At 55.0% G+C, this 57671-nt stretch carries 55 protein-coding genes and 1 rRNA gene (1 of these 56 running past the window's edge); 27 read left to right on the top strand and 29 right to left on the bottom strand.

Annotated elements, in window-relative coordinates:
- A protein-coding gene (tpiA, locus tag DFO52_RS20965; RefSeq protein ID WP_014172206.1) for a triose-phosphate isomerase crosses the window boundary here: on the top strand, positions 1-155 show its final stretch. The gene continues 613 nt to the left of window position 1, outside the view; 155 of the gene's 768 nt are visible here — the last part of the coding sequence; the start codon falls outside the window, past its left edge; its stop codon occupies positions 153-155.
- Positions 156-203: 48 nt separating this feature from the next.
- Here the strand turns inward: tpiA and DFO52_RS20960 are convergent, their stop codons facing one another.
- The 6 genes from DFO52_RS20960 to cpxP all read right to left on the bottom strand — a co-directional run bounded on the left by DFO52_RS20960 (position 204) and on the right by cpxP (position 6344).
- Positions 204-1508, bottom strand: a complete 1305-nt coding sequence (locus tag DFO52_RS20960) for an SLC13 family permease (protein ID WP_133551129.1) — start codon at positions 1506-1508, stop codon at positions 204-206.
- Positions 1509-1581: 73 nt separating this feature from the next.
- Positions 1582-2325: a CDP-diacylglycerol diphosphatase gene (locus DFO52_RS20955; protein WP_133551128.1), complete on the bottom strand. Its 744-nt coding sequence runs from the start codon at positions 2323-2325 to the stop codon at positions 1582-1584.
- Positions 2326-2432: 107 nt separating this feature from the next.
- Entirely contained in the window at positions 2433-3422 is a 990-nt protein-coding gene (locus tag DFO52_RS20950) for a sulfate ABC transporter substrate-binding protein (RefSeq protein WP_029741703.1), read from the bottom strand.
- A gap of 232 nt (positions 3423-3654) precedes the next feature.
- On the bottom strand, positions 3655-4617 hold the full coding sequence (gene pfkA, locus DFO52_RS20945) for a 6-phosphofructokinase (protein ID WP_023309696.1): 963 nt from the start codon (positions 4615-4617) through the stop codon (positions 3655-3657).
- Between the two features lie 174 nt (positions 4618-4791).
- Positions 4792-5685, bottom strand: coding sequence for a CDF family cation-efflux transporter FieF (fieF, locus tag DFO52_RS20940; protein ID WP_023309697.1), 894 nt, complete (start codon positions 5683-5685; stop codon positions 4792-4794).
- Between the two features lie 152 nt (positions 5686-5837).
- Complete coding sequence (cpxP, locus tag DFO52_RS20935) at positions 5838-6344, bottom strand: cell-envelope stress modulator CpxP (RefSeq protein ID WP_059347407.1); 507 nt, start codon at positions 6342-6344, stop codon at positions 5838-5840.
- A gap of 150 nt (positions 6345-6494) precedes the next feature.
- On the opposite strand from cpxP, the gene cpxR reads away from it, so the two are divergent.
- Positions 6495-7193, top strand: a complete 699-nt coding sequence (gene cpxR / locus DFO52_RS20930) for an envelope stress response regulator transcription factor CpxR (protein ID WP_006179159.1) — start codon at positions 6495-6497, stop codon at positions 7191-7193.
- A complete protein-coding gene (gene cpxA / locus DFO52_RS20925; protein ID WP_023309731.1) occupies positions 7190-8563 on the top strand; it encodes an envelope stress sensor histidine kinase CpxA in 1374 nt (457 codons plus the stop codon). Before cpxR ends, cpxA begins: the two co-directional genes overlap by 4 nt.
- Positions 8564-8665: 102 nt before the next feature.
- On the opposite strand, the gene yiiM is transcribed toward cpxA, so the two are convergent.
- From yiiM to DFO52_RS20910, 3 genes are all read right to left on the bottom strand, one after another.
- On the bottom strand, positions 8666-9340 hold the full coding sequence (gene yiiM / locus DFO52_RS20920; protein WP_133551127.1) for a 6-hydroxyaminopurine reductase: 675 nt from the start codon (positions 9338-9340) through the stop codon (positions 8666-8668).
- A 71-nt stretch (positions 9341-9411) separates the two neighbouring features.
- Positions 9412-10032 (bottom strand): superoxide dismutase [Mn], encoded by a 621-nt coding sequence (sodA, locus tag DFO52_RS20915; RefSeq protein ID WP_004203668.1) that lies wholly within the window; start codon positions 10030-10032, stop codon positions 9412-9414.
- A gap of 203 nt (positions 10033-10235) precedes the next feature.
- Entirely contained in the window at positions 10236-10784 is a 549-nt protein-coding gene (locus DFO52_RS20910) for an XRE family transcriptional regulator (protein WP_029741583.1), read from the bottom strand.
- 103 nt (positions 10785-10887) lie between these two features.
- Here DFO52_RS20910 and DFO52_RS20905 point away from each other — a divergent pair, with 103 nt between their 5' ends.
- Both DFO52_RS20905 and DFO52_RS20900 read left to right on the top strand, forming a co-directional pair.
- Complete coding sequence (locus DFO52_RS20905) at positions 10888-11547, top strand: AzlC family ABC transporter permease (RefSeq protein WP_047646952.1); 660 nt, start codon at positions 10888-10890, stop codon at positions 11545-11547.
- A complete protein-coding gene (locus DFO52_RS20900; protein ID WP_033146957.1) occupies positions 11547-11870 on the top strand; it encodes an AzlD domain-containing protein in 324 nt (107 codons plus the stop codon). Before DFO52_RS20905 ends, DFO52_RS20900 begins: the two co-directional genes overlap by 1 nt.
- A 39-nt stretch (positions 11871-11909) precedes the next feature.
- Here the strand turns inward: DFO52_RS20900 and DFO52_RS20895 are convergent, their stop codons facing one another.
- Positions 11910-12122 (bottom strand): DUF1471 domain-containing protein, encoded by a 213-nt coding sequence (locus tag DFO52_RS20895; RefSeq protein WP_033146958.1) that lies wholly within the window; start codon positions 12120-12122, stop codon positions 11910-11912.
- A 114-nt stretch (positions 12123-12236) separates the two neighbouring features.
- Positions 12237-13073 (bottom strand): formate dehydrogenase accessory sulfurtransferase FdhD, encoded by an 837-nt coding sequence (fdhD, locus tag DFO52_RS20890; RefSeq protein WP_029741586.1) that lies wholly within the window; start codon positions 13071-13073, stop codon positions 12237-12239.
- Between the two features lie 373 nt (positions 13074-13446).
- Between fdhD and fdnG the strand changes: the two genes are divergently transcribed.
- From fdnG to fdhE, 4 genes are read left to right on the top strand one after another with little or no spacing between them, the layout of a single operon-like run.
- The gene (gene fdnG / locus DFO52_RS20885) at positions 13447-16497 is read left to right on the top strand and encodes a formate dehydrogenase-N subunit alpha (protein ID WP_133551126.1); all 3051 of its coding nucleotides are present in this window, start codon (positions 13447-13449) and stop codon (positions 16495-16497) included.
- Between the two features lie 12 nt (positions 16498-16509).
- Positions 16510-17412, top strand: a complete 903-nt coding sequence (gene fdxH / locus DFO52_RS20880; protein WP_008501831.1) for a formate dehydrogenase subunit beta — start codon at positions 16510-16512, stop codon at positions 17410-17412.
- Entirely contained in the window at positions 17409-18044 is a 636-nt protein-coding gene (gene fdoI, locus DFO52_RS20875) for a formate dehydrogenase cytochrome b556 subunit (RefSeq protein ID WP_010436852.1), read from the top strand. The genes fdxH and fdoI overlap by 4 nt, the downstream gene beginning before the upstream one ends.
- The gene (gene fdhE, locus DFO52_RS20870; RefSeq protein WP_029741588.1) at positions 18041-18970 is read left to right on the top strand and encodes a formate dehydrogenase accessory protein FdhE; all 930 of its coding nucleotides are present in this window, start codon (positions 18041-18043) and stop codon (positions 18968-18970) included. The genes fdoI and fdhE overlap by 4 nt, the downstream gene beginning before the upstream one ends.
- 39 nt (positions 18971-19009) lie before the next feature.
- Here the strand turns inward: fdhE and DFO52_RS20865 are convergent, their stop codons facing one another.
- Both DFO52_RS20865 and DFO52_RS20860 read right to left on the bottom strand, forming a co-directional pair.
- Positions 19010-19381 (bottom strand): type II toxin-antitoxin system VapC family toxin, encoded by a 372-nt coding sequence (locus DFO52_RS20865; protein WP_133551125.1) that lies wholly within the window; start codon positions 19379-19381, stop codon positions 19010-19012.
- Between the two features lie 2 nt (positions 19382-19383).
- On the bottom strand, positions 19384-19626 hold the full coding sequence (locus DFO52_RS20860; RefSeq protein ID WP_029741590.1) for a CopG family transcriptional regulator: 243 nt from the start codon (positions 19624-19626) through the stop codon (positions 19384-19386).
- Positions 19627-19825: 199 nt separating this feature from the next.
- On the opposite strand from DFO52_RS20860, the gene DFO52_RS20855 reads away from it, so the two are divergent.
- Entirely contained in the window at positions 19826-20746 is a 921-nt protein-coding gene (locus tag DFO52_RS20855; protein WP_133551124.1) for an alpha/beta hydrolase, read from the top strand.
- Positions 20747-20754: 8 nt separating this feature from the next.
- Here DFO52_RS20855 and fabY read toward each other — a convergent pair whose 3' ends face one another.
- From fabY to DFO52_RS20825, 6 genes are all read right to left on the bottom strand, one after another.
- Entirely contained in the window at positions 20755-21696 is a 942-nt protein-coding gene (gene fabY / locus DFO52_RS20850) for a fatty acid biosynthesis protein FabY (RefSeq protein ID WP_023309755.1), read from the bottom strand.
- Between the two features lie 44 nt (positions 21697-21740).
- Positions 21741-22178 carry a D-aminoacyl-tRNA deacylase gene (dtd, locus tag DFO52_RS20845; RefSeq protein WP_008501836.1) on the bottom strand — a complete coding sequence of 146 codons (438 nt, stop codon included), beginning with the start codon at positions 22176-22178 and terminating at the stop codon, positions 21741-21743.
- Complete coding sequence (locus DFO52_RS20840) at positions 22175-23056, bottom strand: virulence factor BrkB family protein (protein WP_133551123.1); 882 nt, start codon at positions 23054-23056, stop codon at positions 22175-22177. Before DFO52_RS20840 ends, dtd begins: the two co-directional genes overlap by 4 nt.
- Complete coding sequence (yihX, locus tag DFO52_RS20835) at positions 23050-23649, bottom strand: glucose-1-phosphatase (RefSeq protein WP_029740331.1); 600 nt, start codon at positions 23647-23649, stop codon at positions 23050-23052. Before yihX ends, DFO52_RS20840 begins: the two co-directional genes overlap by 7 nt.
- Positions 23650-23737: 88 nt before the next feature.
- The gene (locus DFO52_RS20830; RefSeq protein ID WP_121932833.1) at positions 23738-24208 is read right to left on the bottom strand and encodes a hypothetical protein; all 471 of its coding nucleotides are present in this window, start codon (positions 24206-24208) and stop codon (positions 23738-23740) included.
- Positions 24205-24948, bottom strand: coding sequence for a winged helix-turn-helix domain-containing protein (locus DFO52_RS20825; protein ID WP_029740329.1), 744 nt, complete (start codon positions 24946-24948; stop codon positions 24205-24207). The genes DFO52_RS20830 and DFO52_RS20825 overlap by 4 nt, the downstream gene beginning before the upstream one ends.
- Before the next feature lie 547 nt (positions 24949-25495).
- Here DFO52_RS20825 and DFO52_RS20820 point away from each other — a divergent pair.
- On the top strand, positions 25496-26113 hold the full coding sequence (locus DFO52_RS20820; protein ID WP_029740328.1) for a hypothetical protein: 618 nt from the start codon (positions 25496-25498) through the stop codon (positions 26111-26113).
- A gap of 71 nt (positions 26114-26184) precedes the next feature.
- Positions 26185-29154 carry an autotransporter outer membrane beta-barrel domain-containing protein gene (locus DFO52_RS20815; RefSeq protein WP_133551122.1) on the top strand — a complete coding sequence of 990 codons (2970 nt, stop codon included), beginning with the start codon at positions 26185-26187 and terminating at the stop codon, positions 29152-29154.
- Between the two features lie 39 nt (positions 29155-29193).
- On the opposite strand, the gene DFO52_RS20810 is transcribed toward DFO52_RS20815, so the two are convergent.
- Entirely contained in the window at positions 29194-29988 is a 795-nt protein-coding gene (locus DFO52_RS20810; RefSeq protein WP_047646942.1) for a DeoR/GlpR family DNA-binding transcription regulator, read from the bottom strand.
- 34 nt (positions 29989-30022) lie between these two features.
- On the bottom strand, positions 30023-30919 hold the full coding sequence (locus DFO52_RS20805; protein ID WP_133551121.1) for a sugar kinase: 897 nt from the start codon (positions 30917-30919) through the stop codon (positions 30023-30025).
- A gap of 155 nt (positions 30920-31074) precedes the next feature.
- On the opposite strand from DFO52_RS20805, the gene yihU reads away from it, so the two are divergent.
- The 7 genes from yihU (at position 31075) to ompL (ending at position 39812) form a co-directional block, all read left to right on the top strand.
- Positions 31075-31965, top strand: coding sequence for a sulfolactaldehyde 3-reductase (gene yihU, locus DFO52_RS20800; protein ID WP_029740324.1), 891 nt, complete (start codon positions 31075-31077; stop codon positions 31963-31965).
- A 17-nt stretch (positions 31966-31982) separates the two neighbouring features.
- Complete coding sequence (gene yihT / locus DFO52_RS20795; RefSeq protein WP_133551120.1) at positions 31983-32858, top strand: sulfofructosephosphate aldolase; 876 nt, start codon at positions 31983-31985, stop codon at positions 32856-32858.
- Between the two features lie 14 nt (positions 32859-32872).
- On the top strand, positions 32873-34114 hold the full coding sequence (yihS, locus tag DFO52_RS20790) for a sulfoquinovose isomerase (protein WP_133551119.1): 1242 nt from the start codon (positions 32873-32875) through the stop codon (positions 34112-34114).
- 16 nt (positions 34115-34130) lie between these two features.
- Positions 34131-36155, top strand: a complete 2025-nt coding sequence (locus DFO52_RS20785; protein ID WP_133551118.1) for an alpha-glucosidase — start codon at positions 34131-34133, stop codon at positions 36153-36155.
- Positions 36156-36200: 45 nt separating this feature from the next.
- Positions 36201-37583 carry an MFS transporter gene (locus DFO52_RS20780; RefSeq protein ID WP_047646936.1) on the top strand — a complete coding sequence of 461 codons (1383 nt, stop codon included), beginning with the start codon at positions 36201-36203 and terminating at the stop codon, positions 37581-37583.
- A gap of 43 nt (positions 37584-37626) precedes the next feature.
- A complete protein-coding gene (locus DFO52_RS20775) occupies positions 37627-39051 on the top strand; it encodes an MFS transporter (RefSeq protein WP_047646935.1) in 1425 nt (474 codons plus the stop codon).
- A 74-nt stretch (positions 39052-39125) separates the two neighbouring features.
- Complete coding sequence (ompL, locus tag DFO52_RS20770) at positions 39126-39812, top strand: porin OmpL (protein WP_133551117.1); 687 nt, start codon at positions 39126-39128, stop codon at positions 39810-39812.
- Positions 39813-39863: 51 nt separating this feature from the next.
- On the opposite strand, the gene typA is transcribed toward ompL, so the two are convergent.
- On the bottom strand, positions 39864-41687 hold the full coding sequence (gene typA, locus DFO52_RS20765; protein ID WP_029741474.1) for a ribosome-dependent GTPase TypA: 1824 nt from the start codon (positions 41685-41687) through the stop codon (positions 39864-39866).
- Between the two features lie 378 nt (positions 41688-42065).
- Between typA and glnA the strand changes: the two genes are divergently transcribed.
- From glnA to DFO52_RS20740, 4 genes are all read left to right on the top strand, one after another.
- Positions 42066-43475 (top strand): glutamate--ammonia ligase, encoded by a 1410-nt coding sequence (gene glnA / locus DFO52_RS20760; RefSeq protein WP_023309763.1) that lies wholly within the window; start codon positions 42066-42068, stop codon positions 43473-43475.
- Positions 43476-43646: 171 nt separating this feature from the next.
- Positions 43647-44696, top strand: a complete 1050-nt coding sequence (glnL, locus tag DFO52_RS20750) for a nitrogen regulation protein NR(II) (RefSeq protein WP_008501857.1) — start codon at positions 43647-43649, stop codon at positions 44694-44696.
- An 11-nt stretch (positions 44697-44707) separates the two neighbouring features.
- On the top strand, positions 44708-46120 hold the full coding sequence (gene glnG / locus DFO52_RS20745) for a nitrogen regulation protein NR(I) (protein WP_023309765.1): 1413 nt from the start codon (positions 44708-44710) through the stop codon (positions 46118-46120).
- A gap of 111 nt (positions 46121-46231) precedes the next feature.
- A complete protein-coding gene (locus DFO52_RS20740) occupies positions 46232-46342 on the top strand; it encodes a YshB family small membrane protein (RefSeq protein ID WP_023333898.1) in 111 nt (36 codons plus the stop codon).
- 72 nt (positions 46343-46414) lie between these two features.
- Here DFO52_RS20740 and hemN read toward each other — a convergent pair whose 3' ends face one another.
- Together hemN and yihI are read right to left on the bottom strand one after the other, a co-directional pair.
- Positions 46415-47788, bottom strand: a complete 1374-nt coding sequence (gene hemN, locus DFO52_RS20735; RefSeq protein ID WP_133551116.1) for an oxygen-independent coproporphyrinogen III oxidase — start codon at positions 47786-47788, stop codon at positions 46415-46417.
- A 188-nt stretch (positions 47789-47976) separates the two neighbouring features.
- Complete coding sequence (gene yihI, locus DFO52_RS20730) at positions 47977-48492, bottom strand: Der GTPase-activating protein YihI (RefSeq protein ID WP_033146972.1); 516 nt, start codon at positions 48490-48492, stop codon at positions 47977-47979.
- 577 nt (positions 48493-49069) lie between these two features.
- Here yihI and yihA point away from each other — a divergent pair.
- Entirely contained in the window at positions 49070-49699 is a 630-nt protein-coding gene (gene yihA, locus DFO52_RS20725; RefSeq protein ID WP_023309768.1) for a ribosome biogenesis GTP-binding protein YihA/YsxC, read from the top strand.
- A 311-nt stretch (positions 49700-50010) separates the two neighbouring features.
- On the opposite strand, the gene polA is transcribed toward yihA, so the two are convergent.
- On the bottom strand, positions 50011-52803 hold the full coding sequence (gene polA / locus DFO52_RS20720) for a DNA polymerase I (RefSeq protein WP_133551115.1): 2793 nt from the start codon (positions 52801-52803) through the stop codon (positions 50011-50013).
- 440 nt (positions 52804-53243) lie between these two features.
- Between polA and DFO52_RS20715 the strand changes: the two genes are divergently transcribed.
- Positions 53244-54152, top strand: a complete 909-nt coding sequence (locus DFO52_RS20715) for an acyltransferase (RefSeq protein ID WP_133551114.1) — start codon at positions 53244-53246, stop codon at positions 54150-54152.
- A 23-nt stretch (positions 54153-54175) separates the two neighbouring features.
- Here DFO52_RS20715 and dsbA read toward each other — a convergent pair whose 3' ends face one another.
- The 3 genes from dsbA to DFO52_RS20700 form a co-directional block, all read right to left on the bottom strand.
- The gene (dsbA, locus tag DFO52_RS20710) at positions 54176-54799 is read right to left on the bottom strand and encodes a thiol:disulfide interchange protein DsbA (RefSeq protein ID WP_109846461.1); all 624 of its coding nucleotides are present in this window, start codon (positions 54797-54799) and stop codon (positions 54176-54178) included.
- 27 nt (positions 54800-54826) lie between these two features.
- The gene (locus DFO52_RS20705) at positions 54827-55813 is read right to left on the bottom strand and encodes a serine/threonine protein kinase (protein WP_029741466.1); all 987 of its coding nucleotides are present in this window, start codon (positions 55811-55813) and stop codon (positions 54827-54829) included.
- Positions 55814-55888: 75 nt separating this feature from the next.
- On the bottom strand, positions 55889-56158 hold the full coding sequence (locus DFO52_RS20700) for a YihD family protein (RefSeq protein WP_008501866.1): 270 nt from the start codon (positions 56156-56158) through the stop codon (positions 55889-55891).
- Positions 56159-56226: 68 nt separating this feature from the next.
- On the opposite strand from DFO52_RS20700, the gene mobA reads away from it, so the two are divergent.
- Positions 56227-56811, top strand: a complete 585-nt coding sequence (gene mobA, locus DFO52_RS20695) for a molybdenum cofactor guanylyltransferase MobA (protein ID WP_133551113.1) — start codon at positions 56227-56229, stop codon at positions 56809-56811.
- Positions 56808-57311 (top strand): molybdopterin-guanine dinucleotide biosynthesis protein MobB, encoded by a 504-nt coding sequence (gene mobB / locus DFO52_RS20690; protein ID WP_133551112.1) that lies wholly within the window; start codon positions 56808-56810, stop codon positions 57309-57311. The genes mobA and mobB overlap by 4 nt, the downstream gene beginning before the upstream one ends.
- 99 nt (positions 57312-57410) lie before the next feature.
- Here mobB and rrf read toward each other — a convergent pair.
- A 5S ribosomal RNA gene (gene rrf / locus DFO52_RS20685) occupies positions 57411-57526 on the bottom strand.
- Positions 57527-57671: the final 145 nt, after the last annotated feature.

Here is a 57671-nt window from a genome sequence, read left to right as displayed (position 1 = left end):
TGATTATTCAGTACGGCGGTTCCGTAAACGCCTCCAACGCTGCTGAGCTGTTCACCCAGCCAGACATCGATGGCGCGCTGGTTGGCGGTGCATCCCTGAAAGCTGACGCTTTCGCGGTGATCGTTAAGGCAGCAGAAGCGGCTAAACAGGCGTAATTGCCTTTGCGGCGGGTGGCGCTTGCGCTTACCCGCCCTACAAAACCCCTACAACCTACCTAACACGCTAAACCACAGATAATCCAGCGGCAGCAGTACCAGATAGGTCGCTATCGCCAGCGCCAGACAGAGCACCATCCCCGCCCTTGCAGGCACCTTTCCTAACCCCATCGCCACCACAATCGGAGACGCCTGATACGGCAGCAGCGGCGTGGAATAGCCCAGCACCTGAATCATGATCACCGACAGCAGCGGGAAACCGGTCGCGTCCGAAAAGCTCTGCGCCAGCGTGGTGTACAGCGCCGGCACGCCGTTGGCGGTCATAATGAAGTTGAGCGCGGTGGTAATACCGGTCAGCGCCAGGAAACTGGTGAACGGTCTGTCTGCATCCAGCGGCATAATGCGTAGCAACGCCTCACCTACTGCCGTTCCGATACCGGTTTGCGTTACCACGATCGCAAGCCCAAGAATACCCGCGACGTAAATACAGGTGCGCATGTTCACGCCCGCTGAAAATTCTTCCCCGGTGATAAAGCCAACGCGCGGCAGCATGACGACGATCGACGCCGCCAGCCCCGTCCACGCGGGCCCCACGCCGTGCCAGCTCTCCGTCACCCACATCCCCAGCACCACCGCCAGCAGCCAGGCGAGACGCTTTTCATCCCGCCCCATAGGCTCAGACGGCGCCTGTTCCTTCGGCGGTTTCGGGCTACCGGGAAATAGCCAGCAGATCAGGCCAATCAGGATCAGGCCTTTGAGAATACCGAGCACCGGCGTGTGCAGCAGCAGATACGGGACATAGTTCAGATGGATACCGTACGAGCCTTCCGCCGCACCGCTCATTACCAGATTGGGGACGTTTGCAGGCAGGATCGTCGCCGAAAGCTGGAAAGTCCCGAACCCCACGGCCAGCGCCAGCCCATACCAGGCGCGGGAGCCGTCGGCGATACCGCCGCGTTTTGCCATCGCCGCGACAATCGGCATCAGCAGCGCAATACGCCCCATGTTCGACGGCATCACAAACGCCAGCGCATAGCTCAGCAGCACCACGCTCGCCACCATCAACACCCAGGAGTCGGTGAGCTTTGACGACAGCGCCCGGGCGGCCCTGTCCGCCAGTCCGGTTTTACGGATCGCCACGCCGAGCACAAAGCCGCTGAAGACCAGCCAGAAAGCCGACGAGGCAAAACCGCCGAAGATGACCTCCGGCGGGGCGATTCTGGCGGTCATCGCCGCCGTGAAGAACATCAGCGCGGTGATAAATTCCGGCAATAGCGACGTCGCCCACAGCACGATGGTGACGCCAACGATCAGTGAGGGCAGCAGCAGAGGATGCGTTAACCAGAGCGACATACCTGTCTCCTGTAGAATTTTTCAGCAAGTCTACGGTGACAGGCAGCCCGAGTAAACGCGATTTATGGTGGGGTTACTTCAGGATAGTGCATTGATGATCCTGCAGTTCCTCCGCAGACGCGCGGTTAAGCGTGAGCAGGTTACGCTCGGTCGCCAGCAAAACAAAAGAGCCGTCCGACTGCTGCGCCATCGCCAGGGCAAAGCGCCCCATATGGTCGCGCGCTTCCGGCAGCTCTTCCGCCAGCATCATAAACGGGCTGCGCTGGACCAGTTCATTCTCCGTCACGCGGCGAGCAAGATACTCATGTCCTTCCAGCCCCCCGGGAAGAGGCAGCCACTGGGTGCTGATTTCTCCCTGTGCCGCGTTGAGCTTCTCGCGCACGTCCGGGCGCAGGCAGGAGATATGAATATGGAAATGGTTCTGCGTGCGCCCTGTCGGGGAGTTAATCGTCAGCGAAATGGCGCTGTCAGGCACCTCGGATCCACGCTTCAGGGTCATAAAGCTGCGCGACTGCCACGCCAGCCAGAAAAAGTTCGGCGTATGAGCTTCGGTCAATAGCGGGCTCTCGGTGCCGTTGATGCGATATGTCGGCATCAGCAGGTATTGCAGCGGCCCGTTGCGATCTTTAAATACCACATAGCCTGCATCCGTTTTCACCTGCGCGCAGGGTGCCGGGTTACGGTTCTGGATCTGATTCGGCAAACACTGGTCGAGAACGATATGGCGCAACGCATTCGGATTACCCGCCTTCATCCAGTACACGCCGCCAGCGGCAAGGGCGATGACAATGAGGATCAATAAGATAATTTTTTTCACAACGCGTTCCCTGTTTTCAATAGAGGCAAAAGAGTAACGCAAAATGATGACCAAATAAAAAACCCGGCGGATTTCTCACGCCGGGTTACCGTGCCATTGGCTAGTGGTTAGCGCTGGCTGATCTGGTCGAAAGTGCCACCGTTAGAGAAGTGCTCTTTCTGCGCTTTGGTCCAGCCGCCGAACTCGTCATCAATGGTGAAGAGTTTCAGTTTAGGGAATACGCTTTCGTATTTCTTCGCAACGGCCGGATCGCGTGGACGATAGAAGTTTTTCGCCGCAATTTCCTGGCCTTCCGGCGAGTACAGATACTTCAGATAGGCTTCCGCCACCGCTTTGGTATCTTTTTTCTCAACCACTTTGTCGACCACGGAAACAGTCGGCTCGGCAAGAATAGACTCGCTTGGGGTCACAATCTCGAACTTGTCTTTGCCCAGCTCGTTGGTGGCCAGCAGGGCTTCGTTTTCCCATGCGATCAGCACGTCGCCAATCCCGCGCTCGACGAAGGTGTTGGTGGCGCCACGCGCGCCGGAGTCCAGCACCTCAACGTTTTTATACAGCGCCTTCACGAATTCCTGCGCTTTGGCCTGGTCGCCATTGTTGTGGTGCAGTGCATAACCCCACGCGCCCAGGTAGTTCCAGCGAGCGCCGCCGGAGCTTTTCGGGTTCGGGGTAATGACAGAAACGCCCGGTTTGATCAGGTCGTTCCAGTCTTTAATTTGTTTCGGGTTTCCTTTACGCACCAGGAAGACGATGGTCGAGGTGTAGGGCGCGGAGTTATCCGGCAGGCGTTTGATCCAGTTTTTGTCGATGCGGCCACGCTCGGCGATAGCGTCGACATCGTAGGCCAGCGCCAGGGTCACCACGTCGGCTTCAATCCCGTTGATGACGGAGGTCGCCTGCTTACCAGAACCACCGTGAGACTGGCGAACCACCACGTTGTCGCCGGTTTCCTGCTTCCAGTGTGCCGCGAACGCTTTGTTGTATTGCTCGTACAGTTCACGCGTCGGGTCGTATGACACGTTCAGTAACTGGATATCCTTAGCCAGAACGCTGGTCGATGCCAGCAATAATGTTAAACCCACGCCCCATTTATTCATCGCCCAGCTCTCTTGTGTAGTGTTTTGATGAATGCAGCGTGCCAGAAAGCGAATCGCGGATTAAAGAATAAAAAAAGATTGGCTATAACTTAGTGGAATAAAAGAAGTGGATGAGCGGCCTGATGCCCTCACCCCAACCCTCTCCCACGGGAGAGGGAGCAACCATAAAAAAACGGTAACCCTTGGGTTACCGTTTTGCATTTACCTTGCCGCCACCGGGCAACAGAGCCGATCAGTACAGTTTTTTCGCGCAGTCCAGCCAGTCACCTTTGAACGGACGCTTCATGTTTTCAATCGCGTCGATGATGTCATGGTGAACCAGTTTTTCGTTCTGAATACCGACGCAGCGGCCGCCGTGACCCTGCAGCAGCAGATCGATAGCGTACGCGCCCATACGGGACGCCAGAATACGGTCGTAAGGGCCTGGGGAGCCGCCGCGCTGGATGTGGCCCAGTACGGTCGCGCGGGTTTCGCGTTTGGTTTCGGCTTCGATGTACTTCGCCAGCTCGTCAACGTCGCAGATGTGCTCTGTAATAGCCACGATCGCGTGTTTTTTACCCTTCGCGATGCCCGCTTTGATTTCAGCCACCAGATCTTCACGGCTAAATTCGACTTCTGGCACGACGATAAATTCGCAACCGCCCGCAATGGCTGCCGCCAGCGTCAGGTCGCCGCAGTAACGGCCCATTACTTCAACGATAGAGATACGCTGGTGAGAAGACGAGGTGTCACGCAGACGGTCAATCGCTTCAACAACGGTTCCCAGTGCAGTAAAGAAGCCGATAGTGTAGTCAGTACCTTTGATGTCGTTGTCGATGGTGCCCGGCAGACCGATGCACGGGAAGCCCATTTCGGTCAGACGTTTTGCACCCATGTAGGAGCCGTCACCACCGATAACCACCAGGGCGTCCAGACCGCGTTTCTTCATGTTTTCGATAGCCACTTCACGAACGTGTTCATCACGGAATTCCGGGAAGCGCGCGGAACCGAGGAAAGTGCCGCCACGGTTGATCATGTCAGACACGCTGTAACGGTCGAGCTGAACCATACGATCTTCATACAGGCCCAGATAACCGTCATAAACGCCAAAAACTTCCAGGCCTTCCGTCAGCGCTGCACGGACAACACCACGAATTGCCGCGTTCATGCCCGGCGCATCACCGCCGCTTGTCAACACACCGATTTTCTTAATCATGACTACCTCTGAACTTAGGAATGCAAAATTGAAATCTGTTGCCGGAAGAAACTTATCGACCAACGAATACTGCAAATAGTATATCAATCCCTTCCAGCTGAATTGATTCAGGTCAGACCAAACGGCGGTAATTTATACACAAAATGCTGGCCTGGCTCACTTTTTTACAACGAATTACGAAAGCCCAACATGACCGGGTACAACCGAGCAGGGATCCTGGTGAATGATGACGTCTGAACCAGGAAAACGCTGCAAAATCGCCTGCTCGACCTGCTCAGCAATAACGTGAGCCTGAACCAGTGGCAGGTTGTCTTCCATTTCAATATGAATCTGAATAAAGCGGGTCGGCCCTGACTGCCGCGTTCGAAGATCGTGTGCACCGCTGACGCCGGGCCAGGAGGTCACGATAGAAAAAATTTCATTACGTTCTGAGTCCGGGAGGGCGCGGTCAAGCAGTGATTGCACCGCTTCATACCCCATCCGCAGGGCGCTATATAAAATATAGATACCAATCCCTAACGCAAATAACGCATCGGCGCGATGCCAGCCATACCAGGCCAGACCGAGCGCAATAAGAATAGCCCCATTCATCATAACATCAGATTGATAATGAAGCATATCCGCCCGTACAGCCTGACTTTGCGTTTTGCGAACAACCCAGCGCTGGAACGTTACCAGAACAAGTGTGCATATAAGGGCAACGATCGTCACAACTACGCCCACGCCGGGATCGTTCATCGGTGTCGGCGAAACGAGATGCTGAATGCCGGTTAAAAACAGGAACAGCGCAGAGCCGGAAATGAACATACTTTGCGCCAGCGCGGCCAGCGACTCCGCTTTGCCGTGCCCAAATGTGTGCTCTTCATCCGCTGGCTGCAGCGAGTAACGCACCACCAGCAGGTTGGTCAACGAGGCGGCAATGTCCATCAGCGAGTCCACCAGCGCCGCCAGAATACTGACCGAGCCGGTGTACCACCAGGCAAAGATTTTAATCAGCAACAGGCTGGAGGCCATGACGGTCGCCGCAATGGCGGCCCGGCTTACCAGTCTTCCATAGGATTGATTCATAAACGCTCCTGTCATGTCATGCCGCTAGTATAACGGAAGCATGGGGAGTCTAAGGATGAATAAACGGTTAACAGCGCGGATGCGGGGCAAAAAAAACCCCCACATCATGTGGGGGAAGACAGGGATGGTGTCTATGGCAAGGAAAACAGGGTTTACTGGTTACTACGGGTACTGCTATTGCTACTGAAAAACGTCGTTTCTGAGCTTCGCTGCATCCGTGCAACCTCACGCAGCTGGTCCATTCGCTGCTGATGTTTCGTATTCAAAACCGCTTGCTGCTCGGGCGTTAGCAGGTGGAACATCTGGTTGCGGACCTTCGCCAACTCTACCTGGCGGGCAACCTGTTCCTGTGCCATTTTTTCGGCCTGAGCGCGTACAGCGCTTTCGTCAAAATTTTCTGCGGTGACAAGGCGATGCATTGTCTCCATTTCGCTAACATTAACAGGGGGCTGGTCGTGTCGTGCCCTCTGCATCAGATCTCGCATCTGTTGACGCTGATGTTCGGTTAAACTTATGCCGTCAAACATATGGCTTTGGCTGCTGTTCTGCGTTGCGCCCTCTTGTAAGGGACTGTTATCGCTGATGATAGCTTCAGCAGCCTGGCTAAACGCACTGAACGCCAGCGTTGAGGCCATGACGGCAGCGGTAACTTTGCGCATCACTTGCTCCCAAAATCTTTCGTGTCGCGATTCAACGAGAGACAGTCTACGATTCAGGCTGCAAACATGCGTCAGGGGGTGTAAAACAACGTAAAGTCATGGATTAGACAGCCTTGATGTCGTAATTTCTGCCTCGGAGGTATTTAAACAATGAATAAAATCCTGTTAGTTGATGATGACCGAGAGCTCACATCCCTTTTAAAGGAGTTGCTCGACATGGAAGGTTTCAACGTCCTGGTTGCCCATGATGGCGAGCAGGCGCTGAGTCTCCTTGACGACAGCATCGATTTACTTTTGCTCGACGTGATGATGCCGAAGAAAAACGGTATTGATACGTTGAAAGAGCTTCGCCAGACACACCAGACTCCCGTAATCATGCTGACCGCGCGCGGCAGCGAACTTGACCGCGTACTCGGCCTTGAGCTGGGCGCGGATGACTATTTACCGAAGCCGTTTAACGACCGTGAACTGGTTGCCCGTATTCGCGCTATCCTGCGTCGTTCCCACTGGAGCGAGCAGCAGCAAAATACCGACAACAGCTCACCTACTCTTGAAGTCGACTCCCTGAGCCTGAACCCGGGCCGTCAGGAAGCAAGCTTTGATGGCCAGACGCTGGAACTGACCGGCACGGAGTTCACCCTGCTGTATCTGCTGGCGCAGCACCTCGGCCAGGTGGTTTCGCGTGAACATCTAAGCCAGGAAGTGCTGGGCAAACGCCTCACCCCGTTTGACCGCGCCATCGACATGCACATCTCTAACCTGCGCCGTAAGCTGCCGGAGCGTAAAGACGGTCACCCATGGTTTAAAACCCTGCGTGGTCGCGGTTATCTGATGGTTTCTGCTTCATGATAGGAAGCTTAACCGCCCGCATCTTCGCCATCTTCTGGCTGACGCTGGCACTGGTTTTAATGCTCGTACTGATGTTGCCAAAACTCGACTCACGCCAGATGACGGAGCTTCTCGACAGCGAGCAACGTCAGGGCGTGATGATCGAGCAGCACGTGGAAGCCGAGCTGGCAAACGATCCGCCGAACGATTTAATGTGGTGGCGCAGGCTGTTTCGCGCTATCGACAAGTGGGCGCCGCCCGGACAACGCCTGCTGCTGGTGACTAGCGAAGGCCGCGTGATTGGGGCCGATCGCAATGAAATGCAGATTATCCGCAACTTCATTGGCCAGGCGGATAACGCCGATCATCCCCAGAAGAAGAAATATGGCCGCGTAGAAATGGTGGGGCCTTTCTCCGTCAGGGACGGAGAGGATAATTATCAGCTCTACCTGATCCGTCCGGCGAGCAACTCCCAGTCTGATTTTATCAACCTGCTGTTTGACCGCCCTCTCCTGCTGCTGATTGTCACCATGCTGGTCAGCTCGCCGCTGCTGTTATGGCTGGCGTGGAGCCTGGCAAAACCGGCGCGCAAGCTGAAAAATGCCGCCGATGAAGTGGCGCAGGGTAACCTGCGACAGCACCCTGAACTGGAAGCAGGCCCGCAGGAGTTCCTTGCCGCCGGAACCAGTTTTAACCAGATGGTGAGCGCGCTCGACCGCATGATGACCGCACAGCAACGTCTGTTATCGGATATCTCGCACGAGCTGCGTACCCCGCTTACGCGCTTGCAGCTTGGCACCGCGCTGCTGCGCCGCCGCAGCGGTGAGAGCAAAGAGCTGGAGCGTATTGAAACGGAAGCGCACCGCCTGGACAGCATGATCAACGACCTGCTGGTGATGTCGCGCAATCAGCAGAAAAACGCGCTGGTCAGCGAAACGGTGAAAGCGAATCACCTCTGGCACGAGGTGCTGGACAACGCGGCGTTCGAAGCGGAACAGATGGGTAAATCCTTTACCGTCAACTTCCCGCCGGGCCCGTGGCCGCTGTACGGTAACCCCAACACGCTGGAAAGCGCGCTGGAGAACATCGTGCGTAACGCTCTTCGCTACTCGCATACGAAGATTGAGGTGGCGTTCTCGGTGGATAAAGACGGGATCACCGTCATTGTCGATGATGACGGCCCAGGCGTGAGCCCGGAAGACCGCGAGCAGATTTTCCGTCCGTTCTATCGTACCGATGAGGCGCGCGACCGGGAATCGGGCGGTACGGGACTGGGTCTGGCGATTGTTGAAACCGCCATGCAGCAGCACCGTGGCTGGGTGAAAGCCGACGACAGCCCGCTGGGTGGACTACGGTTAACGCTCTGGCTACCGTTGTATAAGCGTTCGTAGTTTTCCCCTCACCCTAACCCTCTCCCCATAGGGGAGAGGGGACTGCTCAATGAGGTTTTTTCACCCTCGCCCCTTTGGGGATAGGGCCGGGGTGAGGAGCAGTTATTTACCCCATAATCTCCGCGAATTATCCTCGATCCTGCTGCTTAAACGCCGCTTCTGCATCGTTCTTGTCCAGCTGGTCGATAGCCCCGCCGCCGACAGCAGGCGATGATACTGCTCGTCATCAAACGGCATATGCCAGGCAATGGCGCAGGCGTCATAAACAGACACATCGCTCAGGCGCGACGCCAGTTCAAGCGGCGCGTCCGCTGAAACCTGTCCCGCCAGCACCACGCGATACAGCCAGCCGGTTTTACCCGCTTTTTGCAGCTGGGCCGACATATCCTGAATACCGAAGTGGTAGTTGAGCTTGAAGCACGGCGAGCGTGGCTGCGTCACCTGAATCAGAGCGTCGCCCCAGCGGTAGATATCACCAATAAACACGTTCTTTTCGGTGAGCCCTTCGGTGGAGAGATTCTCGCCAAACGCGGGGGCAACAAAGAGGTCCGCCTGCTCGGGAAACTCGGTTTTCCAGTGCTGATAGTGTTCACGCGGGTAGTGGCACAACGCGCGATCGGGCCCGCCGTGGATTTTCTTTTCGGCCTGCTCGTCACCCGCAAGCCCGAGGTCGGTTAACGTCAACTCACCGTCGACCTGAATTTTGGCGATGGCACTCGGGCGGCTGCCGTCGTACTCCCTTACCTTGCCTGTAAACACGTTCACCGGGTAATGCATTGCTGCCTCCATTACGCAGATACAAAAAAAGCGAGTCATAAGACTCGCTTCTCACAGGCGTCTATGCAACCTTATTTTTTAGCGGCGAAACGTGCTGCTGCTTCGTCCCAGTTCACCACGTCCCAGAAGGCTTTGATGTAGTCCGGGCGACGGTTCTGGAATTTCAGATAGTAAGCGTGTTCCCACACGTCCAGGCCCAGGATTGGGAAGCCGGATGCGCCAGAAATTGCTTCACCCATCAGCGGGGAGTCCTGGTTAGCAGTAGAAACCACCGCCAGCTTGTCGCCTTTCAGAACCAGCCACGCCCAGCCAGAGCCGAAACGGGTTGCAGCGGCTTTTTCGAATTCCGCTTTGAAGTTGTCAACAGAGCCGAAGTCGCGCTCGATAGCCGCTTTCAGGTCGCCCTGAAGGGTGGTACCGGTCTTCAGGCCTTTCCAGAACAGGCTGTGGTTAGCGTGGCCGCCAGCGTTGTTACGCAGAACGGTTTTCTTGTCCGCTGGCAGCTGGTCCAGCTTGGTGATCAGCTCTTCAGCAGACAGGTTAGCGAACTCTGGCAGGCTTTCCAGCGCGGCGTTCGCGTTGTTCACATAGGTCTGGTGGTGTTTAGTGTGATGGATTTCCATCGTCTGCTTGTCGAAATGCGGTTCCAGTGCGTCGTAGGCATACGGCAGGGATGGCAGTGTATAACTCATAATCCTCTCCATTATTGTCGGGCGGCACAGCTGTTAATGCCGCGTAAGCAGTTGGTTCATTATAGTTAATTAAATGATATTGAAAATGATTATCAATGCCGTAGTTTTTATAAGGTTATTCGCATTCTGACAAAAGCCAAAATGGGTAATTCACTCAGGAGGTTAACGGAAAATGCTGCCGCGATGATGGCAGCATTGTCGGGTTAGTTTTGTTCCGCCACCAGCAGCGCGTGCGTATCCGGCTCCAGCGCCTTAAAGATATGCGGCAGATCGGCGGGATAACAGATGTAATCTCCCGGGCCGAGTTCTTCGGCCGCGTCGATCAGGCCCACTAACGCGCGCCCCTGCGTCACAATAATATGTTCAACGGACCCCGGCGGATGCGGCTGGGAAATGCGGTCTGCGCCCGGCTGGGTAAGCAGGAGGTATACGTCGCGTCGTGCGCCAGGCGGACATGCCGCCAGCAGTATCGCCTCGTAGTTGGCCTGTCCGGCAACGACCTTCGTACCTTCACCACGACGGATCACCTGAGTGGTAGGCTGCTGTGGTTCAAGCAGGCGGGCGAAAGGTATATCCAGCGCCACGCAAAGCGACCACAGCGTTTCCAGGCTAGGGTTACCGTTGCCTGACTCAAGCTGAGAAAGCGTGGATTTGGCGATCCCGGCACGGCGGGCAATTTCCGCCAGTGAAAGGCCGGTTCGCAGGCGTTCCCGCACCAGGCTTTTAGCGATCAGGCTGATTGGCTGCGTCATATAACGGCCTCTTTGTTCTATAAACCGAACGAATCGTTCATCTTGAAAAACACCTCTGTTGCGTTCATTATAATGGATACACGTTCGATATGGCTAAAAATGTATGAAGCATCATCTCTCTTGCCTGAAAGGCGACACCATAAAAGCAATCATCCTGGTCTGCCTCGCGGTCGGCGTGGTCGGGATGTCATACGGCTCCCTGGCGATGGCCTACGGTTTCCCGGTCTGGGTACCGTTTGTACTCTCCATCACCGTACTCGCGGGCGCGTCAGAGTTTATGTTTATCGGCATTGTGGCAAGCGGCGGTAACCCGCTGGCGGCCGCGGCCGCGGGGTTGCTGGTCAACGCGCGGCACGTGCCGTTTGGCGTGACGGTGCGTGAACTGGTGGGCAAGCGCGGCCTGAGCCTGTTGGGCTGCCACATCATGAACGACGAAAGCGTGGTCTTTGGCCTGTCGCAAAAAACGCCCGAACAGCGCAAAGCGGCGTACTGGCTATGTGGTTTAGGCGTGGCGATTGTCTGGCCGCTGGGGGCCCTGCTGGGCGCCATGGTCGGCAAGCTGCTGCCGGACCCGGAAACCATCGGGCTGGATGCGGTATTCCCGGCCATATTGCTGGCGCTGGTGGTTCCCGCGTTTAAAAACCGTACCACGCTGATCCGCGCCTGCAGCGGCGCCGTTGTGTCGCTGGCCGCCGTGCCGTTTGCTCCGGTGGGATTACCGGTGCTGCTCTCTTTACTGGGTCTCGCTGCGAGGAAAAAATAATGGGAAATATGACGTTTTTTATTCTCGGCATCGCCATTTTGTCTGCGGGAACGTATCTGATGCGTCTTGGCGGAGCGAAACTGGGCAGCAGGCTGGCATTGTCAGAGCGTTCACAGGCGCTGCTGTCAGATGCGGCAACGGTATTGCTGTTTTCCGTGGCGCTGGCGACCACGTTTTATGAAGGTGACCACTTTGCAGGCATGGCGCGCGTGCTGGGCGTGGCGTTTGCGGTATTTCTGGCCTGGCGGAAGATGCCGTTAATTGTGGTGATCGTGGCGGCGGCAGTCGTAACCGCGCTGCTGCGCGTGGCGGGCATAAACTAAAAAAGCGCCCCGGGGGCGCTCTTTCGACGGTGTGACAGCTTATTTAGTCAGTTCAGCAGTCATGTGTACGCGGTTACCTGAGAACGCCTGGGTAATTTTGTAAGATGATGCGCCAGCATCCTGAGCCTGAGCCGCGATTTTAGCTTCTGCGCCATCAATGGTAGAGGCGGTTGCGGTCACGGTCTGTGCAGCGAAAGAACCGAAAGAAGTAGCCAGAGCGATTACAGCGACAAAAGTTTTGATGCTTTTCATAATATAAACCCTTTCATTAAGTTGTTTAGGTAAGGCACCGTGCCTTGATGAGATAAATACTAGACCTCATCATGAACAACTAAAAGCGGAAGGATTTGCTATTATCATTCAAAATTATTGATTAACTATTAACCGCTGCGGATGGGTATAAATCGTCGCCCTTCCCGGCTTGCAGAAGCCCACCAGCGTCAGGTTGCAACGCTCCGCCACCTCCACCGCCAGCGTGGTCGCCGCCGATACCGCAAACAGAATTTCCACACCGCACATCGCCGATTTTTGCACCATCTCATAGCTGGCACGGCTGGAAACGAGTGCCGCCCCCTGCTTCCAGACGTCACTTTCACGCGCACGGCGACCGAGCAGCTTATCCAGGGCCACGTGGCGGCCAACGTCCTCATGCCCCCCGGCAATATCCCCCGACGGCAACACCCATGCCGCCGCGTGCGTGCAGCCGCTCAGCTGGCCGATGGGCTGTACATCGTTCAGGTGCTCGAGCGCATGGTCGAGGCGAGCCAGATCAAAGGTCTGAGTAAACGGCAGTGGCGCAACGGGTTTGCCAATATCATTGAGTTGCTCAACGCCACAGACACCGCAGCCGGTACGCCCGGCCAGCGCGCGGCGGCGCTCTTTCAGCCCCATAAAGCGGCGGCTGGAGAGTTCGATTTGCACTTCAAGGCCGTTGCAAGCCTGCACCACGTCCATGCCGTAGATCTCCTGCGGATGGTCAATGATGCCTTCCGAGAGGGAAAAACCGATGGCGAACAGTTCGAGATCTTTCGGCGAAGCCATCATCACCACGTGCGAGATGCCGTTGTAAACGAGCGCAACGGGCACCTCTTCCGCCAGAAAATCCGGCGTGGCATGGGTAATGTGGGGCGGTCTGTGTACCGACAGTTCCACTATACCCGCAGGCAGTGGTGACGAGTGGGGAGCACGGTTTTGTTTAGACACAGCGGTATTCCTGAACAACCACGGAGGTGAGCCTGCTATTGCATCACAAACAACAGGGCTTACGCATAGTATGGATCAACTTTTCAGCATCAAGTTTACCTACTCACTTGTGAGAGGTACAACAAAACGCGTGCTACACCCCTTTAACATGCGTGGTTAATAATGTGATTAATATCACACTTTATAGTCAACAGGGTGATAATACGTTCACTTTGTATTAACGCCATTAGAACAGCTGTACCGACATTGTGGTATTCTGATGATATCCCTCGTGGAATTGAGGGATTAACGCAAATTTTTCTCCTTTGCGGTCAATTCTCAACCGCGAAGTTAAAACTACATATGTAAGCAATGTCGAAACAAGGAGTGACCCATGCAGGTCAGCAGAAGGCAGTTCTTTAAGATCTGCGCTGGCGGTATGGCAGGCACCACGGCAGCGGCACTGGGCTTTGCGCCCGGCGTAGCGCTGGCGGAAACGCGGCAGTATAAACTGCTGCGCACCCGTGAAACCCGTAATACCTGTACGTACTGCTCTGTCGGTTGCGGGCTGTTGATGTATAGCCTCGGCGACGGTGCTAAAAACGCCAAAGCGTCTATTTTCCATATCGAAGGCGACCCGGATCATCCGGTCAACCGCGGCGCATTGTGCCCGAAAGGGGCCGGTCTGGTGGACTTTATCCACTCCGAAAGCCGCCTCAAATTCCCTGAATATCGCGCGCCTGGCTCCGATAAATGGCAGCAAATCAGCTGGGAAGAAGCGTTCGACCGCATCGCAAAACATATTAAAGAAGACCGCGATGCCAACTTTGTTGAGAAGAACGCCGACGGCGTCACGGTCAACCGCTGGCTCTCCACCGGGATGCTGTGTGCCTCTGCTTCCAGCAACGAAACCGGTTATTTAACCCAGAAATTTACGCGCGCACTCGGTATGCTCGCGGTCGACAACCAGGCGCGTGTCTGACACGGACCAACGGTAGCAAGTCTTGCTCCAACATTTGGTCGCGGTGCGATGACCAACCACTGGGTCGACATCAAGAACGCCAACCTCATTGTGGTGATGGGCGGTAACGCCGCTGAAGCGCACCCTGTCGGGTTCCGCTGGGCGATGGAAGCCAAAATCCACAACGGTGCGAAACTGATTGTGATCGATCCCCGCTTTACGCGAACTGCGTCAGTGGCGGATTTCTACACCCCTATTCGTTCAGGTACTGACATCACTTTCCTGTCAGGCGTATTGCTGTACCTGATGACCAACGAAAAATATAACCGCGAATACACCGAAGCCTATACCAACGCCAGCCTGATCGTGCGTGAGGATTACCACTTCGAAGATGGCCTGTTCAGCGGTTACGACGCCGAAAAACGCAAATACGACAAAACCAGCTGGAACTACGAGCTGGATGAAAAAGGCTTTGCGAAGCGCGATACCACCCTGCAACATCCGCGCTGCGTGTGGAACCTGCTGAAAGAGCACGTTTCCCGCTACACGCCGGAGGTTGTCGAAAACATCTGCGGTACGCCGAAGGCCGACTTCCTGAAGGTGTGCGAGCTTATCGCCGAGACCAGCGCGAAAGACAAAACCGCGTCGTTCCTGTACGCCCTCGGCTGGACGCAGCACTCCATCGGTGCGCAGAACATCCGTACCATGGCGATGGTTCAGCTCCTGCTCGGCAACATGGGGATGGCAGGCGGCGGCGTGAACGCCCTGCGCGGTCACTCCAACATTCAGGGTCTGACCGACCTCGGCCTGCTGTCTCAAAGCCTGCCGGGTTACATGAACCTGCCAAACGAGAAACAGACCGATCTGCAAACCTACCTGACGGCCAGCACGCCTAAACCGCTGCTCGAAGGCCAGGTAAACTACTGGGGCAACTATCCGAAGTTCTTCGTCTCGATGATGAAAGCCTTCTTCGGCGACAAAGCGACGGCTGAAAACAGCTGGGGCTTTGACTGGCTGCCGAAGTGGGACAAAGGCTACGACGTTCTGCAGTATTTCGAGATGATGCACCAGGGCAAAGTGAACGGCTATCTGTGCCAGGGCTTTAACCCGGTTGCCTCGTTCCCGAACAAGAACAAGGTTGTTGAGTCCCTGTCGAAGCTGAAGTTCCTGGTGACGATTGACCCGCTCAATACCGAGACTTCAACCTTCTGGCAGAACCACGGTGAATCGAACGACGTCGATCCATCGAAGATTCAGACCGAAGTGTTCCGTCTGCCGTCTACCTGCTTCGCGGAAGAGAACGGTTCTATCGTTAACTCCGGACGCTGGCTGCAGTGGCACTGGAAAGGCGCGGACGCCCCGGGCATCGCCATGAACGACGGCGAGATCCTGGCCGGTATCTTCTTACGCCTGCGTAAGATGTATGCGGAAGAAGGCGGCGCGAACCCGGAACCGGTGCTGAACATGACCTGGAACTACTCGACGCCGGAAAACCCTGCGCCGGAAGAAGTGGCGATGGAGAGCAACGGCAAGGCGCTGGCGGACGTTATCGACCCGGCCACCGGTACCGTGCTGGCGAAGAAAGGCGATCAGCTCAGCACCTTCGCGCACCTGCGCGATGACGGCACCACGTCAAGCGGCTGCTGGATCTTTGCCGGTAGCTGGACGCCAAAAGGCAACCAGATGGCCAACCGCGACAACGCAGACCCGTCGGGCCTTGGCAATACGCTGGGCTGGGCATGGGCGTGGCCGCTCAACCGCCGCATCCTCTATAACCGCGCATCCGCTGATCCGCAGGGCAACCCGTGGGATCCGAAGCGTCAGCTTCTGAAGTGGGACGGCGCGAAATGGGGCGGCGTGGATATTCCGGACTACAGCACTGCCGCACCGGGCAGCGACGTTGGGCCGTTTATCATGCAGCCTGAAGGGATGGGACGCCTGTTTGCTATCGATAAGATGGCGGAAGGTCCGTTCCCGGAACACTACGAGCCGTTTGAGACGCCGCTGGGTACCAACCCGCTGCACCCGAACGTGGTCTCTAACCCGGCAGCCCGTATCTTCAAGGGCGATTTCGAAGCGCTGGGTAAAAAGGACAAGTTCCCGTACGTGGGCACCACCTACCGTCTGACCGAGCACTTCCACTACTGGACCAAGCACGCGCTGCTTAACGCCATCGCGCAGCCGGAACAGTTTGTGGAGATCGGCGAGAAGCTGGCGGGCAAGCTCGGCATCGCCCATGGCGATACCGTGAAGGTCTCCTCTAACCGCGGCTATATTAAAGCCAAGGCGGTGGTGACCAAGCGTATCCGCACGCTGAACGTTCACGGTCAGCAGGTGGACACCATCGGTATCCCGATCCACTGGGGCTATGAGGGTGTGGCGAAGAAAGGGTTCATTGCGAACACCCTGACGCCGTTCGTCGGCGATGCGAACACGCAGACGCCGGAGTTTAAGGCCTTCCTCGTGAACGTGGAAAAGGTGTAACGGAGACGACTTATGGCTTATCAATCTCAAGACATTATCCGTCGTTCCGCGACTAACGGTTTCACGCCCGCGCCTCAGGCGCGGGACCACCAGCAGGAAGTGGCGAAGCTTATCGACGTGACCACCTGTATCGGCTGTAAAGCCTGTCAGGTGGCGTGTTCAGAGTGGAACGACCTGCGTGACGAAGTGGGTCACAACGTCGGGGTGTATGACAACCCGGCGGACCTGACCGCCAAGTCCTGGACGGTGATGCGTTTCTCGGAAGTTGAGCAGAACGACAAACTGGAATGGCTTATCCGCAAAGACGGCTGTATGCACTGTGCGGATCCGGGCTGCCTGAAGGCATGTCCGTCAGAAGGGGCTATCATTCAGTATGCCAACGGCATCGTCGACTTCCAGTCCGAACAGTGCATCGGCTGCGGCTACTGCATCGCCGGCTGCCCGTTCGACGTACCGCGCCTGAACCCGGAAGACAACCGCGTCTACAAATGCACGCTGTGCGTAGACCGCGTCACCGTCGGCCAGGAGCCAGCGTGCGTGAAGACCTGCCCAACCGGCGCTATCCACTTTGGCTCCAAAGAGGATATGAAAACGCTGGCGGCAGAGCGCGTGGGCGAGCTGAAAACCCGTGGTTACGACAACGCGGGCCTGTACGATCCGGCCGGAGTTGGCGGTACGCACGTGATGTACGTGCTCCACCACGCCGACAAGCCGAACCTGTATCACGGCCTGCCGGAGAACCCGGAAATCAGCGCCACCGTGAAGTTCTGGAAAGGCATCTGGAAACCACTGGCAGCGGTCGGTTTTGCTGCCACCTTCGCAGCGAGCATCTTCCACTACGTCGGCGTTGGTCCGAACCGCGCGGAAGAGGAAGACGACAACCTGCATGAAGAGAAAGACGAGGTGCGCAAATGAGAAAACGTGACACCATCGTGCGCTACACCGCGCCGGAACGCATCAACCACTGGGTCACCGCCTTCTGCTTCATGCTGGCGGCGATAAGCGGGCTGGGGTTCTTCTTCCCGTCCTTCAACTGGCTGATGCAGGTACTGGGTACGCCACAGCTGGCGCGCATCCTTCACCCGTTCGTGGGTGTGGTGATGTTTGCCTCGTTTATCATCATGTTTTTCCGCTACTGGCACCATAACCTAATCAATCGGGATGATATCTTTTGGGCGAAGAATATTCGTAAGATCGTCGTCAACGAGGAAGTGGGTGATACCGGGCGTTATAACTTCGGCCAGAAATGCGTATTCTGGGCGGCGATTATCTTCCTGGTCCTGTTGCTGGTGAGCGGCGTGATCATCTGGCGTCCGTACTTTGCGCCTGCTTTCTCAATCCCGGTGATCCGATTCGCGCTGATGCTGCATTCATTTGCCGCAGTGGCGTTAATTGTGGTTATCATGGTGCATATCTACGCCGCCCTCTGGGTGAAAGGCACCATTACCGCGATGGTGGAAGGATGGGTAACCAGTACGTGGGCGAAGAAACATCACCCGCGCTGGTACCGTGAAGTCCGCCAGAAACAGGAAAAGTCATCTGAATGAGTATTCGCATAATCCCGCAAGATGAGCTGGGGTCGAGCGAGAAACGCACGGCGGATTATATTCCGCCGTTGTTATTCCCCAGACTCAAGAACCTCTACAACCGCCGCGCAGAGCGTCTGCGCGAGCTGGCAGAGAACAACCCGCTGGGTGATTTTCTGCGCTTTGCCGCGCTGGTTGCCCACGCGCAGGAAGTGGTGCTGTACGACCACCCGCTGCAAATGGATCTGACCGCGCGCATCAAAGAAGCCAACGCGCAGGGCAAGCCGCCGCTGGACATTCACGTCCTGCCGCGCGACAAGCACTGGCAAAAGCTGCTGCATTCGCTGATTGCCGAGCTGAAGCCGGAGATGAGCGGCACCGCGCTGGCGGTCATTGAGAATCTGGAAAAAGCGTCCGAACTTGAGCTGGAAGAGATGGCGAGCGCGCTGTTTGCCTCCGACTTTGCTCTGGTGAGCAGCGATAAAGCGCCGTTTATCTGGGCTGCGCTGTCGCTCTACTGGGCGCAAATGGCAAGCCTGATCCCCGGTAAAGCCCGCGCCGAATACGGCGAGGCGCGCCAGTTCTGCCCGGTCTGCGGCTCCATGCCGGTTTCCAGCATGGTGCAAATCGGCACCACTCAGGGGCTGCGCTACCTGCACTGCAACCTGTGTGAAACCGAGTGGCACGTGGTGCGCATCAAGTGCAGCAACTGCGAGCAGACCCGCGATCTGAACTACTGGTCGCTGGAAAATGAAGAAGCGGCAGTGAAAGCCGAAAGCTGCGGCGACTGCGGCACTTACCTGAAGATTCTGTATCAGGAAAAAGACCCGAAAGTCGAAGCGGTGGCCGACGATCTCGCTTCGCTGATTCTGGACGCGAAGATGGAGCAGGAGGGCTTTGCCCGCAGCTCGATCAACCCGTTCCTGTTCCCGGGTGAAGGGGAGTAATTTCCTCTGACAGTGCCGGGCGGCGTAAGCTTGCCCGGCCTACAGCTGGTAAGGTGAAACGACTCCAGTAATGCCCGAAAAGTCTTTCGTATTGCGTGAGATTAACGGGCAACTTCTGCTCTGAGCAGTAGCCAGAATAATGGCATCAGGCAGTTTCATCCCATGTTTCTCGCGAAGTAAAACGCTTCTTTCTGCGATATCCCGAGAAAGATCAATAATCTCAAAAGCCCCCATCACAGCCGCCGTTTTTGCTTCATGTCCGTGCTTGCGCGCACCCACCATGACTTCCATCCACGTGATCGGGCTAATGGCTCTATGCGACGCCGTGCGATCAATGGCATCCGCCGCCTCAACACGATTATTAAAAAGATCGATGAGAATATTGGTATCAAACACTGCCATGTGCTCCATGATTACCACTCCTCACGCAGCTTGCGTTCATACTCAAGCCCATCTTCCTGCTGGTTTCCCCACAGGCCAAGCGCATCGCGGATAACCGATGAACTCTGCTGGTCGAGATATTGCTCAATTGCTTCACGCAGTAATTCGGCACGAGGTTGGTTACGCAGCTGCTTCAGATTATCCAGTCGTTGAATTACGTCATCAGACAAATCGATCAGAATTCTGCCCATATCAAGATCCGCGGAAAGACTCATATATCACCTTAGTATATCACCATTGTCTATTTTTAAGGCAACATACGCTTTCATTCAGAAGGGTTAAAGCCCGTAGCTATAGTTTTCCTGCTATTTGCGAAGCGCTTTCCAGATTTTTAGTCCTCGACAATTTTCTTATTTTCTTTTGAATTAAACCAGGTTATAAAACTGTATATCCATACAGTTAAAGGGAATTTTCATGGCACTGGAACAGGGTATTGCGCAGCTGGTTCAGGGATTTATCGCTGCAGGCCGGCCTTCGTCACGTCGACAGACCATTGAGGTACGACGAGCAGGGTACATTGCCAGCACGGGGCTTGCCGGGAAAACAGAAACGCGCGTTCAGGTGGAGACGCTAGTGCTTGAGGGCCTTACCATTCGGGTATTTGCACCTCTTAATGCCCCTGAAATATTGCCTGCTGCCATCTACTATCACGGCGGATGTTTTATCAGCGGCGGCTTTGAAACCCATGACAACCAACTCCGTCAGTTGGCCTGCTACGGCAATTGCCGGGTGATCGCGGTCCAGTACAGGTTAGCGCCGGAGCATACCTTCCCCGCCGCACATGACGATGCTGAAAGAGGTGCAGATCTGGTCTGGCAGTATGCAGACAAATTAGGCGTAGATAAGAACCGGCTCACCCTCTGTGGAGACAGCGCAGGAGGACATCTGGCGCTGGTAACGGCGCTGCGGCTTAAGGTTAAAAAGCTTTGGCAACCTGTACAGCTTATTCTTATCTATCCCATGCTCGACGCCACGGCCAGTTTTGAAAGCTATGCCCTTAATGGCACGGATTATATTATCACCCGCGATACCCTGCTCAGCGGGTATGAAATGTATCTCGCAGAGACTGGCCGCCAGCATCCGGAAGCCAGCCCGCTGTGGCGCGATGATTTTTACGGGCTTCCGCCAGTGCACATCATTACCGCAGAGTACGATCCGCTGTGCGATGAGGGAGAAATGTTGTATCAGCATCTGACTGAGCAGGGTGTGAAGTGTACTGCGCAGCGCTGGCTGGGCGTCATCCATGGCTTCTTTCAGCTTGGCGGCGTCAGCCAGTCAGCGCGAGACCTAATGCGGGATATCGCCGGGCGGATTAAGCACGCCCGAGGTGAATGAACAGGAGATTACTCCTCCTCGTTCCCCCCCTCTTCATACGCGCCGAAGGGCTTCGCTGGAAGAACAATGTAGGTGCCTTCAAACACCGCGCCCGGTGTTTTATCGCCAAACAGTTCAACCTGCATTTGTACGCGGGCTTTGCGGCCGCGTGCCAGGCGGTCGAGATCGCCACCCAGTGACCCCAGATCGGCCACGGCGCTCGGCTTGCCGCTTATCGGTGCGCTATAGCGAATGTGAGCATCGGCGAGAATGATCGTGCCACCCAGATGACGCTCGCGAAGCATCAGCCAGATGAGACCCCACCCGGTGAGCGTCGCGAGGGAAAACAGACTTCCGGCAAACAGGGTGTGGTGCGGGTTCTGATTACCGGTTTCCGGCATGGTGGTAATAAATTTTTGTCCGGTGTACTGCTGAATGCGCACGCCCATTTTTTCGCTGAGCGGAATGTGCTGATACCAGGCCTGCTGCAGCTGTCCACACCAGTCGGCGCGATGAAGAATATCATCCAGCGTGGCGATGGGTTTGATCATCAAAAAATGACGAATCGGCGTGGTTTGCGGGGTCGTGATTTCCCCTTGATTCACAAAACCGAGCTTGGCAAAAAACTCTACGGCATCTTCGCGGGCGCTACAGGTGACGCGCTTAACGCCTTCCTGACGGGCGACGGACTCAAGGGTCATCGCCATTAGCGTTCCCAGACCTTTGTCCTGAACGGAGGGATGAACCGCCATAAAGCGAATCGACGCTTCGTTATCGGCGTTGATATACAAGCGCCCGACGGCGACGAGGTTACCCTCTTCGTCCATCACCATCTGATGGTGAGCCATCGCATCCCAGGCGTCGCGTTCAGAGCCTTTTGGCTGATGCAGTGGCTTGCGCAGCATTTCCCAGCGGAACTGGTAATAAGCGTCTAACTCTTCTTCCGTTTGCGGTACTCGAAGGTGATACATAGCTGTACTCTCTCTTGTTACCCGCGGCCACGCCGCCAGTTGGCTCATACCTGGAGCCAGAATGTGACGGGGCCATCGTTCACCAGCGAAACCTGCATATCTGCAGCGAATCGTCCGGTTTGCGTATTCATTTCCTGCTGGCGACAACGCTCAACAAAGTATTCGTAAAGTGCTTCTGCACGATCCGGCGCGGCGCCTTTAGAGAAACTCGGGCGCATGCCGCGCTCTGTATCCGCTGCCAGCGTAAACTGGGAAACCACCAGCACGCTGCCGCCCGCCTGCTGGACGTTCAGGTTCATCTTGCCTTCCGCATCGCTGAAAATACGGTAGCCCAGCACGCGCTCACACAAGCGGTTGGCTTTTTGTTCGTCGTCATCCTTTTCGACACCTAACAACACCAAAAGTCCTGGGCCAATTTCACCCGTCACCTCTCCCTCCACGGTGACGCTGGCACGGGTTACGCGCTGTATCAATGCAATCATGGTTGGTCTGCTTCTAATTGTTTTTCAGCTTCTGCTGCTTTTTTAAGTTCGCGGTACACACCGAGAGTGACAGTTATTTCGGCACCAAGCAAGACGATACACCAGGTCCAGTAGACCCAGACAAACAAAATGGGGATCACCGCCAGCACGCCGTAAATCAGCTGATAGGACGGAAACATGGTGATGTAGAGGGCAAACCCTTTTTTACCGAGCTCAAAAAGCAACGCCGCCACCAGCGCCCCCACAACCGCATCGCGGTTAGGCACGCGCGTGGTCGGCACGACGCTATAGAGCAGCCAGAACGAGAGCCACGACAGGATCAGCGGGAAGATGCGAAGCGCATTATCAATTACGCCGTTTAAATCACTCGCCCAGCGCAAGGAAAGGAGATACGAACTGATCGCCAGGCTCGCCCCGGCCAGCAGCGGCCCCAGCGTGAGGATCATCCAGTACACGGCAAAGGAATACACTTTTGGCCGCGCTTTTTTGCTCCGCCAGATCGTGTTCAGCGCATTATCAATGGCGTACATCAACAGCAGCGCGGTAACGATAAGACCGCATGCCCCCACTGCCGTCATCTTGCTGGAATTGGCGACAAACTGCTCAATGTAGCTCTGGATGACATCCCCGGTTGCAGGAATGAAATTCGCGAAGACAAAATGGCGAAGCTGCAGGCTGACGTCCGCAAACATCGGAAAGGCGGAAAACAGGGCAAAGATGACCGCCACCAGCGGCACTAATGAGAGCAACGACACGTAGGCGAGGTTACCCGCCAGCGTGGTCATGTTGTCCTCATCAATACGGTGCCAGAGCAGTTTCAGCCAGGCCCTCAGCGGGCGAGTATGATGCGTGGCTTTTTGATGAACGGTTTTTAGCATAGCTGCTTCGCGAAGTAGTTTGGTATCGTCTCTTTTCCGGTCACCAGAATTGACGTTATACCCAACTGGTTAGCTCCCTCTATATTATCGGCGTTGTCGTCGAAAAAGACCGCATCGGCCGCGGTGAATCCCTCTGACTGCAGAACAGCCTGATAAATTCGCGCTTCAGGCTTACGCATCCCCATCTCTTGCGAAAGATAGATCTTGTCGGCCGCCGCCTTAACTTCAGGGTATTCCTCAGGCCAGAACGTGGTGTGCAGACGGTTGGTATTGGACAACACAACGACCCGATGGCCCTGCTCGCGAAGCTTATGCATGATGTCGATCGCTTCAGGCCGGATGGCGACAAATACTGCCTGCCAGCCGTGTGAAAACTGCTCGTAGCTTAAGGGTAGATCCATCTCCTGACAGAAACGTTCAGCGAACTCTTCATCGCTAATCTCGCCGCGTTCATGCTGATGGAAGGTCTCGCCCATCGCGAAATTCTGCTTCAGCGTCGCCAGCGGAACGCGGCTAAAGTCGCTCCATGCACCCAGCACGCGATTAAAATCGATATCGACGATTACGTTTCCTAAATCAAAGATATAAAGCATGGTTATCTCCTGCTCGCCGTGGAGAAGTAACTGTAGCGGGAATAGAGAGATTTGACTATGCGTGCCGTCTAAGGTGTGCGATCGATTTCTACGGCGCGTTTTTACGACAGTAAAGTGAAGGGACGTTTGACGCGGCGAAAAGCCAGGCCCCGCGATACTCATCGATCATCAGGCTCAGCTCTCTTCCCGGCGTACGATAAAAACCCGGCAGCGTGGCGTTGATATCAACCTCATCCGCATCATCGGCGAAGGTTTTAACAATCCGATCGTTATTTAATACGCGCGCGTTCTGATGATAGCTGTAGTGAAAATAGATGGTCCGGTTAACTTCAGAAACCGTCTGACCAAATAATTTACCGTTAATGACGGTAGACCCCTCCCGATGCTGCATCCGCCAGGAAACCGTACCCACAAATCGGTTTTTACCAATCGTCCACTCCACATCACCTGTACAGCGTATCGGCGAACTCGAGAAATGCGAATAGGCTAACCAGCCGCTGGTGAGAGCGGCCATCAGAAATGCCGTCAGCAAAATAATACGGTTCCGGAGTGTCTTCATTGCTCATGTGCCCAAAAATAATGCGTGGTACATAATGCTGCCGCGTCACGTCGCGCATCGTTATTACAGACAAACGCCGCGATTCGCTCCGTTTTACTATAGCCGATGAGGAAGACGTATCGTTTTTCGGCGCACAGACCGGGATTGTTTTTTAACAGGCGCAAGTAATGATCCTGAATATGTTCATTAGGTGCATAAAAAAGCTGGCAGGCGTTGGTCGTGCTGCCCGTTGAAAGTGGAATGAAGTGGCTAAACGGCATGTTCTGGTGATGCTTATATAATATTACCCCATTGATAAGCGCGATCAGCAAAAGCGTAGTGGTGGTTATTATCAACCAGACCGGCATCTGCATCGCCGTGCCATCAGCTAATACCGCATCTTTATTAATCATCACGGGCTCGGCGGTTGGGGTAAATACTTCAACCTGAGTGGCTTCGGAAAGCATCAGCCCGCGGCGAGAAATCGTTTTTACCGTATCGCGCGGTAACCCTACCTCAGCCAGAGCATTGCGTAATGTCAAAATGGCCTGGTAAAAGGTATTCGGTGTGGTGACGTCATTACGCTCTCCCCATCCCACCACCATAAGCTGGTTTTGCGAAATAATTTCCCCAGGATGGGTGACGAGATAAAGAAAACAGAGATTGGCAGGAAGCTGCAATTGTATCGAGCGCCCGGTAATATGATTCACCAGCGTTTTGTTTTCTGGATCATACTCGACCAACTTGTTAATGAGATACAATTTTCCTTTCCTCTGCGATAATAATGCTTAACTTTATACGCTAAAAACATATACGTATATTTAACAACATTATAGGTCAGATGGATTAGTACGCGATACCACCCCACCTAAGATTAAAAACAACGTATTATTTTTCAAACTGTTACAGGCTGCTTTTCTTAGGTTTCCCTCATCTAAAACGACATAATGAGATTTCATTACACTTCACCAGGCCAAATAATTATATTGAGCCGCAACCAGAGGAAAGACTGCCGTTACGGCAGATTTAAGAAACAAATTTTTAGCTATTAGTGCTATTTCGTAAATCTGCTTTTCGCCTTTTTTTTGTCGAATAATCTTAAAGGATTGATGAATATTCCTGGTTTACTTCTGCCAGCTGATGTTCTTTCGCTATGACGACGGCCTGACGGAATAGAGACCACCAGGAATTTATATTCCCTGCCATTATTTTTTATAAATAAGACAGGATTACGAGATATGTTTCAAGATTGACACATTTGAACGGCAGTGAAATATTGATAATGAAAATAAGACAGGAGTGGACTGGATGATAACATCGTCGCAAAAGGTTGTCCGCTGTATAAGCTGTGAATTGTCCTGTCAGTTATATCCAGATAACGCAGTACGATCACAATACTGTGGCAACGCCTCGTTCGCGGTTTGGCCGGTTGGTAATCATTTTTTGCAGACTGCAATTGAAAATAAGATATTGCGTGGGAACAAGAATCACCTGTCACGTGGGTTTATTTTTGTAGACTTTTCGATGTATAACCTGCGCGCACTTGCCGATCCGCAATGGATTGAACGTCTGGCGATAACCAACATGAATATCGTGATTATCACGGACCGCAGGCTGGAGGCGCTAGCTAATTACTTATTCAATCAGCGCAGTGAAATAAAGGGAGTTATTTATTCAGATGATAAGGGCGTTATATTACAGGAAAAAATTAGCCATCTTTTCTCCGGCAGACGGGTGAATAGCAGACGAGGAAGTAAGTTGAATACCGTCGAATTCACTTTACTTAACAGGTTTTTATCAGGAGCGTGCCTCCAGGAGATTATAAAAACAGACAGCATTGATGTAAAAAAAATTTATGTTCATAAAATACGACTTGAAAGGAAATTAGGTATCAGCATTCATAAAATTCTCGTTTCTATTTTGTAATTTCAACCACTTAACATGCCCACATTTAATGCTGTGGAGGATGTTCTACGCCTGAAAGAAAGGGGGCAGTTATGCCATATTTAAAACACTCACCAATCGCCGCTGCGATTTCTCTGGCGTTATCGTCAGCGCTATTTACCGCACATGCGGCGGTAATAGACTTTGCTAATTTACCTGCCTCGGGAGCAGTGACGGATTTGCCTGCAGAAATACAGGCGCTGATTCCTGCAACGGCAAATGCGAACTTTAGCAAAAATACCGGCGATCCTAACTATGTCTACCAGTACAGCGCGGGTAATATCCCGATCTACGGAGATGGGATCACCCTCGAAGGACCGGGGGCGGAAGCCTTTGAGCATTCAGTCACCGTTATTCAGAACTCCACGTCCGGCAGCCCGGGGGTGATATTTGGTGACGATCTGACTATTCGCACCCAGTCAAAAGTGGCCACCAATAATGGTAAAGACGTCGACGGCATTCGTACCCATGGTATGAACACGCCGGACAACCCGGTGTTTATCATTACCGGCGACCGCACCCATATTTACGCCAATGGCCAAAGCGGTGACGGCATTAACGCCGGATACAGCTCCTTCAGCCAGGGATCTCTCGGCTCCGCCAATATTTATGTGGGTGACGATCTCTATATCGAAACCACCGGCAGTACCGGTCGAGGCATTAGCGCCTATGCACTGAATGATGCGTCAAAAACCAAAAATAACGTTATCGTCGGCGATCGTGCGCATATTGTAACGCGTGGTACCTACGCCGAGGGGATTCGTACCAACCAGAGCGGCTCATACGTCCGTCTGGGGAATGAGGCCGCCATCGAAACGTACGGCACATCGGCCTACGGCCTGTATGCAGGTTCCGCATCTAAAATTGAGCTGGGAAAAAACGCGGCGATTACCACCGACGCGGCCAGCGCCTCCGGGGTGTACTCTACCGGCTCGTCAACCATCACCCTTGATGAAGGCGCGACCATCACCACCAACGGTGCCAGCGCGCATGGCGTCTATGCGTACACAGGCGCGGTGAATCTTGGAGATAACGTCACCATTGCGGTCAACAGCAGCGAGAAAACCAGCAGCTCCGCGCAGGCGCCGCACGGGATGTATGCCTGGTCACGCGGCGTGATAACGCTTGAGGGTGGCGCAACCGTTACCACCGCAGGCCAGCGCGACAGCGGAAGCTACGCTCTGAACGCCGGCAACGGTGGCGTGATTGATGCCTCGGCGGGCGGAAAATTTGTCCTCAACGGCGATATCCTCTCCGCAGGCGGCGTCGCGGCCACCAGCACGCTTCCGGCTCAAAACAGTACCATTATGCTGAATATGGATGACAACTCACTCTGGAACGGGGCGTCTTATATTGAGAGCAACGCCAACGGTACCGGGACTATCGCGCTTACGATGAATGATGCCGTGTGGAATATGCGCGACAGCTCCACGCTGACCAGCCTGACGCTGAACGCGGGCGGTACGATTAATTTCCAGCATGCTGAGGATGCGGCGTGGCAAACCCTGACCATCAGTGACGATTTTATCGGCAACGGCGGCAAGCTGGTTTTCAATACCGTGCTGTTTGACGACGCCTCGGAAACGGACAAACTGATCGTTGAAGGGAACACCTCCGGCCAAACCGGGGTGGAAGTGAACAACATTGGCGGTACTGGCGCACAAACCGTAGAAGGGATTGAAATTGTCAGCGTTGGCGGTAACTCGGACGGGACGTTCGAGAAGGCCAGCCGTATCGTGGCGGGGGGTTATGACTATAACGTTGTGCAAAAAGGGAAAAACTGGTTTCTGACCAGCCTGGCTGAGCCCGTTGACCCACCCGTTGATCCTGTGGACCCGCCGGTCGACCCGGTAGACCCGCCCGTTGATCCTGTAGACCCGCCCGTTGATCCTGTAGACCCGCCCGTTGATCCTGTAGACCCACCTGTTGACCCTGTGGACCCACCTGTTGACCCGGTAGACCCACCGGTTGCCCCTGTGGAGCCACCCGTCGACCCGGTGATTCCGCCGCAGGAACCGGCGCCCCCTGCTGCACCACCGAAAAGTGAGCATCAGTATCGCCCTGAATTTGGTAGCTATCAGGCGAACAGCTATGCGGCAAATACGCTGTTTATGACCCGCCTGCACGACCGTCTGGGTGAAACGCAGTACACCGACCTGCTCACCGGCGAGCAAAAAGTAACGAGCCTGTGGATGCGTAACGTCGGCGGCCATACGCGTTTCAGAGACGGCAGCGGCCAGTTAAAAACGACTGCCAATCGCTACGTGCTGCAGCTGGGTGGTGATGTCGCCCAGTGGAGCACCGACGGCCTGGAACGCTGGCATCTTGGCCTGATGGCGGGCTACGGCAACAGCCAGAGCCGGAGTGCTTCCAGCCTGACCGGATACCACTCGCGTGGCGAAGTGAATGGCTATAGCATCGGTCTGTACGGTACCTGGTACGCAAACGACGCGGATAAAAGTGGTACCTACGTTGATAGCTGGATGCTATATAACTGGTTCGACAATAAGGTGATGGGACAGGATCAGGCGACTGAGCGTTATCGCTCCAGCGGCATAACCGCCTCTGTAGAAGCTGGCTATAGCGTTAAGGTGGGCGAAAGCGGCCGCAACAGCTACTGGCTCCAGCCGAAAGCGCAGGCCGTTTGGATGGACGTGCAGGCTGACGACCATCGCGAGCGCAACGGCACGCGGGTGAAAGACGAGACTCAGGGAAACCTGATGACACGTCTCGGCGTGAAGGCCTATATCAGCGGACATAACGCGATTGACGACGGTAAATCCCGTACCTTCCAGCCGTTTATCGAGGCGAACTGGATCCACAATACCCAGACCACGCGCATCCGCATGGATGACGTCAGCAATGAAATGCGCGGTACTCGCAATATCGGTGAACTTAAAACAGGTGTAGAGGGACAGATTACGCCGCAGCTTAGCGTATGGGGCAACGTGGCTCAGCAGTTAGGCGACAAAGGCTACAGCGATACCCAGGGGATGCTGGGGGTGAAATACAGCTTCAAATAACAACAAAAAAGCCGCTGAGAAATCAGCGGCTTTTTTGCTTCAGGCGATATCATCGCTGGTACAGGCCAGCACCATTTCGACCTTACTGGATTTAAGATGATTTTGCAGCGCCGAGCCCGGCATCTCGTCGGTGAAGAGAGCCGTGGTCTGCGCCACGTTGCCAATTTCCACCGCAGCGGACGCGATAAATTTCGTATGATCGGCCGCAAGCAGAATGTGCCGAGAGTGGGCCATCATGGTTTTCACCACGCTGGCTTCGTTGACGTCAAACTCCATCATCGCGCCGTCGTGCTCAATCGCCCCGACGCTGGTCACGAGATAGTCCGCCCGAAAACCAGACACAAACGCCGTGGCCGCCGGGCCGATAATGCCGCCGTTGTGTGGGCGCAGCGTGCCGCCCGGCACCATCACTTCAAAGCGCGGGTTCTTATACAGAATATGCGCCACCCGCAGGCTGTTGGTGATGATGCGCAGATGATTATGGTTGAGCAGCGCCCGGGCAACGTGCTCCACGGTCGTCCCGATGGTGATGAAAATAGTCGAGCCGTCCGGGATATAGTCCGCAATCGCCTCGGCAATCGCCCGCTTCTCTTCGGTAAGCGAGACTTCACGCTGCTCGAACGCCGTGTTCACCACGCTGGATGCCCTGCCCGCGCCGCCGTGATGACGCGTGATCAGTCCCTGCTCGCTGAGCTTGCGGATATCCCGGCGCACCGTTTGCGTGGAGACATCCAGCAGCTGTGCCAGTTCATCAATGTTCATATAGCCACGATCGGCAATCAGCGTCAGCAGCTGATCGTGACGCGGGTTGCCGGTCAGTTCGGTAAGGCTCATGGGCTGTCCTCTGAAAACCATCACGCCCCGCATTTTATACAAAAAGTGACAAAAAAGAGCGGGTTTGATCACAGTCAGGTATACCCGCGCGCCCGCCGGGCTTTGTGCATTTCAGGGCTGCGACGGCGCTGGCAAAACGCACGGCGTCGGCTGAGGATGTTTGCTCTCCCAGGCTGAACGCCAGCGCGCCGTGGAAAACGTCGCCCGCGCCGGTGGTATCAATAACGTTTACCTCAAAGCCGGGTTGATGACACAGCGTGTCATTTTCCAGCCAGAAGCAGCCGTCTCGCCCCCGCGTGACATACACATGTCCATTTGTGAGCGTTTGTGCTTTTCTCAGCGCGTCTTCAGTTTCATCCCGCTGCGTTAAGCGCCGCAGCCCCGGCGCGGAGAAGGCCGCGTGATCGCTTAAGGCAACCAGCTCCGCGATGTCCTGCGGGGTGACATCCGCATCAAGCAGTGTAGGCACACCCTGCTGACGGGCGAGGGTAAACGCCTGCTTTGCCCCGTCGTGCCAGCGCACGTCAGCTAATACGATATCCCATTGCGAGAAGTCGATTTCACGCAGCCATCCTGCCTCAGCAGGGAGGTCGGGGCTGGGATAGTTCGCGATAACGCGCTCCCCGCTGCCGTCCACCAGCACCGCCGACTGTGACGAGCGGGCCCCCTTAAACACGCGCGTAAAGCGGGTATTTACCCCCAGGGATTCCAGCTCCGCGAGCAGCCGTCTTCCGGTATCGTCGTCCCCCACTCTGCCAATAAAATCCACTTCCGCGCCCAGTTTTGCCGCCGCCACCGCCGCAGTTGCCGCCGGACCGCCGCCCACTTCCGTATAGTCTTTTGCGACATACTTCCCACCTTCTTTCGGTAAATCATCGAGATACCAGATGCGATCCAGCACGGTAATGCCGACACAAACGATGCGAGTCATGGTGATTCCTTCTGCGATTTCTGATGCTTTCATTTTAATTTCATCAAATGTTTAAAAAGTGACCCGTGTCAATTTTTTGACTATAAATTACAAATACGATCAAAAACAGACAACACAAACGCGCAAAAATTGACACGATGTGACAGGAGAGAGGCATGTCAGCAATCGCATTTATCGGTTTAGGGCAGATGGGCGCGCCAATGGCGAAGAATCTGCTTAAGCAAGGCCATCAGCTTAACGTTTTTGACGTGAACCCGCAGGCGGTTCAGGCGCTGGTAGAGAACGGCGCGCGGGCGGCGGCAACGCCAGCGCAGGCCGCAACGGATGCCGAATTCGTGATTACCATGCTGCCAAACGGCGACCTGGTGCGCAGCGTTCTGTTCGGCGAGCACGGCGTATGCGAGGGGTTATCCCGCGACGCGCTGGTGATTGATATGTCCACCATTCATCCGCTGCAAACCGACGCGCTGATCCGCGACATGTCTGATCGCGGCTTCAGCCTGATGGACGCACCCGTCGGACGCACCTCTGACCATGCCATCGCCGGCACGCTGCTCCTGCTGGCTGGCGGCACGGCGCAGCAGGTTGAGCGAGCCACCCCCGTATTAATGGCGATGGGCAATGAGCTGATTAACGCTGGCGGGCCGGGCATGGGCATTCGCGTGAAGCTTATCAATAACTACATGAGCATCGCCCTGAACGCCCTTTCCGCCGAGGCAGCCGTACTGTGCGAAGCGCTCGGCCTCTCCTTTGACGTGGCGCTCAAGGTGATGAGCGGCACGCCTGCGGGTAAAGGTCACTTCACGACATCCTGGCCGAACAAGGTGCTGAAAGGCGATCTTTCGCCCGCCTTCATGATCGACCTTGCGCATAAAGATCTGGGGATCGCCCTGGACGTGGCCAACCAGCTCCACGTTCCAATGCCGCTGGGCGCGGCTTCCCGCGAAGTTTACAACCAGGCCCGCGCCGCCGGGCGCGGGCGCGAAGACTGGACGGCCATTCTTGAACAGGTTCGCGCATCTGCCGGGCTGAAAAAAACACACTGATACGAAAGGACTGAGGAATGACGATGTACACCCTGAAAGATATTACCCGACCTTCCGGCGGATTTGCGATGCTGGCCGTGGACCAGCGCGAAGCGATGCGCCTGATGTTTGCGGCAGCAGGCGCGCCGGAGCCGGTAACCGACCAGCATCTGACGGATTTTAAGGTCAATGCGGCGAAAATTCTGTCGCCGTACGCCTCTGCCATTCTCGTCGACCAGCAGTTCTGCTATCGCCAGATTGTGGAGCAGCAGGCCGTGGCCAAAAGCTGCGCGATGATTGTGGCGGCCGACGAGTTTATTCCGGGGAACGGTATTCCGGTCGACAGCGTGGTGATCGACAAAAACATCGATGCACAGGCGATCAAACGCGATGGCGGCAAGGCGCTGAAGCTGCTGGTGCTGTGGCGCAGCGATGAAGATCCGCAGCAGCGTCTGGAGATGGTGAAGGCGTTTAACACGCTGTGCCACGACAACGGGCTGCTGAGCATTATCGAGCCGGTTGTACGTCCGCCGCGTCGCGGCGCCGCGTTTGACCGCGAGCAGGCGATTATCGACGCGGCCAAAGAGCTGGGCGACAGCGGCGCCGACCTCTACAAAGTGGAGATGCCGCTGTTTGGAAAAGGCACGCAGCAGGCGCTGCTGGCGGCCTCGCAGAAGCTGAACGAGAACATCGCCATGCCGTGGGTGATCCTCTCTTCCGGCGTGGACGATAAATTATTCCCGCGCGCCGTGAACGTGGCGATGCAGGCGGGTGCATCGGGCTTTTTAGCCGGTCGCGCCGTCTGGTCATCGGTGATTGGCCTGCCGGACACCGAGCTGATGCTCCGCGATATTGCTGTACCAAAACTGCAGCGTCTGGGTGAAATCGTCGACGAAATGATGGCTCGCCGTTAAGAAAGGACATGAACATGAAATGGTTTAACACCCTGAGCCATAACCGCTGGCTCGAACAAGAGACCGACCGCATTCTCGATTTCGGTAAAAACGCCGCCGTACCGACCGGCTTTGGCTGGCTGGGCAATAACGGCCAGGTGCGCAGCGATATGGGCACCCATCTGTGGATCACCGCCCGCATGCTGCACGTATACGCGGTGGCGGCAAACATGGGCCGCCCCAGCGCGTATGCCCTGGTCGAGCACGGCATCAATGCCCTTAACGGCCCGCTGCGCGACAAACGGCACGGCGGCTGGTACGCCTGCGTTAACGATGAGGGCGTGATGGATGCCTCCAAGCAGGGCTATCAGCACTTCTTCGTGCTGCTGGGCGCGGCGAGCGCTGTCACCACCGGCCACCCGGAGGCGCGCAGGCTGCTGGACGATGCCATCGAGGTGATTGAGCGCTACTTCTGGAGCGAGCAGGAACAAATGTGCCTGGAATCCTGGGATGAGGCGTTTAGCAAAACGGAAGATTACCGCGGCGGCAACGCCAACATGCACGCCGTGGAGGCCTTCCTGATCGTCTATGACGTGACCCACGACCGGAAATGGCTCGACCGCGCCCTGCGCATCGCCTCGGTGATTATTCACGACGTGGCGCGCAAAGGGGAGTATCGCGTTAACGAGCATTTCGATGCAAACTGGAACCCAATCCGCGACTACAACATCGATAACCCCGCCCACCGCTTCCGCGCATACGGCGGCACGCCGGGGCACTGGATCGAGTGGGGCCGTCTGATGCTGCACCTCCGCACCGCGCTGGAAGCCCGCTTTGAGACCCCGCCGGAGTGGCTGCTTGAAGACGCGAAAGGGCTGTTCCACGCCACCCTCCGCGACGCCTGGGCACCCGACGGGGCGGATGGATTTGTCTACTCCGTGGACTGGGACGGCAAGCCAATCGTACGTGAACGCGTGCGCTGGCCGATCGTCGAGGCGATGGGTACGGCATATGCGCTCTACACCGTGACCGGCGAAGCGCAGTACGAAGCCTGGTATCAGAAATGGTGGGATTACTGCATCACGTACCTGATGGACTACGAGAACGGTTCCTGGTGGCAGGAGCTGGACACCAATAACGAAGTAACCACCAAAGTCTGGGACGGCAAGCAGGATATTTACCATCTGCTGCACTGCCTGGTGATCCCCCGCCTGCCGCTGGCACCGGGCTTAGCGCCTGCCGTAGCCGCTGGTCTGCTGGACAGCCTGGCCAAATAATTAAGACGGAGTTTTTATGCGTACCCTACACAATATAAATCTGAAAAATAATGAAAATAGTTTCACTCTTAGCTGGGAAAACCGCCTGATTTTATCCCACACCGCGGATGCTCCCTGCCTGTGGATCGGCGCAGGTGAGGCGGATATCGAGATGTTTCGCGGCAATTTCAGCATTAAAGACAAGCTCGACGAAAAGATTGCCCTGACGGACGCGACCGTCACGCAGCAAAGCGCGGGCTGGGCGATCCGCTTTACCCGCGGCGATGCGGTGAGCGCGACGCTGCTGGTAGGCGTCGATGCGGATGGCCGTCTTGAGCTGAAGCTTAAAAACGATGCTCCCGGCCATAACCGCATCTGGCTGCGGCTGGCGGCGGAGCCGGAAGATCATATCTACGGCTGCGGCGAGCAGTTCTCGTACTTCGATCTGCGCGGCAAGCCGTTCCCGCTGTGGACCAGCGAGCAGGGCGTGGGCCGCAATAAGCAGACCTACGTAACCTGGCAGGCCGACTGCAAAGAGAACGCGGGCGGCGGCGACTACTGGACCTTCTTCCCGCAGCCCACCTTCGTGAGCACCCAGAAATACTACTGCCACGTGGACAACAGCTGCTACATGAACTTCGACTTCAGCGCGCCGGACTTCCACGAGCTGGCATTCTGGGAAGATAACGCCACGCTGCGCTTCGAATGTGCAAAAACTTACGTCGATCTTCTGGAAAAACTCACCGGCCTGCTGGGACGTCAGCCTGAACTGCCGGACTGGGTTTACGACGGCGTGACGCTGGGTATACAGGGCGGCACCGAGGTGTGTCAGCAGAAGCTCGACGCAATGCGCCAGGGCGGTGTGAAGGTGAACGGCATCTGGGCTCAGGACTGGTCCGGCATTCGTATGACCTCCTTTGGTAAACGCGTGATGTGGAACTGGAAGTGGAACAGCGAGCTTTATCCTCAGCTTGACGAGCGTATTGCGCGGTGGAAACAGGAAGGCGTGCAGTTACTCTCCTATATCAACCCGTACGTCGCCAGCGATAAAGATCTCTGCGAAGAGGCGGCAACGCGCGGCTATCTGACCAAAGACGCCGACGGCAAGGACTACCACGTCGAGTTCGGCGAGTTCTACGCGGGCGTTATTGACCTGACCAACCCGGAAGCCTACGGCTGGTACAAAGAGGTCATTAAAAAGAACCTGATCGCGCTGGGCTGCGGCGGCTGGATGGCCGACTTCGGAGAATATCTGCCGACCGACACCTTCCTGCACAACGGCGTCAGCGCCGAGATCATGCATAACGCCTGGCCTGCCCTGTGGGCGAAGTGTAACTACGAGGCGCTTGAAGAGACCGGCAAGCTCGGCGAGATCCTGTTCTTCATGCGCGCGGGCTACACCGGCAGCCAGAAGCACTCGATGATGATGTGGGCGGGGGATCAGAACGTCGACTGGAGCCTGGACGACGGTCTGGCGTCCGTCGTTCCTGCGGCCCTTTCGCTGGCGATGACCGGGCACGGCCTGCACCACAGCGACATCGGCGGCTATACGACGCTCTTTGAGATGAAGCGCAGCAAAGAGCTGCTGCTGCGCTGGTGCGACTTCAGCGCCTTTACGCCGATGATGCGTACCCATGAGGGTAATCGTCCGGGCGATAACTGGCAGTTCGACGGTGACGCGGAAACCATCGCGCACTTCGCACGCATGACCACCGTCTTCACCACCCTGAAGCCGTACATCAAAGCCGCCGTCGCGCAGAACGCGAAAAGCGGCCTGCCGGTGATGCGCCCGCTGTTCCTGCACTACGAAGACGACGCGCGCGCCTACACGCTGAAATACCAGTATCTGTTTGGCCGCGACCTGCTGGTGGCACCGGTTCATGAAGAGGGCCGCCGCGACTGGACGCTCTATCTGCCGCAGGACAGCTGGGTCAACGCGTGGACCGGGGAAATCTGCCAGGGCGGTGACGTGACCGTTGATGCCCCGCTCGGCAAGCCGCCGGTGTTCTATCGCCAGCACAGCGACTGGGCAGATCTGTTTAGCACCTTACGTCATATCTGATAAGGCTCGCCCGCGGGGAAACCTGCGGGCAGACGGAGAATAATAATGAGTCAACATACTTCCGATCCGGCAACCCTACGACTGCCGTTTAAAGAAAAACTCGCCTACGGGATGGGCGACCTCGGCTCTAACATCCTGCTGGATATCGGCACGCTCTATCTGCTGAAGTTCTACACCGACGTGCTGGGGCTGCCGGGCACCTACGGCGGGATCATCTTCCTGATTGCGAAGTTCTTTACCGCCTTCACCGACATGGGTACCGGGATCATGCTCGACTCCCGGCGCAAGATTGGCCCAAAAGGGAAATTCCGCCCGTTCGTGCTGTACGCAGCATTCCCGGTGACCTTACTGGCGATAGCCAACTTCGTCGGCACACCGTTTGAAATTACCGGTAAAACGGTGATGGCGACGGTGCTGTTCATGCTGTACGGCCTGTTCTTCAGCATGATGAACTGCTCCTACGGCGCGATGGTGCCCGCCATTACCAAAAACCCGGACGAGCGCGCCTCGCTGGCCGCCTGGCGTCAGGGCGGCGCCACGCTGGGCCTGCTGCTCTGTACCGTCGGCTTTGTGCCGGTGATGAACCTGATTGAAGGTAACGACCAGCTTGGTTACATCTTTGCCGCGACCCTCTTCTCGCTGTTCGGGCTGTTCTTTATGTGGTGGTGCTACAAGGGCGTGACCGAGCGTTACGTCGAGACACAGCCTGCAAACCTGGCGCAAAAACCGGGCCTGCTGCAGTCGTTTCGCGCCATCGCCGGGAACCGTCCGCTGTTTATCCTGTGCATCGCTAACCTGTGCACGCTGGGTGCCTTTAACGTCAAGCTTGCCATCCAGGTCTACTACACGCAGTACGTGCTGAACGACCCGATTCTGCTTTCGTACATGGGCTTCTTCAGCATGGGCTGTATTTTTATCGGCGTCTTTATGATGCCCGGCGCGGTAAGGCGTTTCGGGAAGAAAAAGGTCTACATCAGCGGGCTGATGATTTGGGTGGCGGGCGATCTGCTCAACTACTTCTTCGGCGGCGGCTCGGTGAGCTTTGTGGCGTTCTCCTGCCTGGCGTTCTTTGGCTCCGCGTTTGTGAACAGCCTGAACTGGGCGCTGGTGTCCGATACCGTGGAATACGGCGAGTGGCGCACCGGCGTGCGCTCCGAGGGGACGGTCTACACCGGCTTTACCTTCTTCAGGAAAGTATCGCAGGCGCTGGCAGGCTTCTTCCCGGGGATCATGCTCACGCAAATCGGCTATGTGCCCAACGTGGTGCAATCCGCTGGAACGGTTGAAGGGCTACGGCAGCTGATATTTATCTACCCGAGCCTGCTGGCGGTTATCACCATCGTGGCGATGGGCTGCTTCTACAACCTCAACGAGAAGATGTATGTGCGCATCGTGGAAGAGATCGAACTGCGCAAACGTACGGCATAAATGACGTGATAGAGCGCCCGGCTGGGCGCTCTGAGGATCGACCATGACACATAACAGTGATCCGTTAACCCTGAAGTTAAGCCTGCGCGAGAAGTGCGCCTACGGGATGGGCGATTTTGGCTCGAACCTGATGCTCTGTATCGGGACGTTGTATTTGCTGAAGTTTTACACGGACGAACTGGGCATGCCTGCGTTCTATGGCGGCATCATTTTCCTGGTGGCAAAGTTTTTTACCGCGTTGACCGACATGCTGACCGGCGTGCTGCTGGACTCCCGGCGTAACATCGGCCCGAGGGGGAAGTTCCGGCCATTCATTCTTTACGCCTCCGTCCCGGTGGCGCTGGTCGCGACGGCGCAGTTTATGGCCAATGACTTTAGCCTGACGGTGAAAACGGCCCTCGCCACCGTGCTCTTCATGATGTTTGGCCTTTGCTATAGCCTCATGAACTGCGCCTACGGCGCGATGGTTCCGGCTATCACCAAAAACCCGAACGAGCGCGCGCAGCTTGCGGCGTGGCGTCAGGGTGGCGCAACGGTGGGGCTGTTGCTCTGCACCGTCGGCTTCATGCCCATCCAGGCGCTGTTCGTCAGCCAGCCCTCCCTCGGCTATCTGGTGGCCGCGCTGGCATTCGTCACCGGCGGCCTGTTCTGCATGTGGTGGTGCTATAGCGGCGTGAAAGAACGCTACGTGGAGCTCACGCCCGATCATCATAAGCCCGGCATGCTGAAATCGTTCTGCGCGATTTTCCGCAATCCGCCGCTGCTGGTGCTGTGCATCGCCAACCTGTGTACCCTCGCCGCGTTTAACATCAAGCTGGCGATTCAGGTCTATTACACTCAGTACGTGCTGAACGATCTGCATCTGCTGTCGTGGATGGGCTTCTTCAGCATGGGCTGCATTCTGATTGGCGTGTTTCTGGTGCCCGGCGCGGTGAAGCGCTTTGGCAAGAAACCGGTCTATCTGGGCGGGCTGACGCTGTGGGCGGTGGGCGACGTGCTGAACTTCTTCTGGGGGACCAGCTCCCTGCTGTTCGTGCTGTTTTCCTGCATGGCCTTTTTCGGCACGGCGTTTGTTAATAGCCTCAACTGGGCGCTGGTGCCGGACACCGTCGATTACGGCGAGTGGAAAACCGGCATTCGCGCCGAAGGGTCGGTTTATACCGGCTACACCTTCTCGCGCAAAATCTCTGCGGCGCTCGCTGGTTTCCTGCCCGGGATTATGCTGACCCAGATTGGCTACGTTCCCCATGCCGCGCAGAGCGCGGGCACGCTGCTGGGCTTACGTCAGCTTATTTTTCTCTGGCCGTGCGGCCTGGCGATCGTGGCTGCCGTGACCATGGGGCTGTTTTATAAACTCAACGAAGCGCGCTTCGCCTTTATTATCGAGGAGATTGGAAAACGGAAAAAACAATCAGCGAATACCCCTGAGATAACCACCAACAATAAAGCGTCAGCAGTCACTTTATAACAATAAATCCGGCCATTCTTTCCTTCCTGTTAATCAGGAGGGAGGCCTTTCTGTACCTGATACATGGACAAATTATGAAAAGAATCATCACTGTACTGATCGTGTCGTCTGTGTCCTGCCCGGTATTTGCCGGAGCGTATGTCGAAACGCGTGAAGCCTACAATACGGCCTCTGAGCTGCACGAGGTGATCCTGCGCGCGGGGTATAACTTCGACATGGGCGCGGGGCTGATGTTCACCAACGCCTATAACGTGGGGAAATGGGATGAGCTCAAGCACAGCTATAACGAAATAGAGGGGTGGTATCCGCTCTTCAAACCGACCGCCAAACTTACCTTCCAGCCCGGCGGGTTAATCAACGACAGCAGCGCGGGGTCAGGCGGCGCGGTTTATTTAGATACCAACTACAAATTTACGGACGGATTCAACCTGACGTTCCGCTATCGCTATAACCATAACAATTACGATACGCCGGACTATAACGGGCAGATGGATAAAAACGACACGCACGAATTTGCCAACTACTGGAATTTCAAAGTGACGGATGCATTTTTCTACACCTTTGAACCGCACTTTTTCCAGCGGGTGAATGATTACCACAGCAAAAATGGCAAAGACCATCACTGGGAGATTACCAATAAGTTCAGCTATAAGATCGACAGAAAATGGCTGCCGTATCTTGAGCTGCAGTGGCTGGACCGATGGAATGATTACAACCGCGAGCAGTACCGTATTCGATTAGGGTTACGGTATTCGTTCTAATAAAAAAGCCGCTGATTTCTCAGCGGCTTTTTTTAATACGCTTTAGCCGTATTAGTCTTCTTTCGGACCGCGCATCGCACGTTTACGATCGTTCTCGGTCAGGTGACGTTTACGGATACGAATTGACTGTGGAGTCACTTCTACCAGTTCGTCATCATCGATGAATTCCAGAGCCTGCTCCAGAGTCATCTTGATCGGTGGAACCAGAACCGTTGCTTCGTCAGTACCGGACGCACGCATGTTGGTCAGTTTCTTACCGGTCAGGCAGTTTACGGTCAGGTCGTTAGAACGACTGTGAATACCGATGATCTGGCCTTCATAAACTTCAGCACCGTGACCCAGGAACAGCTTACCGCGATCCTGCAGACCGAACAGCGCAAACGCAACCGCTTTACCCTGACCGTTGGAGATCAGCACGCCGTTGTTACGCTGGCCCACTTCGCCCGGACGCACGTCGTCGTAGTGGCTGAAGGTGGAGTACAGCAGACCGGTACCGGAGGTCATGGTCATGAACTCTGAACGGAAGCCGATCAGACCACGGCTTGGGATCACGTAGTCGAGACGTACGCGGCCTTTGCCGTCTGGATTCATGTTTTTCAGGTCGCCTTTACGCTCACCCAGAGCCTGCATCACAGAACCCTGGTGCTGCTCTTCAACGTCCAGCGTTACGTTTTCGAACGGCTCTTGTTTACGGCCGTCGATTTCGCGGAAGATTACTTTCGGACGGGAAACCGCCATTTCGAAACCTTCACGACGCATGTTCTCAATCAGAACAGACAGGTGCAGCTCACCACGACCGGAAACGCGGAATGCGTCTGCATCCGGGGTTTCTTCAACGCGCAGCGCAACGTTGTGCACCAGCTCTTTGTTCAGGCGGTCAAGGATCTGACGAGAGGTAACGAACTTACCTTCTTTACCACAGAACGGAGAGGTGTTGACGTTGAAGAACATGGTTACGGTTGGTTCATCAACGGACAGGGCTGGCAGCGCTTCGACGTTCTGCGGATCGCAGATGGTGTCGGAGATGTTCAGCTCACCCAGACCGGTGATAGCGATGATGTCGCCCGCTTCAGCGATGTCGCTCTCGATACGCTCAAGACCCAGGTGAGTCAGTACTTTACCAACTTTACCGTTACGGGTTTTGCCTTCGCTATCGATGATAGTGACCTGCTGGTTAGGCTTCACTTTACCGCGCTTGATACGACCAATGCCGATTACGCCAACGTAGTTGTTGTAGTCGAGCTGAGAGATCTGCATCTGCAGGGTGCCGTCGAGATCGACGTTTGGCGCAGGAACACGGTCAACAATCGCCTGATACAGCGGGGTCATGTCTTCAGCCATGTCTTCGTGGTCCAGACCTGCGATACCGTTCAGCGCAGAGGCGTAAACGATAGGGAAGTCCAGCTGCTCGTCGGTCGCGTCGAGGTTAACGAACAGGTCGAAGACCTGGTCAACAACCCAGTCAGGACGCGCGCCAGGGCGGTCAACTTTGTTGATAACAACGATTGGCTTCAGACCATGGGCAAAAGCTTTTTTGGTCACGAAGCGCGTCTGTGGCATTGGGCCATCCATTGCGTCAACGACCAGCAGAACGGAGTCTACCATGGACATTACACGTTCAACTTCACCACCGAAGTCGGCGTGCCCTGGGGTATCAACGATGTTGATACGGTAGTCATTCCATTTAATCGCGGTGTTTTTCGCGAGGATGGTAATCCCACGCTCTTTCTCCAAATCGTTGGAGTCCATCACGCGTTCTTGGGTTTCGGCACGCGCATCAAACGTACCGGATTGCTGCAGCAGCTTGTCAACCAGGGTAGTTTTACCATGGTCTACGTGCGCGATGATGGCGATGTTACGCAAATTTTCGATCACAACTTTGCCTCAGGCATTTAGAAATAGCGCGTTATTGTACACGGATTAATCGCACTACAAAACAGGATCACAAACATCCCCCGCAAACAAGTATTGCAGAGATGCTTTGTGATCGCTTTCACGGAGCGGTAAAAGGGCACTTTAACGTAAATTGCACCAATATGGTGCTCAATGTTCACATTGAAGCACTATACTGGTGCAACAAATCCATTGTGGTGCAGCCCTTTTGCACTATGGTGCGCATGATAACGCCTTTTTGGGGTGTTTTAAAAGTTGGCACAGATTTCGCTTTATAAAAAATACATGGCACCAGCCAGTACAAACAGAAATTGAAGACCTCGTTACCACGACGACAATGACCAATCTGGAGAGTTAAGTATGTCCGCTGAACACGTTTTGACGATGCTGAACGAACATGAAGTGAAGTTTGTTGATCTGCGCTTCACCGATACCAAAGGTAAAGAACAGCACGTCACAATCCCTGCTCATCAGGTGAACGCCGAATTCTTTGAAGAAGGCAAAATGTTTGACGGCTCCTCCATTGGTGGCTGGAAAGGCATTAACGAATCCGACATGGTTCTGATGCCAGATGCGACCACTGCGGTCATTGATCCGTTCTTCGAAGAACCAACCCTGATCATCCGTTGCGACATCCTTGAGCCAGGCACGCTGCAGGGCTACGACCGCGACCCACGTTCTATCGCGAAACGCGCTGAAGAGTACCTGCGTTCTACCGGCATCGCAGACACCGTTCTGTTCGGGCCAGAGCCAGAATTCTTCCTGTTCGATGACATCCGCTTCGGTGCTTCTATTTCTGGCTCCCACGTGGCTATCGACGACATCGAAGGTGCATGGAACTCCTCCACCAAATACGAAGGTGGTAACAAAGGTCACCGTCCTGGCGTGAAAGGCGGTTACTTCCCGGTTCCTCCTGTCGACTCTGCACAGGACATTCGTTCCACCATGTGTCTGGTGATGGAAGAGATGGGCCTGGTTGTTGAAGCTCACCACCACGAAGTGGCGACTGCTGGTCAGAACGAAGTGGCAACCCGCTTCAACACCATGACCAAAAAAGCGGACGAAATTCAGATCTACAAATACGTTGTGCACAACGTTGCGCACCGTTTCGGTAAAACCGCGACCTTCATGCCAAAACCAATGTTTGGCGATAACGGTTCCGGTATGCACTGCCACATGTCTCTGTCCAAGAACGGTACCAACCTGTTCTCTGGCGACAAATATGCCGGTCTGTCCGAGCAGGCTCTGTATTACATCGGTGGTGTTATCAAACACGCTAAAGCGATCAACGCCCTGGCGAACCCAACCACGAACTCCTACAAGCGTCTGGTCCCGGGCTACGAAGCGCCAGTGATGCTGGCCTACTCTGCACGTAACCGTTCTGCTTCTATCCGTATCCCGGTGGTGGCTTCTCCTAAAGCGCGTCGTATCGAAGTTCGCTTCCCGGACCCAGCGGCTAACCCATACCTGTGCTTCGCAGCACTGCTGATGGCCGGTCTGGACGGTATCAAGAACAAGATTCATCCGGGCGAAGCGATGGACAAAAACCTGTACGACCTGCCGCCAGAAGAAGCGAAAGAGATCCCACAGGTTGCTGGCTCTCTGGAAGAAGCCCTGCAGGCGCTGGACGCAGACCGCGAGTTCCTGACTGCAGGTGGCGTATTCACTGACGACGCTATCGATGCTTACATCGCCCTGCGTATGGAAGAGAACGACCGCGTGCGTATGACTCCACACCCGGTTGAGTTCGAGCTGTACTACAGCGTTTAATTAAAGTTGTTTTACCCGGCGTGATAAGCGCCGGGGGTAGTTGCCGTGGAAACTTTTAGCCCATCTCCGGATGGGCTTTTTTCTCCACCAACAACCTGATCTCACGCGCTTTTTACGCCGAAAACGCTATACTGCACTAAATTAGTGCAAACGACTCCAGGAGACTGCTGAATGGCAACTGGCACGCTGCCCGATGCTGGGCAGATCCTCAATTCTTTGATTAACAGCATATTGCTGGTCGATGACGAGCTGGCCGTTCATTACGCCAACCCGGCCGCGCAGCAGCTGCTCGCCCAAAGCGCACGTAAACTGTTTGGCACCCCGCTTCCTGAACTCCTGAGCTATTTTTCGCTGAATATTGGCCTGATGCAGGAAAGTTTGCAGGCTGGCCAGGGGTTTACCGATAACGAAGTCACGCTGGTGATCGACGGGCGCTCGCACATTCTGTCGCTGACCGCGCAGCGTCTTCCCGAAGGTCTGATCCTGCTGGAAATGGCGCCGATGGATAATCAGCGTCGACTGAGCCAGGAGCAGCTTCAGCATGCGCAGCAAATTGCCGCCCGTGACCTGGTGCGCGGTCTGGCACATGAAATCAAAAACCCGCTGGGTGGATTACGCGGCGCGGCGCAGCTTCTGACCAAGGCGCTGCCCGATCCCGCGCTGGCGGAGTATACCAACGTCATCATTGAGCAGGCGGACCGTCTGCGGAATCTGGTAGACCGTCTTCTCGGCCCACAGCAGCCGGGAATGCACGTCACAGAAAGCATCCATAAAGTGGCTGAGCGGGTGGTGAAGCTCGTCTCAATGGAGCTGCCGGAGAACGTCACGCTGGTACGTGATTACGACCCAAGCCTGCCGGAACTGGCCCATGACCCGGACCAGATTGAGCAGGTCCTGTTGAATATTGTGCGTAATGCCCTGCAGGCGCTGGGACCTGAAGGCGGCGAGATTATTTTACGCACCCGTACCGCCTTCCAGCTCACGTTACACGGCGTGCGCTACCGGCTGGCCGCCCGAATCGACGTTGAGGATAACGGGCCCGGCATTCCATCGCATTTGCAGGACACCCTGTTCTACCCGATGGTAAGCGGTCGCGAAGGCGGAACCGGCCTGGGCTTATCCATTGCCCGCAGTTTGATCGATCAACACTCCGGGAAAATTGAATTTACCAGTTGGCCGGGACATACCGAGTTTTCGGTTTTCCTGCCGATTAAAAAATAAAGGTGACGTTTATGCAACGAGGGATAGTCTGGGTAGTCGATGACGATAGCTCCATCCGTTGGGTGCTTGAACGCGCGCTCACAGGGGCGGGATTAAGCTGCACGACGTTTGAGAGCGGCAGCGAAGTGCTCGACGCACTCACCACTAAAACGCCAGATGTTCTGCTTTCGGATATTCGCATGCCGGGCATGGACGGGCTGGCGCTGTTAAAGCAGATCAAACAACGCCACCCTATGCTTCCGGTCATCATAATGACCGCGCACTCCGATCTGGATGCCGCAGTGAGCGCCTATCAGCAAGGGGCGTTCGATTACCTGCCCAAACCCTTTGATATCGACGAAGCGGTGGCGCTGGTTGAGCGCGCGATTAGCCATTATCAGGAGCAGCAACAGCCGCGCCACGCGCCCGATTTTGGGCCAACGACAGACATCATCGGTGAAGCGCCGGCGATGCAGGACGTGTTTCGCATTATTGGCCGTTTGTCCCGCTCGTCCATTAGCGTATTGATTAACGGTGAGTCGGGAACCGGTAAAGAGCTTGTGGCGCATGCATTGCACCGCCATAGCCCACGTGCAAAAGCGCCATTCATCGCCCTGAATATGGCGGCGATCCCGAAGGATTTGATTGAGTCCGAACTGTTCGGCCATGAAAAAGGGGCATTTACCGGCGCCAATACCATTCGCCAGGGGCGGTTCGAACAGGCCGATGGCGGTACGCTGTTCCTGGATGAGATCGGCGATATGCCGCTGGATGTCCAGACCCGCCTGCTGCGCGTGCTGGCCGACGGGCAGTTTTATCGCGTGGGCGGCTATGCGCCGGTGAAGGTGGACGTGCGTATTATCGCCGCGACCCACCAGAACCTGGAGCAACGCGTGCAGGAAGGAAAATTCCGCGAGGATTTATTCCACCGTCTGAACGTCATCCGCGTTCATCTGCCGCCGCTGCGTGAGCGTCGGGAAGATATTCCCCGCCTGGCGCGCCATTTCCTGCAGGTGGCCGCCCGCGAGCTGGGTGTGGAAGCCAAGCAGCTTCACCCGGAAACCGATGCCGCTCTGACGCGTCTGGCGTGGCCGGGCAACGTGCGCCAGCTGGAAAACACCTGCCGCTGGTTAACCGTGATGGCCGCCGGGCAGGAAGTGCTGATTCAGGATTTACCGGCCGAGCTGTTTGAAGCGACCGCACCTGAAAGCAGTACCGGGCACGCGCTGCCGGACAGCTGGGCGACGCTGCTGGCGCAGTGGGCCGACCGCGCGCTGCGTTCCGGTCATCAAAACCTGCTGTCTGAAGCTCAGCCAGAGATGGAGCGTACGCTATTAACTACCGCGCTTCGTCATACTCAGGGTCATAAGCAGGAAGCCGCTCGCCTGTTGGGATGGGGACGTAATACCCTGACGCGCAAGCTTAAAGAGCTGGGAATGGAGTGATCGTACGCCGCTGTGTAAAGGTTATTAATTGAGCGCAAATTGCCGTTATTTTGCGCTTTACTGTTCCGATGAGTTTTGTATGATCGTGCCCGGAAATTGGGGGTGAACATCATGCTGGAAACAATCGTGAATATGCTCTCTAGCGGAGCCGCTGAAAGCCACACGCCACAAACAGCCGTTGCGGCTATGCTGTGCGCGGCGCTGGTTGGGCTGTTTAGCTAGCGAGTTGAACGTAAAAGCCGGGTGGCGGCTTCGCCTTACCCGGCCTACGTTTTGTGCATTTTGCAATGCGCCTTAAATCACCCGCGAGAACTGCTGCAGTCGCGCTTTCTGGCGCAGATACGCGTCAAAGCACATGCAAATATTACGGATCAACAGACGCCCTTTCGGCGTGACCTCAATCGCGTTCTCCGACACATCCACCAGCCCGTCTTTCGCCAGCGGTGCAATCAGCTTCAGGTCTTCCGCAAAATAATCGCTGAAGTGCAGATCCCACTGCGACTCAACGTCGCTGAAATCGAGACGGAAGTTGCAGATGAGCGCCTTAATGACATCGCGACGGATGCAGTCGTCGCGCGTTAACGCAATGCCGCGCCTCAGCGCGTTGCCCGTTTCATCAACCTGCTGGTAGTAGCGCTTCAGCTCTTTCTGGTTCTGCGCGTAACAGTCGCCAATCATACTGATGGCGGAGACGCCCATCCCCAGCAAATCGGTATCGCCCTGCGTCGTGTAGCCCTGGAAGTTACGGTGCAGTACCCCTTCACGCTGCGCAATCGCCAGCTCGTCATCCGGACGAGCAAAGTGATCCATCCCGATAAACTGATAGCCGGTTTCGGTCAGCGAGGTGATGGTTTCCTGCAGAATATCCAGCTTCTGCTGGGCTGAAGGAAGATCGGCATCTTTGATTTTGCGCTGGGCGGCAAAGAGGGTCGGCAGGTGCGCATAGTTAAAGACGCTCAGGCGGTCCGGGTTGAGTTCGGCCACGCGCTTCAGGGTGAAGGCGAAGCTCTCCGGCGTCTGCTTTGGCAGGCCGTAAATCAGGTCGATATTGGTCGATGTAAAGCCGATATCACGCGCGTGGTTGAGCAAGGCAAAGATAAACTCTTCGTCCTGCTCGCGGTTCACCAGACGCTGAACCTCTTTATTGAAATCCTGCACGCCCATGCTCAGACGATTGAAGCCTTCGGCGCGTAAGTGCTCCAGTACATCCAGCTCAATTTCACGCGGATCGACTTCGATCGAGATTTCAGCGTCGGCGTTAAAACTGAAATTGCCGCGCAGCAGGGTCATCAGGCGGCTTATTTGCGCTTTATTCAGATAGGTTGGCGTGCCGCCGCCCCAGTGAAGCTGGCTGACGTGACGGCCAGCAAACAGCGGTGCGCGATGGACAATTTCTTGTTCGAGGGCATCAAGATACTGATCGGCTTTGTGCTGCTGACGGGTAACGATTTTATTGCAGCCGCAGAAGTAGCAGAGCTTGTGGCAGAACGGAATATGGACGTAGAGCGACAGCGGACGCTCAGGATAGCGCGCGACAGCATGCTGGAAATCAGCCTCGCCGAAGGCATCGGAGAACTCCAGCGCGGTGGGGTATGACGTATAACGCGGCCCGGAATAGTTATATTTCTGGATTAGGGCCAAATCCCAGTCGATAGTTGGTGCTGACATGCTCACTCCTTCCGTTGGTGTCGCGTTCGTATACGGCGGCCCGTTCTGACCCCGTTGCGGGCCATCACTCGGGTGCGCAGCCACTTCTGTCGCCGCGACAACCGCCGTAGTTTAACGAATAACCACACCAGATAACATATAACCGGAAGGGTTATAAGCAGGACTATCGTGCCTGCCGGGTGCAAATGTTAGTTTCCACCCTTCAGAAGTCGCATCATATCTTCCTGCTTCTCGTCTTCTTCTTCATCTTCGTCATCGTCGTATGACAGGCCCAGCTTCTGCATCAGTTCATCGATACGATCCAGTTTGGCATCCACCCATGACTGCTCTTCAGCGGTCAGGGTTTCACCCTCTTCAAGACGTTCCAGCAGCGCGTCCAGGCGCTCATCGTTCTCCAGCAAATCCAGCTCAGCCTGCGGTGAAAGCATAGGTTTCTCGCTCTTTGGTTTGTGCTGCTTAGTGACCGGGGTGTCTGTCACGCCCAGTGGAATGGGAGTTTTACTGCCGATACGAGGGTCTTTCTGCTGTTTGCCTTTTGCAGAAGCACCCGCTGCACCACCACCGTTGGCACGGCTACCCGCAGTATGACCGCGATGTTTTTTGTCGCGTTTACGATCGCGCGCTTCCTGGTTCAGTTCTTCGCGCGTTTTGCGGCGTGCTTTTGCAGGGCGTTTCGCGCCCGCAGCGGAGGTTGGTTTTTTCATGATGTTTTATCTTTAAGTCGTTTTCTTCAGTATAGAATTGCGGCGAAATCTAGCAGAAAGCAAGCAAAGAAAAAAGGCGACAGAGCAATCTGTCGCCTTTTTTCCTGACTCACAACCCTTAGCGGGTCAGACTTTCCGTGTTTGCCAACAACAAACCCTGTTTATCCCTTGGCTAATACCATCCGTGATACGGTTCCATTTCCTTTTAAAACGCCTCCAGGCGCTGGTCATCCTGACAATCCTGCGTCTTCGCCTCCTGGCGCTCCTGACCCTTGTCCTTAAGTCGATATCCTGCTGGCTTCCTCGCCCTGACGCACACTTTACCTTGTTCCGTTAAACTAACAAGCAACGAAACGGTACAAAAAGGAATTTTCAGACAATTACCCGGAAATAAGCTTATGATTTAAAACAGTTTGGCTTTTTTGACGCCTGCGAATTCTCTGAAATCTCCCATAGCATCACTGGCCGATCTCTCACACCGGTTGGGGCATTCGCCTACAGCTCATCGCAATCAGAAAAGCCTTTTGCCTGCATTCGGGTATAATCCCCTTCAGATTACGATTTTGGAGACGACCACGTGACTACCTGGAACTACCAACAGACGCATTTTGTCACCAGTGCGCCCGATATTCGCCACCTTCCCTCTGATACCGGTATTGAAGTGGCATTTGCTGGCCGCTCCAATGCGGGGAAATCCAGCGCCCTGAATACGCTGACCAATCAGAAGAGCCTGGCGCGTACCTCAAAAACACCTGGCCGTACCCAGCTGATCAACCTGTTTGAAGTCGCTGAGGGCAAACGCCTGGTCGACTTACCGGGCTACGGTTACGCGCAGGTACCGGAAGAGATGAAAATCAAGTGGCAGCGTGCGCTGGGTGAATACCTGGAAAAACGCCTGTGCCTGAAAGGTCTGGTGGTGCTGATGGATATTCGCCATCCCCTGAAAGATCTGGATCAGCAGATGATCGACTGGGCTGTAGCAAGCGATATCGCCGTGCTGGTGCTGCTGACGAAAGCCGATAAGCTGGCGAGCGGCGCGCGTAAAGCGCAGGTGAATATGGTTCGCGAAGCGGTGCTGGCGTTCAACGGTGATGTGCAGGTTGAGCCGTTCTCCTCCCTGAAAAAGCAGGGCGTGGACAAGCTGCGTCAGAAGCTCGACACCTGGTTTAGCGAGCTGGAACCCGCGACGGAAGCGGAAGAAGAGTAATACCGAGCGCGGCGATAGCCGCGTTTTTTTTGCCTGAATTTTTCTTTGACGCAATAAAAAACGCCCCAGTCATTACTGACTGGGGCGGCTAAAATATTCAGCCAAATCCGATTACGTGAAGTAAAAGGTCTGAAAGATAGAACATCTTACCTCTGTACCCTACGCCGACAACTCTACCCCTTTTTGTGCTGCAGAAAAAGCACTTTTTGTAGTTTTTTTTCATTCTTTACATAGGGAATTCTAATGATTGTCACAAAACGCGCGTTGTTATGTTGCAAACTTACATAAAAAGCGCGTTATGCGAAGAACCGTTAGTGAGCCTGATCCCAGTTTTCGCCACTTCCTACTTCCACCAGCAACGGTACGTCAAGCGTCATGCTGCTTTCCATCAGTTCGTGGATCTTCTTCGACACGGCGTCAATGTCGTCTTTGTGCACTTCAAATACCAGTTCATCGTGTACCTGCATGATCATTTTCACGCGAGGCTTCTCTTCTTCCAGCCAGGCATCAACGGCGATCATTGCACGCTTAATAATGTCCGCCGCGGTACCCTGCATCGGGGCGTTGATCGCCGCACGCTCTGCGCCAGCGCGACGCGCCGCGTTGCTGGATTTGATGTCCGGTAAGTAGAGACGGCGGCCATCCAGGGTTTCGACGTAACCTTTTTCCTTCGCCTGCGCGCGGGTGCGTTCCATATATTCCAGCACGCCCGGATAACGCTCGAAGTAGAGATCCATATACTTCTGCGACTCTTTACGCGGAATGTTGAGCTGGCGCGAAAGACCAAATGCACTCATGCCGTAAATCAGACCGAAGTTGATCGCCTTAGCACTGCGGCGCTGTTCGTTGGTCACGCTGTCCAGCGGCAAGCCGAAGACTTCCGCCGCGGTTGCCCGGTGGATATCCTTCCCTTCGGCAAACGCGGTCAGCAGGCCTTTGTCGCGGGACAGATGCGCCATAATGCGCAGCTCAATTTGCGAGTAGTCAGCAGAGACAATCAGATAATCCTCTGGTGCGATGAAAGCCTGGCGAATACGGCGGCCTTCTTCGTTACGTACCGGGATGTTCTGCAGGTTGGGATCGGTAGATGAGAGACGACCGGTCGCCGCGACAGCCTGATGGTACGACGTGTGCACGCGACCCGTTTTCGGGTTGATCATCAGCGGGAGCTTGTCGGTGTAGGTAGACTTCAGCTTCGCGAGGCCACGGTACTGCAGAATCACTTTTGGCAGCGGGTAGTCCAGCGCCAGCTCTTCCAGCACCTCTTCAGAGGTTGACGGCGCGCCGCCTGGGGTCTTCTTCAGCGGCTTGATGCCCTGCTTTTCAAACAGAATGGTTTGCAGCTGCTTCGGTGAAGAGAGGTTAAACGGCTCGCCTGCAAGCTCATGCGCTTTTTGCTCGAGCTCGGTCAAACGCTGCGCCAGCTCCCCGGAGTGGTTATGCAGCACCGTTGGGTCAATCTTCACGCCGTTGCGTTCAATGCGGGACAGCACGGGCACCAGCGGCATCTCGATATGCTGGAACACATTCAGCGGACCTTCATGCTTCTGCAGTTTTGGCCACATCTTCAGGTGCAACTGCAGCGTGACATCTGCGTCTTCCGCCGCGTAGCGCCCCGCTTCTTCCAGAGCAATCTGGTTAAAGGTGAGCTGATTTTTCCCTTTACCGGCAATCTCTTCAAAGGTGATCGTTTTGTGCTTGAGCCAGCGGTCAGATAAGGAATCCATATCATGGCGGCCCGCGACGCTGTCCAGAATGTAGGATTCAAGCATGGTGTCGAAGGCAATCCCGCGCAGTTCAATGCCGTAGTTTTGCAAAATACCGCGGTCGTACTTGAGGTTTTGTCCAACCTTGAGCGCCTTTTCGTCTTCCAGGATCGGCTTCAGCAGCTCAAGCACGCGTTCACGGGAGATCTGCTCCGGCGCATCCAGGTAATCGTGCGCCACAGGGACGTAGGCGGCAATACCAGGCTCTGTCGCAAATGACAGGCCAACCATATTGGCTGAGATGTTATCAAGACTGTCAGTTTCGGTATCAAAGGCAAAGACCGGCGCCTTTTTCAGTTTCTCGATCCAGGCGATCAGCTGTGACTCTTCAAGAATGGTTTCGTAGTTGTCGAAGGAAAGCGCCACGGCTTCTTCTTCCGCCTGCTCTTCTGCGTCAACGACGATCGTCTCCTTTGGCTTTGCAGCAGGTTTGGCCCCTTTCGCCTGCAGCCATTTACCGGCTTCAACGTCAGCGGTCCAGCGCTTGAACTCGTATTTCTTAAACAGGCTCAGCAGATCGTCAGCGGAAGGCTGTTGCACTTCAAGCTGCTCACAGCCCAGCTCTAGTTCGACATCGGTTTTGATTGTGGCCAGCTTATAGGAGAGATAAGCCACCTCTTTGTTCTCTTCCAGTTTTCCGGCCATGGTTTTTGCGCCACGGAAGGAGAGCCCGGCGATTTTATCCGATTCCGCGTACAGCGTATCCAGACCGCCCAGCCCCTGAAGCAGCGCCTGCGCGGTTTTTTCACCGACGCCAGGGACACCCGGGATGTTATCCGAGGAGTCGCCCATCAACGCGAGGAAGTCGATAATCAGCTCGGGCGGCACGCCATACTTTGTGACCACTTCTTCTGGCCCCAGAATGGTGTTGGTCATGGTGTTAATCAGGGTGATACCTGGCGTCACCAGTTGCGCCATATCTTTATCACCGGTGCTGATCAGCACAGGACGACCCATCTTTTCTGCTTCACGCGCCAGCGTGCCGATGACGTCATCAGCCTCAACGCCAGAGACGGCCAGCAGCGGCAGCCCCATCGCTTTTACCATGGTGTGCAGCGGCTCAATCTGCGCACGCAGATCGTCAGGCATTGGCGGACGGTGAGATTTGTAATGCTCAAACAGCTCATCACGGAAAGTTTTACCTTTCGCATCAAAGACTACAGCCGCATGGGTTGGCTGATACTGAAGGATCAGGCTGCGCAGCATGTTCAGCACGCCGTACATTGCGCCGGTAGGTTCCCCTGCGCTATTGGTCAGAGGAGGAAACGCATGGTACGCCCGATACAGGTAAGAAGAGCCATCGACGAGAATAAGAGGGTTTTCTGGGATCTGAACCATAATGTCCGTGCCTTTAATCAATTTATGGGTAAAGGATGCCACAGAAGGATGAAAACATCAGGTATTAGCGCCAGATACAGGAAAAGATTTTGCGATCGTGAGGATCGCTCGCAAAAATCAAACTGTGGATAAGTTTGTGCATATTTTCACTTCATATGAATAACAGACGTAAAAAATACATATGAGTTAATTTTTAGATCTTAATTATCATGCTGTTATCGCATTAGATCTTCTCTATATGGTCACCTGATGGCAATTTAGTCTATGTGGATATAAGCCTTGTTAAGCGCGGAATCACAGAGAAATCTTCTGCGACAGTGTAAAAGCGGCCAAATCATCACGTCAAAGCGCCATTAATTTGTCTGTTTTCTGGTAAAATCAGCGCCCGGCGTTGCATAGCCGACCGCTCACTTAAAGCTAACCATTTGAAAAAGCTCATCATGTCGAGATTGCTCGCTGCAATAACATTACTGTTAAGCATCATTTTAACTATCCTGGTGACTGTCGCCTGCTCTGTGCCGATCATTATCGCCGGGATTATTAAACTGCTGCTGCCTGTCCCTGTGGTGTGGCGAGCCGTGTCCGCATTTTGTAATTTCATGATGTACTGCTGGTGCGAAGGACTGGCGATCCTGCTGTGCCTGAACCCGCATCTGAAGTGGGATATCAAAGGGCTGGAGAGTCTTAACAAGAAAAACTGGTATCTGCTGATCTGCAATCACCACAGCTGGGCGGACATCGTGGTGTTATGCGTACTTTTTCGCAAACACATCCCGATGAACAAATACTTTCTGAAGCAGCAGCTCGCCTGGGTGCCTTTTATCGGGCTGGCCTGCTGGGCGCTTGATATGCCGTTTATGAAACGCTATTCGCGCAGCTATTTAATTCGTCATCCCGAGCGTCGCGGCAAAGATGTGGAGACCACGCGCCGTTCCTGCGAAAAGTTTCGCGCGCATCCTACGACCATCGTGAACTTTGTTGAAGGCTCCCGATTTACGGAGGAGAAGCATCAACAAACTCGCTCTCCTTACCAGCACTTGCTGCCGCCAAAGGCTGCGGGTATTGCGATGGCGCTTAACGTGCTGGGAGCACAGTTCGATAAACTCCTGAACGTCACGCTCTGCTATCCGGAAAACGATATGACGCCGTTTTTTGATATGCTCAGCGGCAAACTTACGCGCATTGTTGTGCGTGTCGATCTGGTCCCGATAGATGCCGGGCTGCACGGTGATTACGTTAACGATAAGAATTTCAAGCGTCGTTTCCAGCAGTGGCTTAATACGCTCTGGAAAGAGAAAGACGAACAGATAGACAATATTAAATCTTCATACAAAAACGCCGGTCAGTGACCGGCGTTTTTACATCAGCGAAATTACTTCTTCTCAACCAGGTATTTTACGGTATCAGCATACTGCTGTACGAAGATATCCATGCTGCTGGTGTCCATGCCCTGCATGTTCAGCTGGTATTTGCCGTTAACAAACATCGCCGGAACGCCCTGAAGCTGGAGGTCAGCAGCCGCTTTTTCCTGCTGGGCAACCAGTGATTTCACCACAAAGCTGTTCCATGCAGCGTCATACTCTTCACCTTTCACGCCGGCATCAACGAACACTTTACGGATATCCGCAGTAGTCTGAACGGTCTGGGTTTTCTGTACGGCTTCAAACATTGGCGCAGTGATCTTATCTTCCACGCCCAGTGCCATCGCAACCGCCCACGCCTGAGTCAGGTCTTTACCCAATGGGCCCAGGAACTCGACGTGATACTTGGTCATTTTGGTGCCTTCCGGCAGCTTTTTCTTCACGTTGTCAGACACATGCAGAACCTGCTCGAACTGATAGCAGTGCGGGCAGTAGAACGAGAAGAACTCCAGAACCTGTGGCTCGCCAGCGACCGGTTTGTCCAGCGTGGTGTACTGTTTGCCGTCGGTAAACTGCGCAGCAGAAGCGCTAAATGCCAGAATCATACCTGCCAGCGCCAGCCAAATTTTTTTCATGATTAACTCTCTCCTGGGTGTGTCCAATTAATACATCGGCGTTAATTGCAGAGGGGGTTCCTGAAGAACCTTGACCTGCTCAGTAAATGTAGATATCTGGCTACGCCAGTAATCCTCTCCGGTAAGCCACGGGAAATTCCGGGGAAATGCGGGATCGTCCCAACGCCTGATTAACCATGCGAGATAATAAACAAAACGCATCGCACGTAAAGGCTCAATCAGGGCAATTTCGTCTGAATTAAACGGGCTAAATTCTTCATAAGCTTCAATAATGGTTTCAAGCTGCATGCGTTGCTCGGTTTTATCGCCATTGAGCAGCATCCACAGGTCCTGAACCGCTGGCCCCATACGCGCATCATCGAGATCGACAAACAGCGGGCCATCACGCCAGAGGATATTTCCGGCATGACAATCGCCGTGCAGGCGCAGGACGGAAATATCGTCGCGCCAGCAGGTTTTAACGGCAGCAATGAGCTTATCGGTGGCGTTGAGGAAATCATCCTTTAACGCAGTGGGGATCATGGCAGACGTTTCGAATATTCCCCGCGGTTCAAGAAGGTATTCCTGAAATCCGATAGTCGGGCGGGCAATAAAGGCTTTTTTGCGTCCCGTCTGGTGTATGCGCCCAAGATAGCGGGCAACCCACTCCATCTGATCGATATTATCCGCTTCAAACTGGCGCCCCCCCAGGCTCGGGAACACAGCGTAGTAAAACCCTTCGTGCGTGAGGAGCGTTTGGTTATTAAATTTTAGCGGTGCGGCAACGGGAACATCGTCATCCAGCAGATCGTGAGCAAACTGATGCTCTTCCTGAATTTGTTCTGCGGACCAGCGTTCAGGGCGATAGAACTTTACGACGAAGCGCTGACGATCCTCGTCCTGAAATTGATAGACGCGGTTTTCGTAGCTGTTTAACGGTGTTAGCCCGGAATCCACCCGAATATCCTGTTCAAACAGGGCATCCATAATGGTGTCCGGGTGTAATGTCTGGAAAGTAAAAGCCTGGTCGTTCATCCGATCATCCGGAAATTATACGAATGATTCAGGATATCATCTTGTGGCGATTTCGGTGCCGCCGCTTACAAGCTTTTACTCTTTAATTACGCCTCGGGCGCGCAATAATGCAGTCTTAAAATCTTCCTCATAATCCTTCTGAATACCAGGAATAACAGCATCTTTGGCAGAATCACGCATTTTAAGGTGGTAGATCAGGATGTCGTCAGAAAGGTCTGCCAGATCGCCGTCAAAACCTGACTCTTTCGCCAGTTTCTGTAAAAATTGCATCAGATTTAGCTCTGGCTCTTTTTGCCAGGCGGGCTGGAGGAGTTCAATAACTTCATTCAGACGTTTACATTTCATGGTGGGGCTCCTTTCATTTAGAGTGACACGTTAGCAGGGTCAATCCCACAATAAAAGAGGCGATATTCGTGAATCTTAGCCAGGAAATCATTGGGGTCGTTCTGGCAGGTGGCAGAGCGACGCGAATGGGGGGGAAAGATAAGGGGCTTCAACGCCTGAACGGCAAACCCTTATGGCAATGTGTCGCTGATACGCTCGCAGGCCAGGTGTCGACAATGGTCATCAGTGCTAACCGGCATCTCGACACTTACCAGCTCAGCGGGTACGCCGTTTACCAGGATATCCTTGAGGATTACCCGGGACCGCTGGCCGGGATGCTTTCTGTAATGCAACAGTCTTGCGGAGAGTGGTTCATCTTCTGTCCCTGCGATACTCCGTTTATTCCGTCCTGTCTTGTCGAGCGTTTGTTGCTGCTTCGCGGTACGGCTCCTGTGGTTTGGGTACATGACGGCGAGCGTGATCATCCTGCTATCGCATTGATGCACCGATCGCTAGCGCCAGCCCTGCAGTCCTATCTGGCTGCGGGTGAGCGCAGGGTGATGGTTTTTATGCGCGAGTCTGGCGGCCATCCCGTTGATTTTAGCGATTTGAAATCAGCATTTGTGAATGTGAATACGCGTGAAGATCTGCAGATGATGCAGGAGAAAAGATGATACCTGTTGTAGCCATTTCCGCCTGGAGTGGGACCGGGAAAACCACGCTGCTGAAAAAGCTCATTCCTGCGCTTTGTGCAAGAGGTATCCGTCCAGGCTTGATTAAGCATACCCACCATAATATGGATGTCGATAAACCTGGCAAAGATAGCTATGCGTTACGTAAAGCGGGTGCAGCGCAAACGATGGTGGCAAGTACTCAACGCTGGGCGCTGATGACAGAAACGCCGGATGAGGCGCCGCTGGATCTCGCTTATCTGGTCAGCCGGATGGATCATTCCACGCTCGATCTGGTGCTGGTTGAGGGATTTAAGCATGAGGCCGTGCCTAAGATCCTGCTGTTCAGAAGCGATGCCGGACATGATTTCAGCGAGTTAACGCTGGATGAGCATGTGATTGCGGTGGCCAGTGATGTTGTATTGCCGCTTGAGGTTCCGGTGCTGGACTTAAATGATGTGGATGGGATTGCGGACTTTATTGTGGCGTGGAGTGCGGTCTGACTTGCCGGGTGCTGGCTTTGCCTTACCCGGCCTACAAAATTCGTTGGTTCAGAAACGCAAAAAGGCCATCCTTTCGGATGGCCTCTTCACTTATTTGATGCCTGGCAGTTCCCTACTCTCACATGGGGAGACCCCACACTACCATCGGCGCTACGGCGTTTCACTTCTGAGTTCGGCATGGGGTCAGGTGGGACCACCGCGCTAAAGCCGCCAGGCAAATTCTGTTAAATCTGTATCAAAGCTGAAATTTGATTGTCTGTCTCTTCGCCGAAACAGCTTCGGCGTTGTAAGGTTAAGCCTCACGGTTCATTAGTATCGGTTAGCTCAACGCATCGCTGCGCTTACACACCCGACCTATCA

Origin of the sequence: Enterobacter sp. AG326 (assembly GCF_004362415.1) — a bacterium.
In the GTDB taxonomy this organism is placed as follows: Bacteria; Pseudomonadota; Gammaproteobacteria; order Enterobacterales; family Enterobacteriaceae; genus Enterobacter; species Enterobacter asburiae.
The sequence above is the reverse complement of the archived record's forward strand: the minus strand, read 5'-3'. Positions and strand labels throughout refer to the sequence as shown.

Bases quoted from the DNA above. Each gene is read 5' to 3' on its own strand.
- DFO52_RS20960 (WP_133551129.1), bottom strand. From the start codon at position 1,508: ATGTCGCTCTGGTTAACGCATCCTCTGCTGCTGCCCTCACTGATCGTT.
- DFO52_RS20950 (WP_029741703.1), bottom strand. From the start codon at position 3,422: ATGAATAAATGGGGCGTGGGTTTAACATTATTGCTGGCATCGACCAGC.
- pfkA (WP_023309696.1), bottom strand. From the start codon at position 4,617: ATGATTAAGAAAATCGGTGTGTTGACAAGCGGCGGTGATGCGCCGGGC.
- fieF (WP_023309697.1), bottom strand. From the start codon at position 5,685: ATGAATCAATCCTATGGAAGACTGGTAAGCCGGGCCGCCATTGCGGCG.
- cpxP (WP_059347407.1), bottom strand. From the start codon at position 6,344: ATGCGCAAAGTTACCGCTGCCGTCATGGCCTCAACGCTGGCGTTCAGT.
- cpxR (WP_006179159.1), top strand. From the start codon at position 6,495: ATGAATAAAATCCTGTTAGTTGATGATGACCGAGAGCTCACATCCCTT.
- cpxA (WP_023309731.1), top strand. From the start codon at position 7,190: ATGATAGGAAGCTTAACCGCCCGCATCTTCGCCATCTTCTGGCTGACG.
- yiiM (WP_133551127.1), bottom strand. From the start codon at position 9,340: ATGCATTACCCGGTGAACGTGTTTACAGGCAAGGTAAGGGAGTACGAC.
- sodA (WP_004203668.1), bottom strand. From the start codon at position 10,032: ATGAGTTATACACTGCCATCCCTGCCGTATGCCTACGACGCACTGGAA.
- DFO52_RS20910 (WP_029741583.1), bottom strand. From the start codon at position 10,784: ATGACGCAGCCAATCAGCCTGATCGCTAAAAGCCTGGTGCGGGAACGC.
- DFO52_RS20905 (WP_047646952.1), top strand. From the start codon at position 10,888: ATGAAGCATCATCTCTCTTGCCTGAAAGGCGACACCATAAAAGCAATC.
- DFO52_RS20900 (WP_033146957.1), top strand. From the start codon at position 11,547: ATGGGAAATATGACGTTTTTTATTCTCGGCATCGCCATTTTGTCTGCG.
- DFO52_RS20895 (WP_033146958.1), bottom strand. From the start codon at position 12,122: ATGAAAAGCATCAAAACTTTTGTCGCTGTAATCGCTCTGGCTACTTCT.
- fdxH (WP_008501831.1), top strand. From the start codon at position 16,510: ATGGCTTATCAATCTCAAGACATTATCCGTCGTTCCGCGACTAACGGT.
- fdoI (WP_010436852.1), top strand. From the start codon at position 17,409: ATGAGAAAACGTGACACCATCGTGCGCTACACCGCGCCGGAACGCATC.
- fdhE (WP_029741588.1), top strand. From the start codon at position 18,041: ATGAGTATTCGCATAATCCCGCAAGATGAGCTGGGGTCGAGCGAGAAA.
- DFO52_RS20865 (WP_133551125.1), bottom strand. From the start codon at position 19,381: ATGGAGCACATGGCAGTGTTTGATACCAATATTCTCATCGATCTTTTT.
- DFO52_RS20860 (WP_029741590.1), bottom strand. From the start codon at position 19,626: ATGAGTCTTTCCGCGGATCTTGATATGGGCAGAATTCTGATCGATTTG.
- DFO52_RS20855 (WP_133551124.1), top strand. From the start codon at position 19,826: ATGGCACTGGAACAGGGTATTGCGCAGCTGGTTCAGGGATTTATCGCT.
- fabY (WP_023309755.1), bottom strand. From the start codon at position 21,696: ATGTATCACCTTCGAGTACCGCAAACGGAAGAAGAGTTAGACGCTTAT.
- dtd (WP_008501836.1), bottom strand. From the start codon at position 22,178: ATGATTGCATTGATACAGCGCGTAACCCGTGCCAGCGTCACCGTGGAG.
- DFO52_RS20840 (WP_133551123.1), bottom strand. From the start codon at position 23,056: ATGCTAAAAACCGTTCATCAAAAAGCCACGCATCATACTCGCCCGCTG.
- yihX (WP_029740331.1), bottom strand. From the start codon at position 23,649: ATGCTTTATATCTTTGATTTAGGAAACGTAATCGTCGATATCGATTTT.
- DFO52_RS20830 (WP_121932833.1), bottom strand. From the start codon at position 24,208: ATGAAGACACTCCGGAACCGTATTATTTTGCTGACGGCATTTCTGATG.
- DFO52_RS20820 (WP_029740328.1), top strand. From the start codon at position 25,496: ATGATAACATCGTCGCAAAAGGTTGTCCGCTGTATAAGCTGTGAATTG.
- DFO52_RS20815 (WP_133551122.1), top strand. From the start codon at position 26,185: ATGCCATATTTAAAACACTCACCAATCGCCGCTGCGATTTCTCTGGCG.
- DFO52_RS20810 (WP_047646942.1), bottom strand. From the start codon at position 29,988: ATGAGCCTTACCGAACTGACCGGCAACCCGCGTCACGATCAGCTGCTG.
- DFO52_RS20805 (WP_133551121.1), bottom strand. From the start codon at position 30,919: ATGACTCGCATCGTTTGTGTCGGCATTACCGTGCTGGATCGCATCTGG.
- yihU (WP_029740324.1), top strand. From the start codon at position 31,075: ATGTCAGCAATCGCATTTATCGGTTTAGGGCAGATGGGCGCGCCAATG.
- yihT (WP_133551120.1), top strand. From the start codon at position 31,983: ATGACGATGTACACCCTGAAAGATATTACCCGACCTTCCGGCGGATTT.
- yihS (WP_133551119.1), top strand. From the start codon at position 32,873: ATGAAATGGTTTAACACCCTGAGCCATAACCGCTGGCTCGAACAAGAG.
- DFO52_RS20785 (WP_133551118.1), top strand. From the start codon at position 34,131: ATGCGTACCCTACACAATATAAATCTGAAAAATAATGAAAATAGTTTC.
- DFO52_RS20780 (WP_047646936.1), top strand. From the start codon at position 36,201: ATGAGTCAACATACTTCCGATCCGGCAACCCTACGACTGCCGTTTAAA.
- DFO52_RS20775 (WP_047646935.1), top strand. From the start codon at position 37,627: ATGACACATAACAGTGATCCGTTAACCCTGAAGTTAAGCCTGCGCGAG.
- ompL (WP_133551117.1), top strand. From the start codon at position 39,126: ATGAAAAGAATCATCACTGTACTGATCGTGTCGTCTGTGTCCTGCCCG.
- glnA (WP_023309763.1), top strand. From the start codon at position 42,066: ATGTCCGCTGAACACGTTTTGACGATGCTGAACGAACATGAAGTGAAG.
- glnL (WP_008501857.1), top strand. From the start codon at position 43,647: ATGGCAACTGGCACGCTGCCCGATGCTGGGCAGATCCTCAATTCTTTG.
- glnG (WP_023309765.1), top strand. From the start codon at position 44,708: ATGCAACGAGGGATAGTCTGGGTAGTCGATGACGATAGCTCCATCCGT.
- DFO52_RS20740 (WP_023333898.1), top strand. From the start codon at position 46,232: ATGCTGGAAACAATCGTGAATATGCTCTCTAGCGGAGCCGCTGAAAGC.
- hemN (WP_133551116.1), bottom strand. From the start codon at position 47,788: ATGTCAGCACCAACTATCGACTGGGATTTGGCCCTAATCCAGAAATAT.
- yihI (WP_033146972.1), bottom strand. From the start codon at position 48,492: ATGAAAAAACCAACCTCCGCTGCGGGCGCGAAACGCCCTGCAAAAGCA.
- polA (WP_133551115.1), bottom strand. From the start codon at position 52,803: ATGGTTCAGATCCCAGAAAACCCTCTTATTCTCGTCGATGGCTCTTCT.
- DFO52_RS20715 (WP_133551114.1), top strand. From the start codon at position 53,244: ATGTCGAGATTGCTCGCTGCAATAACATTACTGTTAAGCATCATTTTA.
- dsbA (WP_109846461.1), bottom strand. From the start codon at position 54,799: ATGAAAAAAATTTGGCTGGCGCTGGCAGGTATGATTCTGGCATTTAGC.
- DFO52_RS20705 (WP_029741466.1), bottom strand. From the start codon at position 55,813: ATGAACGACCAGGCTTTTACTTTCCAGACATTACACCCGGACACCATT.
- DFO52_RS20700 (WP_008501866.1), bottom strand. From the start codon at position 56,158: ATGAAATGTAAACGTCTGAATGAAGTTATTGAACTCCTCCAGCCCGCC.
- mobB (WP_133551112.1), top strand. From the start codon at position 56,808: ATGATACCTGTTGTAGCCATTTCCGCCTGGAGTGGGACCGGGAAAACC.